Source organism: Verrucosispora sp. WMMA2121 (genome assembly GCF_027460185.1).
In the GTDB taxonomy this organism is placed as follows: Bacteria; Actinomycetota; Actinomycetes; order Mycobacteriales; family Micromonosporaceae; genus Micromonospora; species Micromonospora palythoicola.
Map to the genome: position 1 here is coordinate 170927 of NZ_JAPZBH010000006.1, position 56086 is coordinate 227012.

Annotated in this window: 56 protein-coding genes and 2 pseudogenes (2 of these 58 cut by a window edge); 30 read left to right on the forward strand and 28 right to left on the reverse strand. The window is 72.7% G+C overall.

The window, feature by feature from the left end:
* Positions 1–252, forward strand: partial view of a TetR/AcrR family transcriptional regulator gene (locus O7605_RS09755; protein ID WP_269738874.1) — the 3' portion only. The gene continues 546 nt to the left of window position 1, outside the view; the window shows 252 of its 798 coding nt (coding positions 547–798); its start codon lies beyond the left edge, outside the window; it ends in the stop codon at positions 250–252.
* 9 nt (positions 253–261) lie between these two features.
* On the opposite strand, the gene O7605_RS09760 is transcribed toward O7605_RS09755, so the two are convergent.
* From O7605_RS09760 to O7605_RS09795, 8 genes are all read right to left on the reverse strand, one after another.
* A complete protein-coding gene (locus O7605_RS09760; RefSeq protein ID WP_269738875.1) occupies positions 262–1245 on the reverse strand; it encodes a DNA topoisomerase IB in 984 nt (327 codons plus the stop codon).
* The gene (locus tag O7605_RS09765; protein ID WP_269738876.1) at positions 1229–2182 is read right to left on the reverse strand and encodes a glycosyltransferase family 9 protein; all 954 of its coding nucleotides are present in this window, start codon (positions 2180–2182) and stop codon (positions 1229–1231) included. The genes O7605_RS09760 and O7605_RS09765 overlap by 17 nt, the downstream gene beginning before the upstream one ends.
* Positions 2179–2874 carry an SDR family oxidoreductase gene (locus tag O7605_RS09770; protein ID WP_269738877.1) on the reverse strand — a complete coding sequence of 232 codons (696 nt, stop codon included), beginning with the start codon at positions 2872–2874 and terminating at the stop codon, positions 2179–2181. Before O7605_RS09770 ends, O7605_RS09765 begins: the two co-directional genes overlap by 4 nt.
* A gap of 114 nt (positions 2875–2988) precedes the next feature.
* Positions 2989–4419 carry a PfkB family carbohydrate kinase gene (locus O7605_RS09775; RefSeq protein ID WP_332317115.1) on the reverse strand — a complete coding sequence of 477 codons (1431 nt, stop codon included), beginning with the start codon at positions 4417–4419 and terminating at the stop codon, positions 2989–2991.
* Between the two features lie 10 nt (positions 4420–4429).
* Positions 4430–5083 carry a D-sedoheptulose-7-phosphate isomerase gene (locus O7605_RS09780; RefSeq protein WP_269738878.1) on the reverse strand — a complete coding sequence of 218 codons (654 nt, stop codon included), beginning with the start codon at positions 5081–5083 and terminating at the stop codon, positions 4430–4432.
* Positions 5083–6300 carry a glycosyltransferase gene (locus O7605_RS09785; protein WP_269738879.1) on the reverse strand — a complete coding sequence of 406 codons (1218 nt, stop codon included), beginning with the start codon at positions 6298–6300 and terminating at the stop codon, positions 5083–5085. Before O7605_RS09785 ends, O7605_RS09780 begins: the two co-directional genes overlap by 1 nt.
* On the reverse strand, positions 6291–7262 hold the full coding sequence (locus O7605_RS09790; RefSeq protein ID WP_269738880.1) for a glycosyltransferase: 972 nt from the start codon (positions 7260–7262) through the stop codon (positions 6291–6293). Before O7605_RS09790 ends, O7605_RS09785 begins: the two co-directional genes overlap by 10 nt.
* Positions 7259–8986: an HAD-IIIA family hydrolase gene (locus O7605_RS09795; protein WP_269742584.1), complete on the reverse strand. Its 1728-nt coding sequence runs from the start codon at positions 8984–8986 to the stop codon at positions 7259–7261. The genes O7605_RS09790 and O7605_RS09795 overlap by 4 nt, the downstream gene beginning before the upstream one ends.
* 227 nt (positions 8987–9213) lie before the next feature.
* Here O7605_RS09795 and O7605_RS09800 point away from each other — a divergent pair, with 227 nt between their 5' ends.
* Together O7605_RS09800 and O7605_RS09805 are read left to right on the forward strand one after the other, a co-directional pair.
* Positions 9214–9651 (forward strand): SRPBCC family protein, encoded by a 438-nt coding sequence (locus O7605_RS09800; protein WP_332317116.1) that lies wholly within the window; start codon positions 9214–9216, stop codon positions 9649–9651.
* 92 nt (positions 9652–9743) lie between these two features.
* Entirely contained in the window at positions 9744–10511 is a 768-nt protein-coding gene (locus O7605_RS09805; RefSeq protein WP_269738882.1) for a polyprenol monophosphomannose synthase, read from the forward strand.
* 9 nt (positions 10512–10520) lie between these two features.
* On the opposite strand, the gene O7605_RS09810 is transcribed toward O7605_RS09805, so the two are convergent.
* On the reverse strand, positions 10521–12134 hold the full coding sequence (locus tag O7605_RS09810; protein WP_269738883.1) for a phytoene desaturase family protein: 1614 nt from the start codon (positions 12132–12134) through the stop codon (positions 10521–10523).
* 69 nt (positions 12135–12203) lie between these two features.
* On the opposite strand from O7605_RS09810, the gene O7605_RS09815 reads away from it, so the two are divergent.
* Positions 12204–13637, forward strand: coding sequence for an aldehyde dehydrogenase family protein (locus O7605_RS09815; RefSeq protein WP_269738884.1), 1434 nt, complete (start codon positions 12204–12206; stop codon positions 13635–13637).
* A gap of 75 nt (positions 13638–13712) precedes the next feature.
* Here O7605_RS09815 and O7605_RS09820 read toward each other — a convergent pair whose 3' ends face one another.
* Positions 13713–14114, reverse strand: a complete 402-nt coding sequence (locus O7605_RS09820) for a ChaB family protein (RefSeq protein ID WP_269738885.1) — start codon at positions 14112–14114, stop codon at positions 13713–13715.
* Between the two features lie 140 nt (positions 14115–14254).
* Between O7605_RS09820 and O7605_RS09825 the strand changes: the two genes are divergently transcribed.
* The 6 genes from O7605_RS09825 (at position 14255) to O7605_RS09850 (ending at position 17519) form a co-directional block, all read left to right on the forward strand.
* Positions 14255–15232: a YihY/virulence factor BrkB family protein gene (locus O7605_RS09825; RefSeq protein WP_269738886.1), complete on the forward strand. Its 978-nt coding sequence runs from the start codon at positions 14255–14257 to the stop codon at positions 15230–15232.
* A gap of 45 nt (positions 15233–15277) precedes the next feature.
* Positions 15278–15694 carry a DUF2795 domain-containing protein gene (locus tag O7605_RS09830; RefSeq protein ID WP_164445267.1) on the forward strand — a complete coding sequence of 139 codons (417 nt, stop codon included), beginning with the start codon at positions 15278–15280 and terminating at the stop codon, positions 15692–15694.
* A gap of 48 nt (positions 15695–15742) precedes the next feature.
* On the forward strand, positions 15743–16204 hold the full coding sequence (locus tag O7605_RS09835) for an SRPBCC family protein (protein WP_269738887.1): 462 nt from the start codon (positions 15743–15745) through the stop codon (positions 16202–16204).
* Positions 16205–16346: 142 nt separating this feature from the next.
* Positions 16347–16604 carry a hypothetical protein gene (locus tag O7605_RS09840; protein WP_099846597.1) on the forward strand — a complete coding sequence of 86 codons (258 nt, stop codon included), beginning with the start codon at positions 16347–16349 and terminating at the stop codon, positions 16602–16604.
* A 171-nt stretch (positions 16605–16775) separates the two neighbouring features.
* Positions 16776–16988 (forward strand): hypothetical protein, encoded by a 213-nt coding sequence (locus O7605_RS09845; RefSeq protein ID WP_269738888.1) that lies wholly within the window; start codon positions 16776–16778, stop codon positions 16986–16988.
* 156 nt (positions 16989–17144) lie between these two features.
* Positions 17145–17519 carry a DUF6401 family natural product biosynthesis protein gene (locus O7605_RS09850; RefSeq protein ID WP_269738889.1) on the forward strand — a complete coding sequence of 125 codons (375 nt, stop codon included), beginning with the start codon at positions 17145–17147 and terminating at the stop codon, positions 17517–17519.
* Between the two features lie 70 nt (positions 17520–17589).
* Here O7605_RS09850 and O7605_RS09855 read toward each other — a convergent pair whose 3' ends face one another.
* Positions 17590–18450, reverse strand: coding sequence for a mechanosensitive ion channel family protein (locus O7605_RS09855; protein ID WP_269738890.1), 861 nt, complete (start codon positions 18448–18450; stop codon positions 17590–17592).
* Between the two features lie 189 nt (positions 18451–18639).
* On the opposite strand from O7605_RS09855, the gene O7605_RS09860 reads away from it, so the two are divergent.
* Complete coding sequence (locus O7605_RS09860) at positions 18640–20769, forward strand: ATP-binding SpoIIE family protein phosphatase (RefSeq protein ID WP_269738891.1); 2130 nt, start codon at positions 18640–18642, stop codon at positions 20767–20769.
* A 127-nt stretch (positions 20770–20896) separates the two neighbouring features.
* Positions 20897–22177 (forward strand): cation:proton antiporter, encoded by a 1281-nt coding sequence (locus O7605_RS09865; RefSeq protein ID WP_269738892.1) that lies wholly within the window; start codon positions 20897–20899, stop codon positions 22175–22177.
* A 33-nt stretch (positions 22178–22210) separates the two neighbouring features.
* On the opposite strand, the gene O7605_RS09870 is transcribed toward O7605_RS09865, so the two are convergent.
* Positions 22211–23152 carry an NAD(P)/FAD-dependent oxidoreductase gene (locus O7605_RS09870; protein ID WP_269742585.1) on the reverse strand — a complete coding sequence of 314 codons (942 nt, stop codon included), beginning with the start codon at positions 23150–23152 and terminating at the stop codon, positions 22211–22213.
* A gap of 183 nt (positions 23153–23335) precedes the next feature.
* Here O7605_RS09870 and O7605_RS09875 point away from each other — a divergent pair, with 183 nt between their 5' ends.
* Both O7605_RS09875 and O7605_RS09880 read left to right on the forward strand, forming a co-directional pair.
* Positions 23336–24733: a glycoside hydrolase family 6 protein gene (locus O7605_RS09875; protein WP_269738893.1), complete on the forward strand. Its 1398-nt coding sequence runs from the start codon at positions 23336–23338 to the stop codon at positions 24731–24733.
* Between the two features lie 160 nt (positions 24734–24893).
* Complete coding sequence (locus O7605_RS09880; RefSeq protein WP_269738894.1) at positions 24894–25481, forward strand: general stress protein; 588 nt, start codon at positions 24894–24896, stop codon at positions 25479–25481.
* A 54-nt stretch (positions 25482–25535) separates the two neighbouring features.
* On the opposite strand, the gene O7605_RS09885 is transcribed toward O7605_RS09880, so the two are convergent.
* The gene (locus O7605_RS09885; protein WP_269738895.1) at positions 25536–26057 is read right to left on the reverse strand and encodes a GNAT family N-acetyltransferase; all 522 of its coding nucleotides are present in this window, start codon (positions 26055–26057) and stop codon (positions 25536–25538) included.
* A gap of 173 nt (positions 26058–26230) precedes the next feature.
* Here O7605_RS09885 and O7605_RS09890 point away from each other — a divergent pair, with 173 nt between their 5' ends.
* Together O7605_RS09890 and O7605_RS09895 are read left to right on the forward strand one after the other, a co-directional pair.
* Positions 26231–26725, forward strand: coding sequence for a MarR family winged helix-turn-helix transcriptional regulator (locus tag O7605_RS09890; RefSeq protein ID WP_269738896.1), 495 nt, complete (start codon positions 26231–26233; stop codon positions 26723–26725).
* 10 nt (positions 26726–26735) lie between these two features.
* Positions 26736–27722, forward strand: coding sequence for a pirin family protein (locus O7605_RS09895; protein ID WP_269738897.1), 987 nt, complete (start codon positions 26736–26738; stop codon positions 27720–27722).
* 49 nt (positions 27723–27771) lie between these two features.
* Here O7605_RS09895 and O7605_RS09900 read toward each other — a convergent pair whose 3' ends face one another.
* Positions 27772–27900 carry a hypothetical protein gene (locus O7605_RS09900; RefSeq protein ID WP_269738898.1) on the reverse strand — a complete coding sequence of 43 codons (129 nt, stop codon included), beginning with the start codon at positions 27898–27900 and terminating at the stop codon, positions 27772–27774.
* 122 nt (positions 27901–28022) lie between these two features.
* Between O7605_RS09900 and O7605_RS09905 the strand changes: the two genes are divergently transcribed.
* On the forward strand, positions 28023–29612 hold the full coding sequence (locus O7605_RS09905; protein WP_269742586.1) for a phospholipase D family protein: 1590 nt from the start codon (positions 28023–28025) through the stop codon (positions 29610–29612).
* Here O7605_RS09905 and O7605_RS09910 read toward each other — a convergent pair.
* Positions 29561–30295: a hypothetical protein gene (locus O7605_RS09910; RefSeq protein ID WP_269738899.1), complete on the reverse strand. Its 735-nt coding sequence runs from the start codon at positions 30293–30295 to the stop codon at positions 29561–29563. The genes O7605_RS09905 and O7605_RS09910 overlap by 52 nt on opposite strands.
* Before the next feature lie 392 nt (positions 30296–30687).
* Here O7605_RS09910 and O7605_RS09915 point away from each other — a divergent pair, with 392 nt between their 5' ends.
* Positions 30688–31512, forward strand: coding sequence for a SigB/SigF/SigG family RNA polymerase sigma factor (locus O7605_RS09915; RefSeq protein WP_269738900.1), 825 nt, complete (start codon positions 30688–30690; stop codon positions 31510–31512).
* Between the two features lie 60 nt (positions 31513–31572).
* Here O7605_RS09915 and O7605_RS09920 read toward each other — a convergent pair whose 3' ends face one another.
* From O7605_RS09920 to O7605_RS09930, 3 genes are read right to left on the reverse strand one after another with little or no spacing between them, the layout of a single operon-like run.
* Complete coding sequence (locus O7605_RS09920; protein ID WP_269738901.1) at positions 31573–32166, reverse strand: GNAT family N-acetyltransferase; 594 nt, start codon at positions 32164–32166, stop codon at positions 31573–31575.
* Positions 32163–33686: an APC family permease gene (locus tag O7605_RS09925; protein WP_269738902.1), complete on the reverse strand. Its 1524-nt coding sequence runs from the start codon at positions 33684–33686 to the stop codon at positions 32163–32165. Before O7605_RS09925 ends, O7605_RS09920 begins: the two co-directional genes overlap by 4 nt.
* 37 nt (positions 33687–33723) lie before the next feature.
* Positions 33724–34350, reverse strand: coding sequence for a GOLPH3/VPS74 family protein (locus O7605_RS09930; RefSeq protein WP_269738903.1), 627 nt, complete (start codon positions 34348–34350; stop codon positions 33724–33726).
* Positions 34351–34491: 141 nt separating this feature from the next.
* Between O7605_RS09930 and O7605_RS09935 the strand changes: the two genes are divergently transcribed.
* The 4 genes and pseudogenes from O7605_RS09935 to O7605_RS32100 all read left to right on the forward strand — a co-directional run.
* The gene (locus tag O7605_RS09935) at positions 34492–35334 is read left to right on the forward strand and encodes a helix-turn-helix domain-containing protein (RefSeq protein ID WP_269738904.1); all 843 of its coding nucleotides are present in this window, start codon (positions 34492–34494) and stop codon (positions 35332–35334) included.
* 43 nt (positions 35335–35377) lie between these two features.
* Positions 35378–35569 (forward strand): DUF397 domain-containing protein, encoded by a 192-nt coding sequence (locus tag O7605_RS09940; RefSeq protein WP_269738905.1) that lies wholly within the window; start codon positions 35378–35380, stop codon positions 35567–35569.
* Positions 35570–36238: 669 nt separating this feature from the next.
* Positions 36239–37774, forward strand: a pseudogene (locus O7605_RS32095) (helicase-related protein); the annotation flags it as partial.
* A 138-nt stretch (positions 37775–37912) separates the two neighbouring features.
* Positions 37913–38893: pseudogene (locus tag O7605_RS32100) on the forward strand (ATP-dependent helicase C-terminal domain-containing protein); the annotation flags it as partial.
* A gap of 4 nt (positions 38894–38897) precedes the next feature.
* Here O7605_RS32100 and O7605_RS09950 read toward each other — a convergent pair.
* Positions 38898–39626, reverse strand: coding sequence for a PP2C family protein-serine/threonine phosphatase (locus O7605_RS09950; RefSeq protein WP_269738906.1), 729 nt, complete (start codon positions 39624–39626; stop codon positions 38898–38900).
* A 220-nt stretch (positions 39627–39846) separates the two neighbouring features.
* Between O7605_RS09950 and O7605_RS09955 the strand changes: the two genes are divergently transcribed.
* Together O7605_RS09955 and O7605_RS09960 are read left to right on the forward strand one after the other, a co-directional pair.
* On the forward strand, positions 39847–42456 hold the full coding sequence (locus O7605_RS09955) for a glycoside hydrolase family 9 protein (protein ID WP_269738907.1): 2610 nt from the start codon (positions 39847–39849) through the stop codon (positions 42454–42456).
* A gap of 162 nt (positions 42457–42618) precedes the next feature.
* Positions 42619–43149, forward strand: coding sequence for a GNAT family N-acetyltransferase (locus O7605_RS09960; RefSeq protein ID WP_269738908.1), 531 nt, complete (start codon positions 42619–42621; stop codon positions 43147–43149).
* A 51-nt stretch (positions 43150–43200) separates the two neighbouring features.
* Here the strand turns inward: O7605_RS09960 and O7605_RS09965 are convergent, their stop codons facing one another.
* The 6 genes from O7605_RS09965 to O7605_RS09990 form a co-directional block, all read right to left on the reverse strand.
* The gene (locus O7605_RS09965) at positions 43201–44529 is read right to left on the reverse strand and encodes an IS4 family transposase (protein ID WP_269738909.1); all 1329 of its coding nucleotides are present in this window, start codon (positions 44527–44529) and stop codon (positions 43201–43203) included.
* 177 nt (positions 44530–44706) lie between these two features.
* Complete coding sequence (locus tag O7605_RS09970) at positions 44707–46035, reverse strand: IS4 family transposase (protein WP_269738909.1); 1329 nt, start codon at positions 46033–46035, stop codon at positions 44707–44709.
* A 157-nt stretch (positions 46036–46192) separates the two neighbouring features.
* Positions 46193–47152 (reverse strand): TIGR03885 family FMN-dependent LLM class oxidoreductase, encoded by a 960-nt coding sequence (locus O7605_RS09975; RefSeq protein WP_269738910.1) that lies wholly within the window; start codon positions 47150–47152, stop codon positions 46193–46195.
* Positions 47153–47194: 42 nt separating this feature from the next.
* A complete protein-coding gene (locus tag O7605_RS09980) occupies positions 47195–48607 on the reverse strand; it encodes an NADP-dependent succinic semialdehyde dehydrogenase (protein WP_269738911.1) in 1413 nt (470 codons plus the stop codon).
* A 14-nt stretch (positions 48608–48621) separates the two neighbouring features.
* Positions 48622–48885 (reverse strand): DUF6343 family protein, encoded by a 264-nt coding sequence (locus tag O7605_RS09985; RefSeq protein ID WP_269738912.1) that lies wholly within the window; start codon positions 48883–48885, stop codon positions 48622–48624.
* 97 nt (positions 48886–48982) lie between these two features.
* Positions 48983–49804, reverse strand: a complete 822-nt coding sequence (locus O7605_RS09990) for an NAD(P)H-binding protein (protein ID WP_269738913.1) — start codon at positions 49802–49804, stop codon at positions 48983–48985.
* A gap of 137 nt (positions 49805–49941) precedes the next feature.
* Here O7605_RS09990 and O7605_RS09995 point away from each other — a divergent pair, with 137 nt between their 5' ends.
* Positions 49942–50556: an antibiotic biosynthesis monooxygenase gene (locus O7605_RS09995; RefSeq protein WP_269738914.1), complete on the forward strand. Its 615-nt coding sequence runs from the start codon at positions 49942–49944 to the stop codon at positions 50554–50556.
* Between the two features lie 116 nt (positions 50557–50672).
* Entirely contained in the window at positions 50673–51521 is an 849-nt protein-coding gene (locus O7605_RS10000; RefSeq protein ID WP_269738915.1) for a GDSL-type esterase/lipase family protein, read from the forward strand.
* On the opposite strand, the gene O7605_RS10005 is transcribed toward O7605_RS10000, so the two are convergent.
* A complete protein-coding gene (locus O7605_RS10005; RefSeq protein WP_269738916.1) occupies positions 51509–52273 on the reverse strand; it encodes an EcsC family protein in 765 nt (254 codons plus the stop codon). The genes O7605_RS10000 and O7605_RS10005 overlap by 13 nt on opposite strands.
* A gap of 192 nt (positions 52274–52465) precedes the next feature.
* On the opposite strand from O7605_RS10005, the gene O7605_RS10010 reads away from it, so the two are divergent.
* From O7605_RS10010 to O7605_RS10020, 3 genes are all read left to right on the forward strand, one after another.
* Positions 52466–53383 (forward strand): proteasome assembly chaperone family protein, encoded by a 918-nt coding sequence (locus O7605_RS10010; RefSeq protein WP_164445294.1) that lies wholly within the window; start codon positions 52466–52468, stop codon positions 53381–53383.
* 124 nt (positions 53384–53507) lie between these two features.
* The gene (locus O7605_RS10015; protein WP_269738917.1) at positions 53508–54305 is read left to right on the forward strand and encodes an exodeoxyribonuclease III; all 798 of its coding nucleotides are present in this window, start codon (positions 53508–53510) and stop codon (positions 54303–54305) included.
* 165 nt (positions 54306–54470) lie between these two features.
* Positions 54471–54782 (forward strand): antibiotic biosynthesis monooxygenase family protein, encoded by a 312-nt coding sequence (locus O7605_RS10020; RefSeq protein ID WP_269738918.1) that lies wholly within the window; start codon positions 54471–54473, stop codon positions 54780–54782.
* Positions 54783–54794: 12 nt separating this feature from the next.
* Here O7605_RS10020 and O7605_RS10025 read toward each other — a convergent pair whose 3' ends face one another.
* Positions 54795–55028, reverse strand: coding sequence for a hypothetical protein (locus O7605_RS10025; protein WP_269738919.1), 234 nt, complete (start codon positions 55026–55028; stop codon positions 54795–54797).
* 197 nt (positions 55029–55225) lie between these two features.
* Between O7605_RS10025 and O7605_RS10030 the strand changes: the two genes are divergently transcribed.
* Positions 55226–55468 carry a GntR family transcriptional regulator gene (locus O7605_RS10030; protein ID WP_269738920.1) on the forward strand — a complete coding sequence of 81 codons (243 nt, stop codon included), beginning with the start codon at positions 55226–55228 and terminating at the stop codon, positions 55466–55468.
* Between the two features lie 22 nt (positions 55469–55490).
* On the opposite strand, the gene O7605_RS10035 is transcribed toward O7605_RS10030, so the two are convergent.
* Positions 55491–56086: the 3' portion of a class F sortase gene (locus O7605_RS10035; protein WP_269738921.1), read on the reverse strand. Its footprint extends 124 nt past the window's final position; 596 of the gene's 720 nt are visible here — the last part of the coding sequence; the start codon falls outside the window, past its right edge — the gene reads right to left on this strand; the stop codon is at positions 55491–55493.

The following is a 56086-nucleotide window of genomic DNA, read 5'->3' on the forward strand; positions in this document are numbered from 1 at the left end:
GGGCAGACCCCGGAAGAGGTGGGCCTGCGCTACTGGCGGCACCTCGCCGTGCTCACCGCGCCCGGCCCCTACCCGGCGATCCACGAACTGCTGGCCGAGGCCGAGGAGTACGACGACGACGTCGACCTCGAATGGCGGTTCGGGCTGGGTCGGATCCTCGACGGCGTGGCGGCCATGATCGAGACCCGAGCCACCGACCCGTCCGGTGCGGCCCGCCACTCGGGGGGCACCGGTCCGCCCGACGGTGGTTGAGGTCCCCGGTCAGGTCCGCGCCAGCAGGGTCAGCACCGCCCGCTCGGCCTGCTCCGGCGAGGTCTCCCCGGTCACCGGAGCGACCACACCGTCGTGGAACAGATCCACCACCCTCGGGTCCACGTACGAGGCGCGAGCCACCGTCGGCGTGTTGCCGAGCAACTCCGCCACCTGTCGCATCACCGCCGCCACCGCCCGGCGGCGAGCGGTCACCGAACGGGCGGAGGCCAGTGCGGCCAACTCCGTCGCCGCCCGTACCGTCGCGTGCCAGGTGCGGAAGTCCTTCGCGGTCATCTCGCCACCGCTGGCCTCGCGGAGATAGTCGTTGACCTCGTCGGCGCGCACGTCCCGCCACTGCCGGCCGTCCCAGTAACCGAACAACCGGTCGGCCGCCCGACGCCGCCGACGCAGGTCGGTGAGCACCCGGCACAACTGCGGGTCGGAGATCAGCCGGACCTGCTCGATGCCGCCCTTGGCCGGAAACTCGAACAGCACACACCCCTGGCGCAGCCGGGCGTGCTCGGGACGCAGGGTCGCCACGCCGAACGTCGGATCCTCGCCGGCGGCGTACTGGTCGCTGCCCACCCGGAAGGCGCCCATGTCGAGCAGCCGGGTCACCGTCGCCAGCACCCGCTCGCGGCGCAGCCCGCGTACCGTCAGGTCATGGTCGACCCGCTCGCGCAGCAGCGGCAGCCGGCCCGCCACCTCCAGCACGTGGTCGAACTTCGCCTCGTCCTGCCGCTGCCGCCACAGCGGGTGGTAGAGGTACTGCTTCCGGCCGGCCGCGTCGACGCCGATGGCCTGGATGTGCCCGTTCGGGTACGGCGAGATCCACACGTTCCGCCAGGCCGGCGGGACGACGAGTGCGCGCAGCCGGGCCAACTCGTCGGGGTCGCGTACCGGCTCGCCGCGCGGGTCCAGGAACGACCAGCCCCGGCCCCGCCGACGCCGCCGATATCCCGGCCGACCCGGATCGCTACGCCGCAACCGCACGGTCCACCCGCACCACCCGCTCCACCTCGTCGACAGCGGCCAGCACCTCGTCAACGCCGAGGGCGACCATCGTGGGATGGTCACCTACCCCGTCCCACTCCGGCCATGCTCGCGCGCCGGCCCAGAGTGCCCGGTGCCGTCGGCGCTCCGGCGGTGGACCCCAGCGCGCCGGCGGAACCGGACCGAACAGCACCACCGACGGGGTGCGGTAGCCGGTGGCCAGATGCGCCACCCCCGTGTCTCCGCTGACCACCAGGCGCGCCCCGGCGATCAGCGCGGCGAGCTGGGCCAGGTCCGTCCGGCCGGCCAGCACCGCGGCGGCGGGCAACCCGGCCCGGTCCGCGACCCCGGCGACCAGGTCCCGCTCCGACGCGCTGCCGGTCAGCACCACCCGGTGCCCCCGCCCGGTCAGCTCCCGGGCCAGGGCCGCGTACCGGGCGGCCGGCCAGCGCTTGGCCGACTCCTTCGAGCCGGGATGCAGCACCGTGACACCACCGGCCGCCAGGCCCGGACCCGGGCGGCGCAGATCCAGGTTGGTCGGGTCGGCCGGAATGTCGTACTCGCGCAACAGCCGGCACCAGCGCGACACCTCGTGCTCGTCGTCGTCCCACCGCGGCCCGTCGGCGTGCGGCGCCTCGGCGTTGGCGAAGGCGATCAGCCGGTCGGGACGGGCGGCGGCCAGCAGCCGGTGCGACCGCGGGCCCCGGCCGTGCAGGTTGACCGCCAGCGCCACCCGCCCGGTGGGCCGGACCGGCCGGTCCAGGCCGTCGGTGGGCAACAGCCGGTCCACCCCGCCGACCAGCTCGACGAGCGGCCCCAGCCAGGCCGGCGCGGCGAGCACCAGTTGCTGGTCCGGGTACGCCGCCCGCAGCGCCCGCACCGCCGGGACCGCCGTGGCCAGGTCACCGACGCCGAGGGCACGCAGCGCCAGGATCACGGGTACGACGTCTCCCGATCGGCGCAGACCACCATCTCGCGGATCGCGCAACCGGCCGGCTGGGACAGGGCGAACATGACGGCGGCGGCGGTGTCGGCCGGATCGTTGAGGATCGCGTCCGACCCCGGCCGGTACTGCGGATCGCGTTCGTCGAAGAAGGCAGTCCGCATCCCGCCCGGGATGAGCAGCGTGACACCGACCGTGCCGGCCAGTTCGGCGGCGAGCGCCCGGGTGAAGCCGACCACCCCGAACTTCGCCGCACAGTACGCCGTCGCGTCGCTGACCGCCTTGATGCCGAGGGTGGAGGCCACCGTCACGACGGTGCCCCGGGCGGCGGTCAGGAACGGTAGCGCGGCGCGGATCACCGCGGCGGTCGCCAGCAGGTCGACGGCGACGATCCGGTCCCAGGTCTCACCGGGCACGTCGGCGAGCCGACCGGGCACGTCGATGCCGGCGGCGGTGACCACCGCGTCCAGCCCGCCCACGCGCTCGGCCAACTCGCGGGTGGCGGCCTCGGCGCCACGACTGTCGGCCAGGTCGCACTCCACCCAGGGCACCCCGTCGGCCGGCGCCTGCCGATCCAGCACCAGCGGCCGACCACCGGCGGCGGCCACCGCCGCCACCACCGCCGCGCCCAGTCCGCTGGAGCCGCCGGTGACCAGCACCGTCCGCCCGGTGGCCGGCGCGCTCACCGGACCTCCTTCGTTCGCGACTGCGGGGCTCGCAACACCGGCTCACTCCTCGCGCTCACCGGGCCACCTCCGTTCGCGACTGCGGGGCTCGCAACACCGGCTCACTCCTCGCGCTCACCGGGTGACCTCCGTCCGGTTGGCCGTCGCGGCGATCATCTCGGTGGTGGACCGCCCGTCCAGATAGGGCACCACCACCGTGTGACCGCCCCACCGGCGCAGGATCTCCGCCTCCGGCAGGCCGGTGCCGTCACCGCCGCCGGCGGCGTAGTCCCCGCCCTTGACCCAGACGTCCGGACGCAGCCAGGACAGCGCCGCTTCCGGTGTCGGCTCATCGAAGATCATTACCGCGTCGACGCAGCTCAACGCGGCCAGCAGCCGGCTTCGGTCGTCCTGGCGCATCACCGGCCGGTCCGGTCCCTTGAGACCGGTGACGCTGGCGTCGGAGTTGAGGCACACGATCAGGCAGTCGCCGAGCTGCCGGGCGGCCTGCAACGTCGCGACGTGGCCGGCGTGCAGCAGGTCGAAGCAGCCACCGGTGGCGACGACCGTCCCGCCGGCGGCGCGGACCCGGGCGACCACGGCGGCCGACGCGGCCACCCCGACCCGGTCACCGGCCACCGCGGCGTGCACCGCCTGCGGGGCACGCCGCACCGGCGCGGGCAGGGCCGTCGCCACCCCACCGTCGGCCACGTACGCCGACGCCTGCGCCACCGCCTCCTGCACCGCCTCGGAGACCAGCGCGCCACGGGCCAGGGCGAGGCCGGCGGCGACGGCGAACCGGTCGCCCGCGCCGCAGGTGTCCCCCTCGGCGGCCACCGGGGCCGGCACCATGAGCGGCGTCGACCCGGCGTGACTGAGCAGCGCGCCGTCGGCGCCGAGCGTCACCGCGACCGCCCCCGCGCGCCACCGCTGCCGCAACCGCTGCGCCCCCTCGGCGGCGGTGGCCAGCCGGGTGACGCCGACCGGCGCCTCCATCAGCTCCCGCACCTCCGCCTCGTTCGGGGTGACCAGGTTCGCCCCGGGCACCGCGGCGGGTCCACGTGGGTGCGGATCCCAGACCAGCGGAGCGCGGATCGAGGCCAGGGCCGCCCGCAGCGCCGGCTGCCGGGCCACCGCGCGGCCGTAGTCGCTGACCACCACCACCGATGCCCGGTCCAGGACGCGCAGCACCGCCTCGCCCGGCTCCGCCAACTCCCCCGCCCCGCCACCCCGGTCATGGCGCAGCAGCACCCGGCCCCCGGAGCGCAGCCGGATCTTCTCCGGGGTGGCACCGGCCAGCCGCAACGGATAGACCTGCACCCCGGCGGCGGCGAGCAGCACGCTCAACCGGGCCCCGCCGGCATCGTCGGCCAACGCGGTCACCAGCACCACCTCGGCACCCTGCGCGGCGGCGAAGACGGCGGAGAGTCCGGCACCGCCGGGCCGGTCCACGTGCGCGATCTCGTCGAGCACGGGCACCGGCGAGTCCGGACAGAGCCGGTTGACCACCCCCTCGACATCCCGGTCGAGCAGGGTGTCGCCGACCACCACCACGGGTCCCGTCACGCTCGCCTCCTCACGCCTGCACCGGCCGGACGGCACCGCCGTCCAGCACCACCTCGACACCGGCCCGCACCGGACCGGCCGCTGGCGCCGCCGGGGCCGGCTGATCCGTCATCGCCTGCTCGACGTACTCGCAGAGCAGATGACTGGAGACCAGGTGCAGCTCCTGGACCACCTGGGTGTCCGGCGAGTCCACCGCGAGCACCTCGTGACACGCCTCGGCGAGCGGGTTCGGCGTCGGCCCGGTGAACGCCCAGCAGCGCAGGCCCGCCTCCCGGCCGGCCCGGGCGGCGGTGAGCAGATTGCCGCTGCCGCCGCTGGTGGACAGCAGCAGCAGCACGTCGTCGGGTCGGCCGTGCGCGCGGACCTGCCGGGCGAAGACCTCCTCGTAGCCGTAGTCGTTGCCGATCGCGGTCAACGCCGACGTCTCGGCGTGCAGCGCGATGGCGGACAGCGGCCGGCGGTCGTCGCGCAGCTTGCCGACCAGTTCGGCGGTCAGGTGTTGCGCCTCGGCGGCGCTGCCACCGTTGCCGGCGACGAGCAGCCGGCCGCCGTCGGTGAGCCGTCCGGCCAGGACCGCGCCCCACCGGGCGAGCAGCGGCTCGCAGCGGCGGAACGGCGGCAGTGCCGCGGTCAGGTTGGCCAGATGCGCGTCGAGCAGGCTCATCAGGCCACCACCCGGGTCGGTCGACGCACCGCGGCCACCTCGTCGTAGACCTCGGCGAGGCGCTGCGCGGTGACCGCCCACGAGTAGTGCCGGCGGGCGCGGGCGCGCGCCGCGCCCGCGTACGCGAACCGGCGGATCCGGTCGTCGAGCAGCGCCCGCAGCGCCACACCCAGCGCGCGCGGATCCCGCGCCGGCACCAGGTCCCCGGTCACGCCGTCGACCACCGTGTCCCGCAGACCACCGACGGCGGTGGCCACCACCGGCACCCCGCAGGCCATCGCCTCCAGCGGAGTCAGCCCGAACGGCTCGTACCAGGGGGCGGCGACCAGGATGTCCGCCGAGCGGTACCAGCGGCCCATCTCCTCCCGAGGCACCGCGCCGACCAGGCGGACCCGGTCGGCGACGCCGCAACTGCCGGCGAGGGCCCGCAGCCGCCGGGCGTACGGGTCGGTCTCCAGCAGGCCGGCCGGCGGACCACCGACCACCACGCACTCGGCCTCGGGTACGTGCGCCATCGCCCGTACCACCGTCTGGAAGCCCTTGCGTTCCACCAACCGGCCCACGGTGAGGATCCGGGGCCGCCCGGGCTCGCGCTCGGCGGCCGGCCCCAGCGGGGCGAAGGTGGCGAGGTTGACACCGGACGGGATGACGGTCATCGCCGACCGGGGCACCCCCATCCGGACCAGCTCACCGACCTCGTCGCGGCACTGGGCGATGACCCGGTCCACCGAACGGCCCAGCTGACGCTCGTAGCCGATCCGCCGTGCCGGGCTGGTGTCCTGCACGCCCTGGTGACGACGCTTCACGGCGCCGAGCGCGTGGTAGGTCTGCACCACCGGCACCCCGGTCTGCCGGCCGGCCTCCAGCGCGGCCAGCCCACTCATCCAGAAGTGTGCGTGGATCACCTCGGGCGCCCAGTCCCCGCCCCGCCACCGGTCGACGAGCCAGGCGCCGAACGGGCGCATGTGCGGCAGCAGCGCGTCCTTCGCCACCGGCTCGGCCGGCCCGGCCGGCACGTGCACCACGTCGTAGCCGTCCGGACTGCGTACCGTCACCGGCAGGTCCACCGCGTCGCGGCGGGTGTATACCCGCACGTCGTGCCCGGCGGCGGCGAGCGCGGCGGAGAGCTCCGCGACGTGGGTGTTCTGGCCACCGGCGTCCTCGCCGCCCAGGATGGCGAGCGGGCTGGCGTGCTCCGAGATCATCGCTATCCGCATACTTCCTCCTCCAGCAGCCGGTCCCAGTCGGTGAGGAAACGGTCGAGGCCGTACCGTTCGCCGGCGGCGACGCGCGCCACGGCACCTGCCTCGCGCGCCCGCTGCGGTTCGGCGACGAACCTGCTGGCGGCCGCCAGCAGGGTGTCGACCCGGGTGGAGAGGGCACCGGCACCCGGTGGCACCGCCATCACCGCTTCGGTGGTGGCCAGCGCCACCACCGGCATGCCCATCGCCATCGCCTCGATCAGGCTCAACCCCAACGACGTCCACCGGCACAGGTGCAGGTACGCCCGGCGGCGCGCCAACTCGGCGTGCATCCGGTGCTGCGGCACGTCGTCGTGGCTGGTCAACCGGTCCGCCGGGAGGCCGAGGTGCTCGGCCAGGCCGGCCACCTTCATGCCGAAGACGTCGAGTGGGGCGATCTCGGCGAAGCGCGCCAGCAGGTCGGTGCCGGTCACCCGCCAGCGGCGTACCGGTTCGTTGATCACGACGGCCAGCCGCTCCAGTTCGCCGGTCCAGACCGCCGTCGGCGCCACGATGCCGTGGTCGACGACGGTGGTCCGGGTGGCACCGGTGTCCCAGAACAGCTCGTTGAACGCGGTCACGTGGGCGATGAGCAGGTCGTCCCGGTCGGCCAACGGGTGGCGGCTGTTGGGGACCTGACCGTCCTTCGGGGTGTTGTGCTCCACGTAGACGGCCGGCACGTCCCGGCCGGGCCGGCGGCCGAGCCACTGCTCGGCCAGGTCGATCTCCTCGGGGCGTTGCAGGATCACCACGTCGACGTCCGCGCCGCGCAGCTGCTCCGGGCTCACCTCCGCGGCGCTCTCCGGCCAGGTGTACGTCCGGGCCCGGCCCAGCCCGTACGGTCCCCGGTCCGGGGTGGCCGGGATCAGGTAGCGGTGCTTGCCGTGCACGAAGGAGGTGGTCCACGAACCGTGCACGTGCCAGAGCAGGATGTTCATCGGCCACTCCCACCGCCGACGGTGACCACCTCGGGTGCCGCCCTGGGCCCGGCCGCACCGCTCGGCACCCGGTCCGGCGGCACGCCCAGCAGCCGCAACGCGTCGAGCACGTCGTCCGGCCGGATGTCGCTGAGGCAGGGGTGCCCGGGTACCGGGCACCGGGCGGCCCGGGTGTCGCGGCAGGCTGCGGTGGCGTCGCCGAGGCGTACCGTCGGCACCCGCCACGGTCCCCACTGCCCGAAGGGGACGGTGGGGGCGAAGAGGCTGACCACCGGCACGCCGTACGCGGCGGCCAGGTGCGCCGGTCCGGTGTTGCCGACCACCACCGCGCCGGCTCCGGCCACGATCGCGGCCAGCTCGGCCAGGCCGGTGCGGCCACCGAGATCCCGGCAGTGCCGGCCGGCGACCCGCGCGGTCAGGTCCCGTTCGGCGGGGCCGCCGGTCACCACCACCCGGTACCCGACGGCGCTCAACTCGGCGGCGATCCGCTCGGCCACCTCGGGCGGGCACCCCCGCGCCGGCGCCGCCGACCCGGGATGCAGCACCACGTAACCCGGCGCACCGGCCTCGGGTGGGGGCGGTGGGACCGGGCGTAGCCGCAGGTGCGGTTCGTCGCCCTCGCCGAGCAGGTAACCGGCGGCAGCGGCCAGCGAGAGGGCCCGCTCCGCCTCGGGCACACCGACCGGAACCCGGTGCCGCACGTCCAGCAGGCTGCCCGGGTAGTCGTCGCTGATCGCCGCGATCCGGGCGACCCCGGCCATCCGCAGCAGCAGGGCCAGCGGCAGTGGCGACTGGTGGAACGAGGTGAAGATGACGGCCTCGTCGGCGGCCACCGCCGCCAGCCGGGTGATCAGAGCCGTCATCTCCCGCGGATCCACCGGCGCGGGGGCCGGGTCGATCCAGGGCAGCCGATGTTCGATCACCTCGTCGACGCCGGGCAGCAGGTCGGCGGCGGCCCGGCCCCGGGGCCCACAGAGCAGCACCACCCGCCCGGCGCTGGCGGCGACCGCCCGGATGCCCGGTCCGGTCACCAGCACGTCACCGGCCGAATCCGAGCGGACCACCAGTACGGTGCGGCCGGCAGCCGGGCGTCCCGGTGCCGACCGCCGCACACCCGTGGCGACGGCCCGGCACTCCGCCCCCGGCGCCGGCGTCGCCGGGCTCAGTGACGCCTGGCGTCGAAGGATCTCCGCGACGGCCGAGGGCAGGTCGGCGGCCACCCACGGTGCCGCCGCCACCTCTTCCGGTCGGGTCACCGGCGTCGGGACCAGGATGCCGGTCGCACCGGCGGCCAGCGCGGCGGTGACGTCGCGACCGATGTCACCGATCAGGGCGCAGCGGGCCGGTACCGTGCCCAGGGCCCGGGCCGCGGCGTGCACCAGACCCGGCCGTGGCTTGCGGCAGGCGCAGCCGTCCCCGTCGTCGTGCGGGCACACCTGCCAGCAGTCGAACGGGCCGAGCAGCGCCTCGATCCGGCGGTGCACCCGGTGCAACTGCCGCTCGGTGAACAGACCCCGGGCCAACCCGGACTGGTTGGTCACCACGGCGAGCTTCAGTCCGGCCGCGCGCAGCCGGTCCAGCGCCACGCGGGCCCCGGGCACCGGTCGCACCTTGTCCGGATCCGAGTTGTACGGCACATCCTCGACCAGGGTGCCGTCGCGGTCCAGCAGCACCGCGTCGAAGAGCACCGGGCGGGACACGGGCCCACCGGGCTCGGCCAGCAGCCCCGCTGACCTGCGCTGATCCGGCTCCCCATGGTCCTGTCGCACGGGCGGCGGGTTCCCTGCGCCCCGGTGAGTAAACGTCACCCGCGACGCGGCTGAGGCGACCGCGCACCGGCGGCACCCGCACGGCCGCCCGCGGTTGGGCCTTACCCGCAGTCCCGGAGAAGCTAACCCGGCGGCCTCGTTAGTCGAGGCCACCGGCGGGGTACCGAGCGGCGGTGGCGGTCGTGGAAAAAGTGATCGAGGCACCGGTCCGGCAGGTGTGGGCGGTACTCGCGGACGGATGGACCTACAGCGACTGGGTGGTGGGCACCGCCCACATGCGCGACGTCGACCAGGCCTGGCCCCGGGTGGGCACCCGGCTGCACCACCGCGCCGGTCCCTGGCCGTTCTCCCTGGAGGACTGCTCGACGGTGCTGGCCTGTGAGCCGGAGCGCGAACTCGTGCTCCGCGTCCAACTCTGGCCGGCCGGGGAGGCGATGGTGACCTTCACCCTGGAGCCCCTCGGCGCGGAGCGGACCCGGGTGCTGCTCGCCGAGGACTTCGCCGCCGGGCCACTGCGCTGGATCCGCACCAAAATCAACGATCTGGTGCTGCATCTGCGCAACGAGGAGACCCTGGACCGGCTCTCCGACATCGCCGAACGGCAGAAGACACCGGCCTGATCGCGGGCCCGGCGCGGGGAGCCATTTCACCCCGGAAGGGACAAGTGGCTACGCTCACGGGGAACCCTGTCCGCATACCGAGGATGTCCCCCATGATCGAACCCGTCCAGTTGCCCTCGCCGTGGCGGGACGTGCGCCTGACCGTCGTGGTCCCGACCTACAACGAGGCGGGCAACGTGCCGGTGCTTGTCGAGCGTCTCCTCGCGTTGCCACTTCCGGGCCTGAAGGTGCTGGTCGCCGACGACAACTCCCCCGACGGCACCGGTGAGGTCGCGGACAAGCTCGCCATCGAGCATCCGGAGCGGGTGCAGGTCGTGCACCGACCGGGCAAGGAGGGTCTGGGCCGGGCGTACGTGGACGGGATCAGCCGGGCCCTCGACGGCGGCGCCGAGTACGTGGCCCAGATGGACGCCGACCTGTCCCACCCACCGGAGGCGTTGCCGGGCATGCTGGGCGCGCTGCTGTCCACTCAGGCCGGCGTGGTCATCGGGTCACGCTACGTTCCCGGCGGCGAGCTGGACGAGAACTGGCCGCTGTACCGTCGGGCCCTCAGCGGCTGGGCGAACCTGTACGTGCACACGCTGCTGCGGGTCCGCATCCGCGACCTCACCGCCGGTTTCAAGATCTGGCGGGCCGACGCGCTGCGCGACATCGGGCTGGAGCGGGTGCAGTCCAACGGCTACAGCTTCCAGGTCGAGATGCACTACCTGGCCACCAAGCGGGGGCACACCATCCTGGAGGTGCCGATCCGGTTCGAGGAGCGGCGCGACGGCACCTCGAAGATGACCACCGCCACCAAGATCGAGAGTGCGCTGATGCCGTTCAAGCTGCGTACCCGGCACCGCAACATCGAGCCCTGAGCCGCCGGGTCATTCGTAGACGGCCCGGTGTGCGGTGGCGATCACCCGGTGGTACACCCCACCGGTGAGGGCACGGTCCCGGGCCAGCGCGGCGCGGGCGGCGTTCGCGCCGGGGGCGCCGTGCACACCCCCGCCGGGATGCGCCGACGCGCTGGCCAGGAAGAGCCGATCCACCGGAGTGTCGGCGCGGCCCAGCCCGGGTACCGGCCGCAGGAACAGCTGCTGGTACGGGGCGGCGGTGCCGCCGCCGAGCGCACCGCCGACCAGACTCGGGTCGGCGTCCTCCAACTCGGCCGGCCCGGCCACGTGCCGGCCCACCACCAGAGCGCGGAACCCGGGTGCGGCGGTTTCCAGCGCCGTCTCCATCCGCTCGACGTGGGACATGATGTCGTCGGCCCGCCAGTGCCGGCGGAACGGCAGGTGGGTGTACGACCAGAGCGACTCGGTGCCCGGCGGCGAGTGGCTCGGGTCCGCCACCGACATCTGCCCCACCAGCAGGAACGGATCCGGTGGCAGCTCACCCAGGGCCAGCCTGGCGGCGTAACCGGTCAATCCGTCGAGGTCCGCCCCCAGGTGCACGGTGCCGACGGTGGCCAGGCGACGGTTCGTCCAGGGCACCGGAGCGGACAGCGCCCAGTCCACCTTCAGCGTGGAGCCGTCCCACCGGAAGTGTTCCAGGTCGGCCACCAGTCGCGGGGGCAGCCGGGCCGGGCCGACCAGGTCCAGGTACAGGGCGGGCGCGGGCACGTCGGCGAGCACCGCCCGACGCGCCCGCCAGGTGGCCCCACCAACGGTGCGGACCCCCACCGCCCGACCCCGGGCGACCAGGACCCGATCCACCCGGGCGCCGTAGAGGGTCCGGCCGCCCCGCTCGGTCAACCGGGCCACCAACGCGTCGGTGATCTTCTGTGCGCCGCCCTCCGGGACCGGCCAGCCGACCTGCTGGCCGAGCATGGCGAGCAGCCAGCCGTAGACGCCGGAGCCGGCCTCCTCCGTGGACAGGTCGGTGTGCAGGGCGCAGCCGGCGAGCAACGCCGGCCCGCCGGCGCCGGCGAACAGTTCCTCGCCGAGCCGGTTCACCGGCAGCACCAGCCGCCGGGCCAGCCGCAGCGCGCCGCCGACCCGTAGCCGGCGCAGCAGGCCGAGGCCGCCGCGCACCGGCGGGAACGGCGTGGTGATCAGCTCCAGCATCGGTTCGGCGACCTGCCGCCACTGCGCGTACGCGGTCAGCCAGCGCTCGCCGTCGCCGGGGGCGAAGGTCTCCAGCGAGGCCGCCGTGACGGCGGGGTCGCGGTTGAGCACGGCGGCCCGGTCGTCGGGGAACAGGTGGGCCAGCACGTCGGGGGCGTGCCGCCAGGTGAGCCCGTACCGGGTCAGGTCTAGCCCACGCAACACCGGCGAGGCGTAGCCGAGCGGGTAGAACGAGCTGAACAGGTCGCTGAGGTAACCGGGGGCGGTCACCTCGGCCGAGCGGACCGCCCCGCCGGGAACCCCGGTCGCCTCCAGCACCAGCACGTCCCAACCCGCGTCCGCCAGCAGGTTGGCGGCGACCAGGCCGTTGTGTCCGGCACCGACGACGACGGCGTCGGCCCGCTCGGCACCGAGGGAACCTGGCGAAGTCATCCGAGGACGCTACCCCGGCCCCGCCGGGCGAAACGTTTGCCACGGCCGGGCCCGGGCATGCAGCGCGCCATGTACACGGTCACGCAGCTCATCGGTGGGGTGTGGGGTGCCGGCGGGGAGGCCGGCGAGTTGACGGTGCACGATCCGGCTGACGGCCGCCCGGTGACAAGTGCCCCGGTCGCCACGGCCGACGAGGTCGACAAGGCGGTGGCGGCGGCGCGGGGGGTGGCGTCCGAGTGGGCGGCGACCTCCCCGGCGGACCGGGCCGCGGCGCTGCACCGGGTCGCCGACGCGATCACCGAGGCCGCCGACGACCTGGCCCAGGCGACGACCGCGGAGATGGGCAAGCCGCTGGCGGACGCCCGGGGCGGTGTCGAGGCGGGCATCGCCACCCTGCGGCAGTACGCCGAACTCGCCCCGGCCCGGGGCGGGCGCACCCTGCACGGCGATCCCGCCGCGATCGACTTCATGACACCGCAGCCGCGTGGGGTGGTGGCGGCCATCACCCCGTGGAACGACCCGGTCGCCGTGTCGTGCGGGCTGCTCGGAGCGGCCCTGGTCACCGGCAACGTGGTGCTGCACAAGCCCAGCGAGCGCACCCCGGCGACCGGGTGGCTGCTGGCCCGGGCGTTCGACACCGCCCTGCCGGCGGGGGTGCTGTCGCTGCTCAGCGGCGGCCCGACCACCGGCGCGGCGCTGGCCGGCGCCGAGGTGGACATGGTGGCGCACGTGGGGTCCAGCGCCACCGGCCGGGCGATCGCCACGGCCGCGGCCGGCACCGGCGCCAAGGTGCTGCTGGAGAACGGCGGCAGCGACCCGCTGATCGTCGACGCCGACGTCGACCCGAGCTGGGCCGCCGGTGAGGCCGCCCTGGGTGCGTTCGCCAACGCGGGTCAGATCTGCGTCGCGGTGGAGCGGATCTACGCCCACCGCGACGTCGCCGAGGACTTCGTCGCGGCGCTCGTCGAGCGGGCCGCCGCGCTGCGCGTCGGCCCGGGACGGGATCCGCGGACCCAGCTCGGTCCCCTCGTCGACCGGCGCCATCGCGATCAGGTGCACGGGCAGGTGATCGCGGCGGTGGCCGACGGCGCCCGGCTGCGCGTCGGCGGCACCCTGCCGGAGGGGCCGGGTGCCTTCTACCCGGCGACCGTGATCGACCACTGCCGGCACGACCTGGCGTTGATCCGGGAGGAGACGTTCGGCCCGGTGGCACCCGTCGTGGTGGTCGACTCGTTCTCCGAGGCGCTGCGGTGCGCGGCCGACTCACCGTACGGGTTGGCGGCGACCGTGCTGACCGGGTCGATGAGCCACGCCCAGCGGGCCTGGCGGGAGCTGCCGGTGGGCACCGTGAAGGTCAACTCGGTGTTCGGTGGCGCACCGGCCGGCGCCGCCCACCCGCGCCGGGCCAGCGGTCAGGGCTTCGGCTACGGGCCGGAACTGCTCGACGAGTTCACCGCCACCAAGGCGGTGCACATCCAGGCGCCCGGCGGCGGCCACTGGTGAGCCGGCGCACGGGCAGGCGGGCGGGGCCCGGCCGGAGGCGTACCCCGGTGTCGGGCCCCGTCGACGACGGCGGGCTCAGCCGCCGCGGGCCTTGCGGGTCTGTCGGTCGTTGGCCTTCTGGATCGCCTTGACCAGTTCCGGCTTGGTCATGGTCGACCGTCCCGACACGTCCAGTTCGCGGGCGACCCCCAGGAGATGCTCCTTGGTGGCGTTCGCGTCCACCCCACCGGCGGTGGGTGCCCGTCGGGCCGGCCCGCCGCCGGCGGCCTGCCGGTCGCTGGGGCCCTTGCGGCCCTTCGGCTCCCAGTGGTCACCGACCTTCTCGAACTCGTGCTTGACGGCGGCGAACGCGGTGCGGTGGGCCCGCTCGCCCTCGCCGTAGGTCTCGACCGCGGAATCGTGTGTCTTCTCCCAGGTGCGCTGGGCCTTCTCCGGGGAGCGCCGCAGCGTGCTGGGCAGTACCTCGCGCCCGGGCATCTCGAATCCTCCTCCGTGTGCGAGCGATTCGAATTGGCGTACCCCGGGGACGCGGCGGCAAACGCCGGCGGGGTTTGCCGCCGGAACGCGCCGGGTACCGGCGGGGCCATCCACGTGCCCGCAGCGCCCAGGGAGCGGTGATGACGACGACGAACCCCGAGGCCCCGTCGACCGATCCGTCGGCGCCGGGCCTGCCGGGAATCCGCCAGCTCCGCTGGTCTACCTGGCGTGGCGTGCTGGTCCGGGCCGGGCGCAACTACCTGCGGGACAACTGCACGGACTGGGCCGCGGCTCTCACCTACTACGGGGTGCTGGCGTTGTTCCCCTCCACCGTCGTGGTGGTGGCCCTGGTCGGACTGGTCTCCGATGGTGAACGCACCGTCGACACGGTGCTCGATCTGGCCCGCGAGATGGGCGCCGGCTCGGTCGTGGCGAACGAGAGCTTCGTCGGCGTGGTCCGCGAGGTGGTGGACCAGAACAGTTCCGCCGGCGTGTTGCTCAGCTTCGGTCTGCTCGGTGCGCTCTGGTCGGCCTCGAACTTCATCGCCTCCTTCACCCGGGCCTCGAACGCGATCTACGGCGTGGTCGAGGGACGGCCCGTGTGGCGGCTGCGCCCGACGCAGATCGGGCTGGCTGCCGTGTCGCTGGTGCTGCTCGCCATCGTGGCCGCCGGTCTGATCGTCAGCGGCCCGGTCGCCGACGCGGTCGGCGACCTGGTGGGTGCCGGCGGCGCCGCCCGCACCGCCTGGGCGATGGCCAAGTGGCCGGCGCTGGCGTTGATCGGCATGCTGTTGATGTCCCTGCTGTTCTGGGTCGCACCGAACGTGCGGCAACCCCGCTTCCGCTGGCTCACCCTGGGCGGGGTGGTGGCCCTGACCACCTGGGCACTCGGTTCCTTCGGCTTCGGGTTGTACGTGGCCAACTTCGGCTCGTACAGCACGACCTACGGCAGCCTCGGGGCGGTGATCGCGTTCCTGGTCTGGCTCTACCTGTCCAACTCCGCGCTGATGCTCGGTGTTCAGATCAACGCCGAACTACAGCGGGGACGGCGGCTGCAGTCCGGCCGCGAGGACACCGACGAGCCGGTGTTGCCGCCGCGGTCGCCGGCCGGTGGGTGACCGCGCATCGGTTTACCCCCCGCCCCCTCGGGTAGCGCAGAAGACATGGATCGCGGCAGCAGCAAGCACTCACCGAGGGTCGACGAGCAGATGAGCCAGGAGGTCAGCGGCCTCGTGCAGGGGCCGGGGACGGGCGGCTCGCGGGTCGACGAGTTCCGCGTCCCGGAGCCCGCGGGAGAGGACCAGCCGGAGCCGACCACGGCGCCGGCCGGCGACCTGCGCAGCGGCGCTCCGCAGGGCATGACCTCCGAGGATGTCGAGGCCCGCAGCCGGCTGGGGCGGTTCATCACGATGAACGCCCTGCCCGGGGACCGGGCCGCACTGCTCGCCAACGCGCGGGAGAACGAGGCCCCCGACGACGTACTGGCCGCGTTGGAGCGCCTGCCCGAGAGCACCCGGTACCAGACGGTGTCCGAGGTGTGGGCGGCGCTCGGCCACACCAACGAGACGACGCGCTGGTAGGTGGACCGACCGGTCCGCAAGCCTCACCAAGTGCAGGGAAGGATTCCGATGAGTGGTGTAACGGAGCATGTCGACGTGGCCGTCCCGGTCCGGACGGCGTACGACCAGTGGACCCAGTTCGAGGAGTTTCCGCAGTTCATGGAGGGTGTGCAGGAGATTCGCCAGCTCTCCGACACGATGACCCACTGGACCGTGGAGATCGCCGGGGTCAAGCGGGAGTTCGACGCCGAGATCACCGAGCAGCTGCCCGACGAGCGGGTGGCGTGGCGGTCGACCGGCGGCACCCAGCACTCCGGGGTGGTCACCTTCCACCGGCTGGACGAGAACACCAGCCGGGTCTCCCTCCAGCTGGAGTTCGACCCGCACGGGGTCATCGAGAAGGCCGGCGACAAACTCGGCGTGGTCGACCGTCGGGCCAAGGGCGACCTGCAGCGCTTCAAGGCGTTCATCGAGCGGCGCGGTCAGGAGACCGGAGCGTGGCGCGGTCAGGTCGACCGTCCGCAGCCCTGATCCCCGCGACGACACCCACGACGGCCGCCGGGCGTACCCGGCGGCCGTCGCTGGTTGACCGGGTCCGCTGCCGTACCGAGGCACGGTCACGCCCGGCCCCCGGTGTCGTTTGCGACGACGGGGCGGGGGTACCGCGATGGGCATGACCGACGACAGGGCGTGGCGCAACGAGGAACGACTTCCCCTCGAGGAGCTGGACCGGGCCGTCGCCCGATCCACCCTCGACGGGCAGGCCGACGACGTGACCGGCAACGACGCCGGGGAGGAAGCGGCCTTCGGACACGGCCCCGAGGCGGCCGACCGGGGCGGCGAGGTGCCCGGCACGGGTCGTGAGCCCACCGACCCGGACCGCGCCTACCGCCCGTCCACGACCGGGCGTACCGGTCCGGACACTCTCTGACACGCCACCTACGGGTACGTTCCGGGCTCCGGCGGTGGTCCGGGGCGTACCCGCAGGGCCAGGCCCGGCAGCCCGGCGGCCTCAGCCGAACGGGCGGTGAATTCGGACAGCTCCGGCAGAATCGGCCGTTCGGCTGACGGCAACGGCCCTGACGCGCGCAAGACTTTCGGAATGCATCAGGGCTCCGGCTTCCTCTCCACCCGTCAGCGCCGCCTGGCATGGCTCGGCTTCCTCCTCGCCGCCGTGCAGGCACCCGTCTCGGCCAGGCTGGTCGACGACAGCTCGTGGCTGTTCAGCCTCTGCGTCGCGCTGATGGTGGCAACCGTGATCATCGCCGACGACGCCGCGCGTCGCCGCCCGGCGGACGCCTCTTCCGCCGAGTAGGGCCTTCTGCTGCCGGTCGTGGCGGGGCGTCCGGTTCCCGCCGTCCGCCGCGCCCGACTCGATCCCCTCGGACATCCGGCGGACACCACCCGGTGCCGCCGGGACCGTCCGAGCGGCCGAGGTCGCGGCCCCGCCGGTTGGCTACATTCGTTCCTTATGCGCGTGTCGTCGAACCGGGTCGTCTCCCCCACCGCCGTCGACTGGGCGCGGTCCAGTCTGATGACCCTCGCCAACGCCGTGGGTCTCGACGGACTCGCCGCAGCCGCCGCCCGGCCGGGGTTGCTCGCCGCCGTGGACCAGCACGCCGCCGCGGTGCGTGACAGTCTGCACGGGGACCGGCGGCCGTTGAGCGCCGCCGCCCTCGCCGGGTACGCCGACGGCATGTGCGCCGCCGCCGAGGAGCACGGTTGGCAGCCGGCCGCCGCCCCGATCGACTGGGCCGAGGCGGACTGGGTGACGGTGCGCCTGCTCGCCGTCTGCGCGCTGACGGCCGCGCTGGACACGCCGGCCGCGCAGCCGCCACCGCTGTGACGTGCGGACGGGTGTCCGCCAGGCGGCGGACACCCGTCTCAACGCGACCCGCGACGCGAGCGTCCGACCGTCACGGACGGAACTGCTGGGTCTCGTCGCCGCTGTTGCCGGACTGGTAGGTACCCCGGCCGCCGGCCATCGAGGACTCCGATCCCCGCGAGGCCGGCTGGGCGGCACCGGGCCGGTCGGCCATCTGCCGCTGCATGTCACCGCGGCCGGCCTCGGCGCCCTGCCGCTGCTCACGGATCGCCCGCGATTCCTCGGCCGCTCGGGTGAGCCAGCCTTCCCAACGGTTCTGCATCGGCCGCACCAGACCGCCACCGACGCCGACGATCAGGATGCCGGCCACCGTGGCGAGCACCGCGATCAGCACGGGCTGGGTCACGGTGGTGGCGATACCCACCTGGTTCAGCGCCGCGATGACACCCAGGGCGAGGATGAAGATCGCCGTCACGTCGGCCAGGAACCGGCCGTACGACAGCCCACCGAGCGCCCCGGTGACGAGATCCCGCACCGCGTTGGCGATCGCGGCCGCCACCACCACGATGACGATCGCGACGAACGCCCGGGGCAGCCAGGCCACCACGCCCGCGATCAGATCGCTGATCGCGTTCGGTCCCCAGACGCCGAAGGCGAACTGAAGGGTGAACAGCAGCACCGCGTAGTACGCGAGCCGCGCCAGGATGTCGCTGGCGTCGTACCGCGTCCGCTCCAGCGCACGCTTGATACCGCCCCGTTCGACCCACCGGTCGAACCCCACCCGTTCCAGTACCGTGTCCACGATTTTGAGCACGGCTCTGGCGATGAGCCATCCGACCACGAGGATCGCGATGAACGCGATGGCCCGGGGCACGAACAGCAGCACCGACCTCCACATGTCGGCCGCGGCGTCACCGATGTCGACCTGCCTGGCCGCGAGGGTTTCCGGCATGATGTCCCTCCTGTCGCATGGATTGCCCGGCGCGCTTACCCCTTCCCCCGGTCGGCACGCCGCCACGGTCACCCCCTTTTTTCTGGACAGATCGCACCGGAATGGCTCTGACCTGCTCTGACGTCCCGGTCCGGCGCGCCCGGCCGATGATCCGGAACGTGGGTCGAGCGGGCGGACTAGGCTGCGCTCATGCCAGGAACGGTCGGGCGAGTACCCACGCCATCAGGCCCGCTGCCGGGCACGGCGGTGCCGGGCACGGCGGCCGTCGCCCGCCACCCCCGCTGGGGTGACACCGCGCTCGGTCCGTACGAGTCGTGGGATCCCGCCGTCCGCGCGACCGTCGAGGTGGTGCTCGCCTCCCCGGCTCCGATGGCCCTGCACCTCGGCGCGGACCTGCTGCTGCTGTACAACGACGCGTACGCCGACCTGATCGGCGACCGACATCCGGACGCCATGGGGCGGCCCCCCGCCGAGGTCTTCGCCGAGGTCTGGCAGCGCCCCGGTGTCGGTGACGTCGTCGAGCAGACCTACCGCACCGGGGTGCCGGTCCTGGACCGGGAGATCCCGCTCCCGCTGCAGTCCGCCTCCGTCGCGCTCGACCAACCCGTCTACACCCGCGCGTGCTCACCCGTACGGGACAGCCACGGCCGGGTCGTCGGCGTGCTGTCCGTGGTCGCCGAGACCAGCCCGGCGACCCGGCAGCTGCAGGGTCTCAGCGATTTCGCCGCGGCGCTGTCCGGCACGCTCACCCTGGACGACGTGGCCCGGGTCGCGCTGCGTTACGCGATCACCTCGTTCGACGCCGACCGGGTGTCGTTCGCGGTGGACGACGGGGGCGGCGGCACCGGGTGGCGGATGGTCCGGCGGGTCCGGGGCGAATTGGTGGACGAGGCGGACGAACGGTTGCCCCCACTGTGGCGACGCGGTCCCGCCGGCTGGTCGGCACCCGTGGTGGTCAGTGCCCGCACCGGCCAGGCCAGCTTCATCGACGACGGCCAGCCGCTGCACGAGATCGCGGCCGACCGGCACGACCAGAAGATCCGCGCCCTGGCGGCCGTACCGCTGCGGGCGTCGGTGGTTCGGGGAGCGCTGACCGTCGGCTACCGCTCGCCGCATCCGTGGTCGGCCGCGGAGCGGGCGCTGCTGGCGGCCTCGGCCGAGCTGGTCGGGCAGGCCACCGAGCGGGCCCGCCGCTTCGAGACCCAGCACGGCACCGCCCAACTGCTGCAACGGAGCATGCTGCCGGAGCACCTGCCGGTCCTGCCCCAGCTACGGATCGCCGCGCGCTACGACCCGGGGGTCGACGGCAACGCCGCCGGCGGTGACTTCTACGACGCGTTCTTGCTGCCCACCGGCGACCTGGGCGTGGTCCTCGGCGACGTCGCCGGCCACGACGTGCAGGCCGCCGCCCGGATGGGGCAGGTGCGTGCCGCGTTGCGGGCGCTGGCCCTCAACGATCCGCGCCCGGACCAGGTGCTCGCCGGGCTCGATCGGTTGGTGGGCAGTCTGGGCGCCGAGGCCGGCACGTACGAGCTGTTCGTCACCGTGACGTTCGGCGTCATCGACGTCGGCCGGAAGGAGCTGACCCTGGCCAGTGCCGGTCATCCCGCGCCACTGGTGCGTCGCTGTGCGCCGACGGGTGAGCCGCGGGCCGAGTACGTCGACGTGCCCTCGGGTGCTCCGTTGGGGGTCGGTTACCGGGCGGCGACGCGTACCGTCGCGTTCGTTCCCGGTGACACGCTGCTGCTGTTCAGCGACGGTGTGGTGGAGCGACGCCGGCACGGCCTGTCGGACGGCCTGGCCCGGCTGGCGGAGTCGGTGGCCGGTGCGCCCAGTGGCGACCCGAGGGCGTTGTGCGCGGTGGCTTCCGCGGCCGTGCCCGGCGCGACCGAGGACGACGTGGCCGTGCTCGCCGTCGAGTACGCGGTGCGGCCCAGCCGGTCGGCGCGGATGGAGGTGCCCGCCGAGCCGACCGCACCGAGCCGGGTGCGGCACTGGATGACCGCCCAGCTGACCGAGTGGGAGGTCGCGGAGTCGGTGATCGGCGCGGCGGTGCTGTGCACCAGCGAGCTGACCACCAACGCGCTGCTGCACGCCGGCACGGCGGCCCGGGTCGAGGTCGACCTCAGCCCCGAGCGGCTGCTCGTCTCGGTGGCCGACTCCGGCTCCCGGGGCACGGTGACCCGGGCCCGCACGGAGACCCTGAGCAGCCGGGGGCGCGGACTGGGCCTGATCGAGGAGCTGAGCGACGCCTGGGGCACCGACCCCACCGTCCGCGGCTCGACGGTCTGGTTCGAGATCCTGCTGCCACCCGCCTGAGGCGCCGGACCGAGGGCGTCGGCGCGGCGTCAGCCCCTGGGGCGGAATTCCGGATTACCGGAACGTCAGCCGGGGCACGTTGTGCGCCACCTGTCCGCGTGCCGCGGGCGTGGCGAGAGGCGGTCCGGTGGAGACGATCGACGTTGCGTTCGCGGTGCTCGGTGTGGCGGCCCTGCTCGCCGGCATCCTGCCACGGTTGCTGGAGCGGCGTCCGCTGTCCATGCCGCTGGCGTTCCTCGGCCTCGGGATGCTGATCTACCTGCTGCCCACCGGTCTGCCCGTGCCGGATCCCCTCACGCATCGGGATATCGCCACCCATCTCACCGAGATCTGCGTGATCGTCGCGCTGATGGGTGCCGGCCTGAAGATCGACCGACCGTTGAGCTGGGCGCGTTGGTCGTCGACGTGGCGGCTGCTCGCCGTGGCCATGCCGCTGTGCATCGCCGCCGTCGCCCTGCTCGGCTGGTGGTGGGCGGGTCTGGTGCCGGCCAGCGCGTTGCTGCTCGCCGCGGCGCTCGCGCCGACCGATCCGGTGCTCGCCAGTGACGTCCAGGTCGGCGAGCCCAACGCTGACGAGGATGCCGAGGACGAGGTTCGGTTCGCGCTCACCTCGGAGGCCGGGCTGAACGACGGCCTGGCCTTCCCGTTCGTCTACGCGGCGATCGCGATCGCGGGCGCCGGTCTCGCCCCCGGCGACTGGCTGGTCCGCTGGATCACGCTCGACGTGCTCTACAAGCTCACGGTCGGGCTGGCCGGTGGGCTCCTGATCGGGTGGCTGCTCGGCAAACTCTTCTTCCGGGCACCCAGCGAGCTGCGGCTGGCCCGGCACGCGGAGGGGTTCCTGGCGCTGGCCGCCACCTTCCTGGCGTACGGGCTGGTGGAGGTGGCCGGCGGCTACGGTTTCCTGGCGGTCTTCGTGGCCGCCCGCGCGATCCGGGCGGCGGAGCGCAACCACGAGTACCACGCGGTGCTGCACGACTTCGCCGAGCAGGTGGAACGGCTGCTCACGGTGCTGATGCTGCTGCTGCTGGGCGGCGCGGTGATCAGCGGGCTGCTGGCCGGTCTGACCTGGCCCGCCGCCCTGGTCGGTCTGGCCCTGGTGTTCGTGGTCCGACCGCTGGTCGGTTGGCTGGCGCTGCGCGGCGCTCCCGGTCGGCCCGCGGAGCACCTGGTGATCGCGGCCTTCGGCATCCGGGGCATCGGCTCGTTCTACTACCTGGCGTACGCCACCACCAAGGCGGACTTTCCTCAGGCGGAGCTGGTCTGGGCCACCGTCGCCCTGGTGGTGATCCTCTCGGTGGTGGTGCACGGAGTCGCGGCGACGCCGGTCATGCGGATGCTCGACGCGTCGGGCGAGCGCACCAGATCGGCGTCCCCGCCGGAGCGTTCCCCCGCCGTCGCCGCCTGAACGCCCGCCGGACGACGCGGGGCAGCCGGAGCGTCAGGCCAGTCGGCGGGCCAGGGCGCGGCCGAGGTCGCGGCCGGAGCGCCAGGCGGTCTGCACCCGGGGTCTGCCGAACGCGTCCCCGGCCAGCCCGATGCCGTCGTCGTCGAGGTGGAAGCCGGTGTCCGGGCCACCGCCGTCGGCCGGCTTGGCGTACGTCCACCGGTGCACGTGCACGAACTCCGCCCGGTCGGGCAGGGCGAGCAGGTCGCGTACGGCCGCCTCGATCTGCGGCGCGGCCGCGGTGGGCTGGGCCAGGTGTCCGGCGGCGAACCCCTCGGTGGTGTGCGCGACCAGGACCGCGGCGCCGTCACCGCGCCGGTCGCCGTCGTCGCAGACCAGGCTGAGCAGTGGATGATCATTGACGAAGGCGCCACCGAAGTCGGTCCACCGCCGGCACGGAAAACGCAGCATCGCCGCCAGCGTCGGCGACCACCGCTGCCGTCCCACGGCGTCGGTGGCCGGGACGAGTTCCGGGTCGAGCAGCAGCGCGGCCTGCGGCCCGGGCATCGCCAGCACGACCGCCGCGCAGTCCTCGCCGTCCACCGTCGGTCCCGGTCCGACACCCAGCACCAGCCGGTTGACCACCACGGGCAGGTCCCGGGCGAGATGTTCCACGAGTGAGCGCAGCCCACGCGGCGCCGACCACCGCATCGGTCCGGGCGCCGCGCGACGGCCGCCACCGTCGTACGCCACGAAGGTGTCGGTCCACTCGCGGGCCAGGCCGGCCGTCCGCCAGCCGCGCACCACCTCGGCGAACTCGGGGTCGCTCACGGTGAAGTAGGCGGCACCGAGATCGGCGGGGCGGCCGTCGAAGCGCCGGCTGGCCATCCGGCCACCGGCGACCCGTCCCCGTTCCCGGATCTGCACCGGCACCCCGGCGTCGCGCAGCTCCCGGGCGCAGGCCACACCGGCGATGCCGGCACCGATCACCACCACACCCGACGGTTCACCACGCATCCGGTGATCGTAGGACGGTACGTCTCGGCTTCGACGCCCGCCGGAACGGTAGTCGGTCGACTTGTTCCGGAAACTCTTCACAGGCCGGCAATAAGCCCGTACCTTGTCGGACATGTGGGAGCGCTTCCACGCACTTTCTTCGATGGGTACGAGGAGCAGACCATGAGAACCCGTAGCACGTTCGCTCTGGTCGGCGTCGTGGCGACGGCACTGACCGTGGCCGGCAGCGTCGGCGTGGGCGCGCTGCGCCCCGCGCCCGCCGCGGCCGCCGACTCCGCCTTCTACGTCGACCCGCAGACCAGCGCCGCCCGCTGGGTGGCGGCCAACCCGAACGACTCGAAGGCCGCCGTGATCCGGGACCGGATCGCCAGCGTGCCGCAACCCCGCTGGTACACCACCACCAACACCTCGACCGTACGCGCCGAGGTGGACTCCTTCGTCGGCGCCGCGGCCGCCGCCGGCAAGATCCCGATCCTGGTGGTCTACAACATCCCCAACCGCGACTGCAGCAACCACAGCGCGGGTGGGGCCCCGAACCACAGCGCCTACCGGCAGTGGGTGGACCAGGTCGCCGCCGGCCTCGGTGGCCGTCCGGCCAGCATCATCCTGGAGCCGGACGTGCTCCCCATCATGAGCAGCTGCATGAACGAGAGCCAGCAGGCCGAGGTGCGGGCCTCGATGGCGTACGCCGGCAAGGCGCTCAAGCGGGGCTCCTCCGCAGCCAAGGTCTACTTCGACATCGGCCACGGTGGCTGGCTCTCCGCCGGTGAGGCCGCCGCCCGGCTGAACGCCGCCGACGTCGCCAACAGCGCCGACGGCATCTCGGTCAACGTGTCGAACTACCGCCGCACCGCCGACGAGGTGTCGTACGCCAAGCAGATCATCGCGGCCACCGGCAACTCCCGGCTGAAGGCGGTCGTCGACACCAGCCGCAACGGCAACGGTCCGGCCGGCTCCGAGTGGTGCGACCCGCCGGGGCGGGCCATCGGCACCCCGAGCACCACCAACACCGGCGACTCCGCGATCGACGCGTTCCTCTGGGTGAAGTTGCCCGGCGAGGCGGACGGCTGCATCGCGGCGGCGGGTCAGTTCGTGCCGCAGCGGGCGTACGACCTGGCCATCGCGGCCGGTCCGGTACCGACCACGGCTCCGCCGACCACCACCCCGCCCACCAGCACCCCGCCCACCTCCACCCCGCCGACGTTCACCCCGCCGACCACGATCCCGCCGACCACCAACCCGCCCGGCGGTGGCTGCTCGGTGACGTTCACCCCGAACACGTGGACCGGTGGCTTCACCGCCGAGATCCGGGTGACCAACCGCGGCGCGGCGCTGAACGGCTGGAACCTGACGTTCAACGTCGCCTCCGGGGTACGGCTGAGCAACGGCTGGAACGGCGAGTGGAGCCAGTCCGGCAACCAGATCACGGTCCGCAACGCCCCCTGGAACGGCAGCCTGCCCAGCGGCGGCACGCTCAGCGTCGGTCTCCAGGGCACCTACACCGGCAGCAGCCTGGCCGCGCCGACCGGTTACACGCTGAACGGCACCGCCTGCGCCTGATAGCCCGACCCGTCCCGTGGCCCCCGGCACCGCCGCCCGTACGGCGGGGCCGGGGGCCGACCCTGTGCCTCCCGGGCAGCCGGGCTCGCGAGCCCGCGGCCACCTGGGCGTTACCGCTGCGCCGACGCGGGGTAGGCGACCGGTGACGAAGGAGGAGACCATGACCACACAGTCGAACCCCTCGGCCTGGCAGCCGGGCGTGACCGGCGGCGGCACCCTCCCGTCGGGCCCCGGCGGCCGTCCCGCCGCGCCCAGTGGCAACGGCCACGGGCCACCGACCGGCCCACCGACCGTGACGATCGGCGCGTTCGAGGACTATCCGAGCGCCCAGCGGGTGGTGGACCATCTCGCCGACAACCGGTTCCCGGTGGAACGCACCGCCATCGTCGGCACCGACCTGACCCTGGTGGAGACCGTGCTGGGTCGGCTCACCACCGCCCGCGCGGCACTTGTCGGCGCGGGTACGGGGGCCTGGTTCGGTCTGTTCATCGGCCTGCTGTTCGGCATCTTCACCGTCGGGAACTGGGTGGCGGTGATCCTCGCCGGCCTCGTCATCGGTGCGATCTGGGGTGCCGTCTTCGGTGCCGTCGCACACGCGATGACGGGCGGGCAGCGCGACTTCACCTCCGCCAGTTCACTGCGGGCCAACCGGTACGCGGTCACCGTGGAGGCCGACGTTGCCGACCAGGCCCGACAACTGCTCGGCCGGCTGAACCTGGGTGGACGCGCGCCGCAGACCGCAGGCTGACTCCGTCCGACACCACCGACCGGGCCGTCCCGCCTCAAGGGTGGGGCCGCCCGGTCAGTCGGTGGCGAGGCGGGCGTGCAGGTGCTCGTCGTAGCGGCGCCCGTCGCCGTAGCGGTGCGACTGCCGCAGCGTGCCCTCGGCCGCGAAGCCGGCCCGCTCGGCGACCCGGCAGGAGGCCGGGTTGGCCACCGCGTGGCACAGCTCGATCCGCTCCAGCCCGAGGTCGGTGAAGGCCCACCGGCTGAGCCGCACCACCGCCGCGGTGGCAACCCCGCGACCACGGGCGGCCGCGACCGTCCAGTAACCGATCGAGGCGTCGCCGGCGTGGATGCGGTGCAGCGACACCGAACCGAGCAGGATCTCCGGGTCGGCCGGATCGGCCGCCGCCAGCGACACGTGACCCCCGCCCGACCAGTCGGCCCGCCACCGTAGCCAGCGCAGCGCGGCGTCGAGATCGAGCGGGTCGCCCTGCGGGTTCCACTGCGCGATCGCCGGATCTCGCCAGGCTTCCAGAACGGCGGGTGCGTCCGCATCCCGCCAGGGGCGCAGCAGCAGGCCGGGAGCGGTCAGTTCCACGGCGGCAGAGTCTCACACCACCCGCGCCGACCGCGCACCGGACATCTCCCGGCGGTCCACCCGGTGCACTCCTTCAAAGCTTCACCATCGCCGCTCAGCGCTCCCACCCGTACCGCAGCCACCAAGATGGCGACCCCTTGTTCAAATTTTGAATAAGTGCTACCTTGGCGTACGTGACCGAGAGCCTGGACCGCGACCGCCTGACCGCCTGGCGGACCTACATCGAGGCCAGCCAGCGGTTGTTCACCCGACTCGAGGACGACCTACGTGCCGCCAGCGGGCTCAGCTTCGCCGACTACCACGTGCTGGTGCTGCTCGCCGAGGTTCCCGGGCACCGACTGCGGATGGGCGAGCTGGCCGACCGCCTGGTCTTCTCACCCAGCCGGCTGACCTATCAGGTCTCCTCCATGCAACGACGGGGCCTGGTCGCCCGCCAGCCGTGTCCGCGGGACGGGCGGGGCAGCGAGGCGGTGCTGACCGCCGCCGGGCTGCTGGCGCTGCGGGAGGCCGCGCCGCACCACCTACGCTCCGTGCGTACCCACCTGATGGACGACCTCGACGACACCGAGGTCGCCGCCCTGACCCGGATCTTCACCCGGCTCGGCCGACGACTGCGCCCGGCCGACGGCAGCGACGCCACCCTCGCCACCACCCCCGGCGACAACTGAAGGAGCCCCGATGCCCGCCATCACCGTCGACAACGTCCTCGTCCTGCCCCGGCTGCCGCGGCTCGACGAGTCCACCGCCTTCCGGCCGGTCCGCCGGCTGACCACCGCGCCCAGCGGCTTCGAGGGCGAGGGTTTCCCGGTGCGCAAGGCCTTCGCCGGGGTGCCGATGAGCGAGCTGGACCCGTTCATCATGCTCGACCAGATGGGCGAGGTGGACTACGCGCCCGGCGAGCCGAAGGGCACCTCCTGGCACCCGCACCGGGGCTTCGAGACCGTCACCTACATCATCGACGGCATCTTCGACCACCAGGACAGCCACGGTGGCGGCGGCACGATCACCAACGGCGACACCCAGTGGATGACCGCCGGCAGCGGCCTGCTGCACATCGAGGCCCCGCCGGAGCACCTGGTGGTCAGCGGTGGGCTGTTCCACGGCACCCAGCTGTGGGTCAACCTGCCCCGGGCGGCCAAGATGAGCCCACCGAAGTACCAGGACATCCGGGGCAACCAGGCCGCGCTGCTGACCACCCCCGACGGTGGGGCGCTGATCCGGGTGATCGCCGGTGAGATCGCCGGCAACCGGGGGCCCGGCTCCACCTACACCCCGATCACCGTCACCCACGTGACGGTCGAGCCGGGGGCGCAGGTGGATCTGCCCTGGCGGCCGGACTTCAACGCGCTGGTCTACGTGCTCGGCGGGCGCGGCACGGTCGGCGCCAACGGACGTGGCGTCCGCACCGGACAGCTGGCCGTGCACGGGCCGGGTGACGCGTTGCGGTTCAAGGCGAACGCCCGCCAGGACAGCCGCAACCAGACCTTCGACCTCTACATCATGGGCGGGCAGCCCATCCGGGAGCCGGTGGCGCACTACGGGCCGTTCGTGATGAACACCCGCGACGAGCTGATCCAGGCGTTCGAGGACTTCCAGGCCGGCCGGCTCGGCGTCGTCCCGGCACAGCGGCTGCCGCACACCGAGGGCCAGGGCGAGCGCCCCTGAGCGACCGTCGGACGCAGGGCGGCTCCGGTGTCGGGGCCGCCCGGCCGGCTCAGGAGACGGCGAAGATGCCGGCCAGGCCGAGCAGGACCATCACCAGTACGGTCAACAGCGCCCCCCGCTCGCCCTCCACCGCCTGCTCGCGGTGCTCGGTCACGGAGTTCGTCGGCTCGCCGGACATGCTTCGGCTCCTCCCTGCTCGGGGTGCGGGTCGGTCGCCAACAGCCAGCAGCCCACCAGCGTGCGAGCCCGACCACGGGTTCGTATGGTGAGGACGTGAACGACCTCTCTGAGGGCGGGAGCATGCCGCTGCAGGACTGGTTCCTCACCGCACCGGAACGCGCCAACCCGGTCTCTGAGTTACCCGTCTGGACCAGTGGAAACCTCGCCGAGCCGCTGATTCACGGTGCCGCGTACTTCGACCGGCTGGTCACCGAGGTCGACGGGCTGGGCGCCGGCGACCACCTCTTCTTCGCCGACTGGCGGGGTGATCCGGACGAGCGGCTCCGCCCGGACGGGCCGACGATCTCCCAGTTGTTCGCCCGGGCCGCCCAGCGCGGCGTGGTGGTCAAGGGACTGATCTGGCGGTCGCACCTCGACGTGCTGTCCTACAGCCACCAGGAGAACCGCAACCTCAGCGAGGCGATCTCGGCCGCCGGTGGCGAGGTGCTGCTCGACCAGCGGGTCCGGCGCGGTGGATCGCACCACCAGAAGCTGGTGGTGCTGCGCCGCCCGGCCGCCCCCGAGCAGGACATCGCCTTCGTCGGCGGCATCGACCTGTGCCACAGCCGCCGCGACGACGACGCGCACCACGGTGACCCGCAGGCGGTACGGATGGCCGCCGCGTACGGTGACCGTCCGCCCTGGCACGACGTGCAGCTGGCGCTGCGCGGGCCGGTGGTGGGCGCGCTGGACACCACGTTCCGCGAGCGGTGGACCGACCCGATGCCGCTGGACTCGGAGAATCCCCTCGCCTATCTGCGCGACCGGCTCCGCGGGGCGGATCTCACCGCCGGGCCGCTGCCGGACCAGCCCGCCGATCCGCCGCCCTGCGGGCCGCACCACGTCCAGGTGTTGCGCACCTATCCGGCGGTCCGGCCCCGGTACGCGTTCGCCCCGGACGGCGAACGCACGGTGGCTCGCGGCTACACCAAGGCGGTACGCCGGGCCCGTCGGCTGATCTACCTGGAGGACCAGTACCTCTGGTCCGCCGAGGTGGCCGAGCTCTTCGCCGCGGCGCTGCGCGACAATCCCGAGCTGCACCTGGTCGCGGTGGTGCCTCGCCATCCCGACGTGGACGGGCGGCTGGCCCTGCCACCGAACACGGTAGGTCGAGAGCAGGCGCTGGCCCTGTGCGAGCAGGCCGCGGCGGGGCGGGTGCACGTCTTCGACGCGGAGAACCACGCCGGCACCCCGGTCTACGTGCACGCCAAGGTGTGTGTGGTCGACGACGTCTGGGCCTGCGTCGGCAGCGACAACTTCAACCGGCGGTCCTGGACGCACGACAGCGAACTGTCCTGCGCCGTGCTGGACGACACCGCGGACGAGCGCTCCCCGCACGATCCGGCGGGTCAGGGTGACGGGGCCCGGTTGTTCGCCCGGGAGTTACGGCTACGCCTGCTCCGCGAGCACCTGGACCGCGATCCGGCCGGCGGCGACGACGCCGACCTGGTCGACCCGGACGACGCGGTCGCGGCGATCACCGCCGCCGCCGAGGCGTTGCAGCACTGGTACGACGGCGGCCAGGTGGGACCACGCCCACCCGGCCGGCTGCGACCGCACCGCGCCCGGCGCCTGCCCTGGTGGACGCGGGTCTGGGCGCTGCCCGCGTACCGCCTGGTCTACGACCCCGACGGCAGGCCGCTGCGGGCCCGCCGGTCGGGCACCTGGTAGCCCGGCGTCAGCTCGCCGAGGACCGTCAGCCCACCCGGGTACGCGAACGAGGAGCGCGGCGAGTAGTAGCCCCAGGCGATGGTGAGCGGGTTCTCCGGGCGCAACGCGTACACCGGGTGGTCCGGATCGAGAAACTCGACGGATTCGATCTCGAACGAGGTGGACGGTTCGGCGATCACCGGATAGATGCTGCTGACCAGTTGACCGTGCAACTCGGTCAGGTAGCGGTGGTGGCCGTTGTGCATGGCGTGTCCGGTGTCACCGACGCGAACCTGGGCTCGGATCACCGGCACGCCCTCGATGTCCGTCCCGGTGGCGATCGTGTCGCCCCGCTCGGTGATGGTGGTGCGACCCGGTACGGCCGGGGCACCCCGGGCCAGGGCGTAGTGGCGAACCCGCTCGCTCGAGGTGACGTAGTGGGTCCACCAGCCACCGGGGGTCACCCCGTCCGGGGCGTCCATCCCGACGAGCGTGACACCGAGATAGGTGAGCGAGTAGGAACCGAAGCCCGAGGTCTGGCTCTCGTCGTCCACCACGTACTGGTTCATGAAGACCTCACGGTCCGGGTGGGGCCGTAGCCCCGCGGGGACCAGCGCCGCCACCGCGTCCGGGTCCGCCGGCAGCCAGCTGAAGTACAGCGTCCGGCTGTTCACGACGAGGTGGGGAACGGCAGGATCGAGCACGGCACCTCCGGATCAGGGATGTACCCCGCGACGCTAAGCCCAGTCCCGTTCACGGGACAACGACGGATTGATGACACTCCGCTTGCGATCCCCGCCGGCATCGTCCGTTCCGGCAGCCCGACGTCCTCGTCCGGCCCGACCACGAGGGTCGCCCGGGCATCCGCGACTGGCCCGATCGGTCGATCTGGCCGCAGAATCACGGTCGTTCAACCCTCATCGACGCACCAGTGTGGGGCATTTAGCGGCTTTCATGCCTTGAAATCACTTAAGTACATCGTCCGTTCGGCTAGATTTCTAGGAGACGATCGGGCTAAGGTGACTCCCGAACGTACCAACGGAACCAACCAAAGCGTCACGTCTATATCCGCGGACGAGGTGCAGGGAGGACCACCATGACCGCGTCAACGATCACCGAATCGGCGACCACCCCGGCGACCCCGGCCCCGAAGCTCGACCCGCGGGCGCTCACCGACAGCGCCGCCGAGCTGCTGAACGCCATGGCCGCGCTGCCGGCCGGGCACCCGTCCCGAGCCGCGCTTCGCGACCGGGCGATCGAGGCCTGGTTGCCGCTGGCCAACCACCTCGCTCACCGCTACAGCGGGCGCGGCGAGCCCACCGACGATCTCGCGCAGACCGCCGCCGTCGGCCTCATCAAGGCCATCGACAAGTTCGACCCCTCCCGCGGGGTGGACTTCGCCGGATACGCGATCCCGACCATCATCGGCGAGCTGAAGCGGCACTTCCGCGACCGGACCTGGGACATCCGGGTGCCCCGCCGGCTGCAGGAGCTGCGGCTGGCCATCTCGGACGCCAACAGCTCACTGCTGCAGTCCCTGGGCCGGTCCCCGACCGTGGCCGACATCGCCGCCCACCTCAAGCTCACCGAGGAAGAGGTGCTGGAGGGCCTGGAGGGCGCCCGCGCGTACAACGCGGTGTCGCTGTCCACCCCGACCGGTGACGGCGACCGCGCGACCGAGCTGGGCGACATGCTCGGCGGTGAGGACAGCGAGTTCGAGCTGGCCGAGCTGCGGGTGGCGCTGGGCCCGGCGCTGGCCACGCTCGACGAGCGCGAGCAGAAGATCCTGACGCTGCGGTTCTACGGCAACCTGACGCAGTCGCAGATCGCGGAGCAGATCGGCGTGTCGCAGATGCACGTGTCCCGGCTGCTGGCCCGGGCCCTGACGAAGCTGCGGGGGCAGCTCGACGGCACGTACTAGGAGGGGGTGGCGATGGTGGCCGGGTCCGACGGACCCGGCCACCATCGTCTTCGCGCCACCTCAGCCGGCGACGGGATCCCGCCACATCGGCCAGAACGGCGTGCCGTCGGGTAGCCGGAACGGTTCGGCGACCCGGTAGCCGTGCCGCGCGTACAGGTCACGGCTGGTCTCGCTGCTCGCCTCCAGGTACGCCGGCATGCCGTTGGCGTCCAGCCAGGTGTGATGGTGACGCAGCAGTGCCGTGCCGACGCCCTGGCCCTGGCGGTCCGGACGCACCGCGAGCAGCGCCAGATGATGGTGGTCGGCGTGTGGATGGTTCGCCGCGAACAGCTCGTCCAGGTGCACGAAGTTCGGGGTCCACTCCCCGCACGCCAGGGCCAGCCGGGCGTCGTAGTCCTCCGGCGGCGGCAGTGGTTCACCGACCGACGGCAACCAGACGGCCACCCCGGCGCGGTCCTCGGTGCCGAACACCAGCCCGTGCCGGGTGGCGTGCTCGACGATGATCTCGAAGTTCCCGGCCAGCACCGACTCCCGCTTGGCCTCGTCCGGCACCAGCCAGCGGGGCTGGTCCAGCACCATGAACGCCTCGGCTATCCGGGCCGCGACCCAGCGGGTGTCGTCCGCGCCGAGCCGCCCGATCTCCGGCTCGCTCATCGCCGCACCTCCGCCGTCGGCACCGGCTCGGTGGCCGGCGGGGGAACCACCACGGCCGCCGCGCTCTCCGCGCCCAGGCCGATCCGGGCGTACGTGTCGGGACGCCGCCGCCGCAGCGACAGGCCCCACAGTCCGCCCAGCAGCGCCGCCACCGGGTAGGCCAGCGGGATCGCCCAGCGCAGCGGGGAGTCCGGCTCGACGCCGAGCAGGTTGGCGAAGTTCTGCACCGCCAGCACGATGATCGCGACGAGGGCGATCGCGGCGAGGCCGGGCGCGACCAGCCGCCGCCACAGCGTCTCCTGCTCACCACTGCGGGCGAAGTACGCGATGATCGCGACCGCGGTGGTCGCGATCAGCAACAGCACGCCGAAGCCGCCGCTGGTGCCCAGCCAGAAGAACAGCTGCAGGACCGGATCCCAGCCGTTGACCGCGTACAGGATGATCACCAGCAGGCCCAGCACGCTCTGTGCGATCGAGGCGGCCCGGGGTGCCCCGGTGGTCGGCGAGGTCCGCCCGAACACCGCCGGCAGCACCCGTTCCCGACCCAACGCGAAGGCGTAGCGCGCGGTGGTGTTGTGGAACGAGATCATGGCGGCCAGCACCGAGGTCAGGAAGAGTGCCTGCCCGATGGTCAGAACGGTGTCGCCCAGGTGCGCCCCGGCCAGGTTGAAGATCAGCTCGACGCTCTGGGTACCCGCCTCCTCGACGATCCGGTCCGGCCCGACCGCCACCGTCATGCTCCACGAGGAGAGCGCGTAGACCACCGCGATGATCGCCACAGACAGGTAGGTGGCCATCGGCACCGTACGCTTCGGGTCCTTGCTCTCCTCGCTGAAGACCACCGCCGCCTCGAAGCCGACGAAACCGAGGATCGCCAGCACCAGTACCGCGCCGAGCCCGGGCACGAAGAAGTTCTCCGGCGAGAACGCGGCGAAGCTCACGCTGCCGCCGGCCGGGTTGCCCAGCTGGCCGAGATCGAACACCACGATGATGGCGATCTCGGCGCAGAGCAGCGCCGCCAGCACCATGCCGTTGATGTCCACCCGGAGCAGGCCGAGCATCGCCACCAGCGCCCACGCCACCAGCGCCACGATCCACCACTGTGGCGTGATCCCGAACAGCCGGTCCAGCACCGGTGCCGCCGCCGCGCCGATCGTTCCGTAGAGCCCGACCTGGAGGGCGTTGTAGGCGATCAGCGCCACCCAGGCCGTACCCACACCGGCCGGGCGTCCGAGCCCCCGGGCCACGTACGCGTAGAAGGCGCCGGCGTTGGCCATCCGCCGGGCCATGGCCACGTAGCCGACGGAGAAGACGGCGAGCACCACGGCCACCGCCAGGAAGGCCAGCGGAATGCCGAGCACGCCGATGACCCCGTAGCCGGTGGTGACCACGCCGGCGACCACGGTCAGCGGCGCCGCCGCGGAGAGGACGAAGAAGATCACTGAGGGAACGCCGAGCCGGCCGCGGGCCAGCGCTTCGGAGACGTTGCTCGGTCGTTCGGTTGTCGCTGTCGAGGACATGTACCGCTCCGGTCTGAGGGGAAGGGGGTGTACCGGGTCAGGGGGCGCCGCGCAGCACCGCCGCACCAACGGCTGCCTCGGTGTGCGCCACGAGTTCCTTCAGCGGGTCCGGCAGGGCCGGGATGATCAGGTTGAGTCGGTGGTGTGCGCGCGGACCCGCGCTCCACAGCACCTCCCGGGTCAGGCCGGCGGCGGCGACCAGCCCGAGCAGCGTCGCGTCGGGAACGCTGGGCGGCTCTGCGCGCTCCAGCAGCGCCCGCAGCCGGGTGGCCGGCCAGGCCACGACGTTGAGATCGATCGGCTGGTAGGTGACGGTGGTCCGCAGCAGTCGCCGGCTCTCCTGCCGGCGCAGCACGCCGGCCCGGGACAGCCGCTCCCCCACCGCGGTCACCGAGGTCTGGGCGAGGAAGCTGAGCCAGGTACGCACCGACTGGTGCTGCGCCTCGCCGACCAGCTGGTCCAGCACCGTGTGGGCCAACGCGTCGGCCGGTGGCCGGCGGTCGATCACCGCGACCTGCCCCCCGGAGACGGTGATGTGTCCATAGAGGGTCAGTTCGCCGAGAAGCCCCCCGGCCAGCCCGAGACTGGTCGCCGCCGGGTGCAGCTTCGCCTTGCCCCGGGTGTCGTTGTGCGCGATCAGAAAGAACTCGTCGGCGGTGAGCACACGTCCTCCCGAGCCGGCCGTCCACAGTGATCGCTAACCGGGAAAGGATGCACCGAGCGCAACTGCAACGCAACTCCCGTTTTCGCCAGTTGCACTCTGTGGTGAAGCGACCTGCGCCTTTTCCCGTGACAGACTCGGAGGGTGACCGCGAGCCCCACCGTTCGACGCCGCCGTATCGCCCGGGAACTGCGCCAGTTGCGGGAGCGCGCCGGCATGACCCTGGACGTCGCCGCCCGGCAACTGGACATGTCCAAGAGCAACCTGTCGCGCATCGAGAACGCGCAGATCGGCATCAAGCCACGCGATGTCCGGGCCGCGCTCGCGCTGTACCAGGTCACCGGCAGCGACGCCGAGGCCCTCATCGAGATCGCCCGGGGTGCCCAGCAGCGCGGCTGGTGGCAGCACTACAGCGACGTGCTTCCGGAATGGTTCGAGTTCTACGTCGGACTGGAGGCCGAGGCCGCCACCCTGCGCACGTACGAGGCCGAGGCGGTGCCCGGCCTGTTGCAGACCGAGGCGTACGCCCGCGAGGTGTACCGGCTGACCGCCGGCGAGGAGGACCTCGATCGCAAGGTGGCCGCCCGGCTACGCCGGCAGGACGTGCTGCGCGGCGACGATCCGGTGGAGCTGTCGGTGGTGTTGAACGAGGCGGTACTGCTACGCCCTGTCAGCGATCGCACCGTCATGGCCGGCCAGATGACCCACCTGGAGACCCTCGCCCAACTACCCAACGTAACCCTCCAGGTACTTCCCTTCGACGCTGGCGGACATCCGGCGATGAACTCGCCGTACGTGCTCCTCACGTTCGCCGACGCGGCCGACGCGGCCGTTGTCTACCTGGAAAATCTCTCCACGGGCCTGGCACTGGAGGAGGTCGCGCAGGTGCGCTCGTATAGCCTTGTGCACGAGAGGCTGTGCAGTCTGGCACTCGATCCCGCGGCGTCTTTGATCCGCCTGAAGGAAGCTTCTCGTTACTTTACGTGACCGCTGCATCGCGGTCACTGTCGGTATCGACGGAGGGATCGCGATGACCGCGCTCGACCTGTCCCGGGCGGAGTGGCGCACCAGCACCCGCAGTGTGGGCAACGGCAACTGTGTCGAGGTGGCCACCGTCGACGGTGCGGTCGCGGTGCGGGACAGCAAGGACCGGCACGGCCCGGTGCTGACCTTCCCGCCGTCGGCCTGGCACGCCTTCGTCGCCAGCGTCCACACTCGCTGACCCCACCCACCGCCCGCCGGGCCCACACCGTCTGCCCGGCGCCGTCCCGCCCTGCGCCGCGCTTCCGGGTGGCGACCGAGGCCGGCGAGCGACTCACCCCTCACGGCGGCCGGTCCCCTGCCGCGCCGCCCCGCGCCGCCGCAGTCCACCGTCGGGCAAGACGACCAGGACCGACCCGTCACCAGTTGTGACCGAGGCAATGCACGCCGGAGGTTACCGTCCGCAACAGCCACGGCCACCAACCCACCTTCCACCCTCCGCCCTTTGCTCTGCTTCAACCCACGCAACCCCCTAGTGACCTGCTGAAATGCCCGGAACTGGGCAAGCTGGCCACCCGGTCAAACGACGCGGAGAGTGACCGTTGCGTGGGTTGAAGCAGAGCAAAGCAGTGAGGGAGGTTATGCCGGGCTCCGGCAGGCGGCTACGAAGTGTGACGGGCGTGCCTAGTCGACGGGCACCGACGCGTGCCGCCGGTGTACTCGGAAGACGCCGGGGGACCACTCAGCCAGGATGTCCTCAGGCTCGGGCCGGGAGGACGCTGACGCCGCCGGGCCGCCGGGCGACAGCTCGCTTCTACCGGGTGACATGACGTCGGCCGGGCGAGGGCCGGGCCAGAGGCGGGGGTGGGGCAAGGGCGCGGGTGGGGTATGGGCGGTGCGAGACTGGGCCGTGCTCTCCGACGTGCCCATCGACCTGCCGGTCCGGCCGGTGTTGCCGGCGCTGGTGGCGGCGCTGGGCTCGGCCGGCAGCGCGGTCCTGGTGGCCCCGCCGGGTACCGGCAAGACCAGCCTCGCCCCGCTCGCCGTGGCCGACGCGGTGGCCGGGCGGGTGATCGTCGCCCAGCCCCGTCGGGTGGCCGCCCGGGCCGCCGCCCGCCGGATGGCGGCACTGCTCGGCGAGCCGGTCGGTGGCCGGGTCGGCTACGCGGTCCGGGGTGAGCGACGGGCCGGACCGCGGACCCGGATCGAGGTGGTCACCACCGGGCTGCTGGTCCGCCGGTTGCACCACGATCCGGAGTTGGCCGGTGTCGACGCGGTGCTGCTCGACGAGATCCACGAACGTCAGCTCGACGCAGACCTGGCGCTCGCCTTCAGCGTCGAGTCCCGGGCCACCCTGCGGCCGGAGCTGTGGCTGCTGGCCATGTCGGCTACCCCGGAGGCGGACCGCTTCGCGGCCCTGCTCGGTGGTCCGGTGCCGGCACCGGTGGTTCGGGCCTCGTCGGCGCTGTATCCGGTGACCCGTGTCTGGGCACCACCGCCACGGCCGGTGACCCCGTCCGGCGCCGGCCCGGTGGACCGGGCACTGCTCGACCACGTCGCCGCCACCGTCCGGCGGGCGCTTGTCGAACAGGAGGGCGACCTGCTGGTCTTCCTGCCTGGCGTGGGCGAGATCGCCGCCGTCGCCGGCCGGCTCGCCGAGCTGGGCGACCGCGTCGACGTGCTGCGCCTGCACGGTCGGCAGAGCGGCGCCGAGCAGGACGCCGCCCTGCGGGCGGGACAGCGACGGCGGGTGGTGCTGGCCACGGCGGTGGCGGAGAGCAGCCTGACCGTGCCGGGCGTACGGACGGTGGTGGACGCGGGACTGTCCCGGGTGGCTCGGCTGGACCTGGCCCGAGGGCTGGGTGCCCTGGTCACCGTGCCGGTGTCCCGCGCGGCGGCGACCCAACGCGCCGGCCGCGCCGGTCGGGAGGCGCCCGGCCAGGTCTACCGCTGCTGGTCGCCCAGGGCGCACGAGCGGTTGCCCGCACAGCCGGAACCGGAGATCGCCACCGCCGACCTGACCGGCTTCGCCCTCGAACTCGCCGCCTGGGGCGCCCCCGGCGGGACCGGGCTCGCGCTGCCCGACCCGCCTCCGGCGGCGGCGATGACGGTGGCGTCCGAGACGCTGACCGCCCTCGGTGCGATCGACGCGAACGGCCGGATCACCGAGCGGGGCCGGGCCGTCGTCGCGGTCGGAGCGCATCCCCGGCTGGCCCGGGCGCTGCTCGACGGGGCCGACCGGGTCGGCGCCGACCGTGCGGCGCAGGTGGTGGCGCTGCTCAGCGAGCCGACCGTGGCCGGTCCCGGCGACGATCTCGGCGCCGCCTGGCGTCGGTTGCGCGCCGGCACCGACCCGGCCGCCACCGCCCGCTGGCGCGCGGAGGTGCGCCGGCTGCGCGCCGCGGCGGAACAGGCGCGCGACGGCCGCGTCGGCCCCGACGGCCAAGGGGAACGCGAGCCGACGAGCGGCGGGCGGTCGGACGCCGCACCGGCGAAGGAGGCGAACGACGCACGGACGGACGACAGGCGGGCGACGGGCGAGCGGACCGGCGACGGCCGGGTGGGCGGCGAGCGGAGGGCCTGGTTGCCCGACGAGCTTGCCGCCGGGTTGCTGGTCGGGTTGGCGTACCCGGAACGGTTGGCCCGGGTGCGGCGGCCGGGCGGCTCGGCGTACCTGATGAGTGGCGGAACCGCGGCGGAACTGGCGCCCGGGTCGGCGCTGGCGGGCGTCGACTGGTTGGCCGTCGCGGTGGCCGACCGCGCCCCCGGCGCGGCATCCGCCCGGGTCCGGCTGGCCGCCGTCGTCGACGAGGGGACCGCCCGCGAGGCGGCCGGCTCGCTGCTGCGTCGCGAGCGGGAGGTCGCCTGGTCGGACGGGGACGTGGTGGCCAGGGAGGTGCTCAGGCTGGGTGCCATCGGGCTGGTCGACCGTCCCCTGGCCCGGCCCGACCCGGACGAGATCGCCGCCGCGTTGCTGACCGGCCTGCACGACACCGGGCTCGACCTGCTGACCTGGACCCCGGCGGCCAGGACGCTACGTGAGCGGCTGGCCTTCTGCCGGTACGCGTTCGGCGACGACTGGCCCGACGTCTCCGACGAGGCGCTGCTGTCCGGTGCGCCGCGCTGGCTCGGACCGGAGCTGGCCGGTGCCCGGCGGCGGGCCGATCTGGCCCGCGTCGACGTGGTCGCTGCGCTACGCCGGCTGCTGCCCTGGGCGTTGGCGGGACGGCTGGACGACCTGGCGCCGGAGCGGATCGCGGTGCCCAGCGGTTCGCGGATCCGGGTCGACTACGCCGACCCGGCCGCGCCGGTGCTCGCGGTCCGGCTCCAGGAAACCTTCGGTTGGGCCGAGGCACCCCGGGTCGGTGGCGGGCGGGTGCCGGTGCTGCTGCACCTGCTCTCCCCCGCGGGCCGGCCGGTGGCGGTCACCGCCGACCTGGCCTCCTTCTGGCGCTCCGGCTACCGCCAGGTCCGCGCCGAGCTGCGCGGACGCTACCCGCGCCACCCCTGGCCGGAGGATCCGACCACGGCCACGCCGACCCGGCGGGCCGGACGGCGCTCCTGACTGCTCACGGCTCGTCGACCACGTCGGCGATGACGACGGTGATGTTGTCCGGGCCACCAGCCTGCAACGCCAGGTCGATGAGGCCGCGTGCGCAGGCCTCCCGCTCCCGCTGGCCGGCCAGCACCTCGGCCAGGGTGTCGGCCCGTACCACGTTCGACAGCCCGTCGCTGCACAGCAGCCAGCGGTCGCCGGCCCGAGGCACCATCGTCGCGTACGTCGGGGAGACCTCGTCGCCCTGCAACGCCTGGGTCACCACGGCGCGCCGGGGGTGGCTGCCGGCCTGGTCCGGGGTGATCAGGCCCTGGTCGACGAGCATCTGCACGAAGGTGTCGTCCCGGGTGATCTGCTTGAGCACACCGTCGCGGAACAGGTACGCCCGGGAGTCGCCCACGTGGGCCAGCGCCAGGCAGCTGCCCGTACGCGCGAACAGCAGCGCGGTCAGCGTGGTGCCCATGCCCTGCCGCTGGGGATCCTCGGCGACCGCCTGACGGATCCGCTCGGTGGCCAGCTTGATGCCGTTCTGCAAGGCGGCGACCAGCACGTCCTCCGGCGTCTCCAGGTCCAGCGGCGCGATCGCCCCGACGGCGATGGCGCTGGCCAGGTCCCCGGCGGCCATACCGCCCATGCCGTCGGCGACGGCGACCAGCCAGGTGCCGGAGTGCAGCGCGTCCTGGTTTCCGCTGCGGATCAGCCCACGGTCGCTCGCCCCGGCGGAACGCAGCTTCAGGGTCATGGCACGCAGCCTGCCAGGAGTAGGGCTCGGTTGTCTCTAGGAGATCAGGACCGCCCGGCGTGGCGCGGTGAATCTCACTGACGGTGAACGTGAATTCTCATCGGATGCGATCGATTGACATGTCCTGCCCACCCTGGAAACATGCCCGATACCTGGGAGCGCTCCCAGGTCACACCCCCACCTCGCCTGTTCCGTCCCGCTCGCCGGAAGGACTTCCCCCGTGACGCCATCCCGACGTCGTCTCGCGGTACTCGCCGCGGCGACCGCCGTGGTGCTGGTCGGCGTTAGTGCCGGCACCGCTTTCGCCGATCCACCCGCTGACGCACCCGAACAGATCCGCAACGGCGACTTCAGCGACGGCTCGTCGCCCTGGTTCTCCTACGGCACCAACACGCTCGGGGTGGTCGACGGCCAGCTCTGCGCCACCGTGGCCGCTGGCCTGGCCAACCCCTGGGATGCCGGCATCGGCCACGACGCGCTGCCGTTGGTCGCCGGTGCCGAGTACACCCTCGGCTTCGACGTCACCTCCACCCCCGGTGGCCCGGTGGCCGCCGTGCTGCAACTCGGCAGCGAGCCCTACACCGGCTACTACTCGGTCACCGCCGCCGCGACCCCGACCCAGCAGCGCGTCGAGCGCACCTTCGTCGCCCCCACCGACGACAGCCGCGCCCAGCTGATCTTCCAGATCGGCGGCAGCGCCGAGGCGCGGACCGTCTGCCTGGACAACATCTCGCTGCGCGGCGGCAACCCGCCCGAGCCGTACGTGCCGGACACCGGCCCCCGGGTCCGGGTGAACCAGGTCGGTTACCTGCCCGGCGGGCCGAAGAACGCCACGGTGGTGACCGACGCCACCGAGGCGCTGCCCTGGGAGCTGCACTCCGCGTCCGGAGCCGTGCTGGCCAGCGGCACCACCACGCCGCGCGGGGTCGACGAGGCGTCGGCGCAGAACGTGCACTCGGTGGACTTCTCGTCGTACCGCACCCCGGGTCAGGGGCTGACGCTGGCCGTGGACGGCGAGGTCAGCCACCCGTTCGACATCTCCGGCACGCTCTACGACCAGTTGCGGTCGGACGCCCTGCAGTTCTTCTACATCCAGCGCAGCGGTATCGAGATCGACGGTGACCTGGTCGGCGAGGAGTACGCCCGACCCGCCGGCCACCTCGGCGTCGCGCCGAACCAGGGCGACACCGACGTGCCCTGCGTCGCCGACTCCTGCGACTACCGGCTCGACGTACGCGGCGGCTGGTACGACGCGGGCGACCACGGCAAGTACGTGGTCAACGGCGGCATTGCCACCTACCAGCTGCTGAGCACCTTCGAGCGGACCAAGAACGCCGCCACCGCCGGATTCGGCGCCGACCTCGGCGACGGGACGCTGCGGCTGCCCGAGCGGGACAACGGGGTGCCGGACATCCTCGACGAGGCCCGCTGGGAGCTGGAGTTCCTGCTGCGGATGCAGGTACCGGCCGGCAAGCCGCTGGCCGGGATGGCCCACCACAAGATCCACGACCGGAACTGGACCGGCCTGCCGATGCAGCCCGAGGACGACCCGGAGCCGCGTGAGCTGCACCCGCCGTCCACCGCCGCCACGCTGAACCTGGCCGCCGTCGCCGCTCAGTGCGCCCGGCTGTTCGCCCCGTACGACAAGGAGTTCGCGCAGCGCTGCGGCAGCGCGGCGAAGACCGCGTACGCGGCGGCCAAGGCCAACCCGGCCCGGTACGCGCCGGCGACCGGTAACGGCGGTGGCCCGTACGACGACACCAACGTCACCGACGAGTTCTACTGGGCGGCCGCCGAGCTGTACCTGACCACCGGCGAGCGCACCTACCTGACCGACCTGACCGCCTCGCCGCACCACACCGGCGACGTCTTCGACGCCCGTGGCTTCGGCTGGCAGAGCGTGGCCGCGCTGGGCCGCCTCGACCTCGCCACCGTGCCGAACGGGCTGCCGGCCGCCGAGCGGACCCGGATCCGCGAGTCGGTCATCGCCGCCGCCGACAACTACCTCGCCGAGATCCGTCGGCAGGCGTACGGGCTGCCCATGCCGGGCGACCCGAACAGCTACTTCTGGGGCGGCAACGGCGCCATCATCAACAACGCGGTCGTGCTGGCCACGGCGTTCGACCTGACCGGAGCGGCGAAGTACCGCGACGGCGCGGTGCAGACGATGGACTACATCCTCGGCCGCAACGCGCTGAACATCTCGTACGTGACCGGGTGGGGCGAGCACGCGGCGGAGAACCAGCACAGCCGGATCTTCGGCTTCCAGCTCGACCCGAGCATGCCGAAGCCGCCGGCCGGTTCGATCGCCGGCGGTCCGAACGCCGCGCTCCAGGACCCGTTCGTGGAGCAGCTGCTCGAGGGCTGCGCACCGATGTTCTGCTACGTCGACGACATCGCGTCGTACTCCACGAACGAGGTGGCGATCAACTGGAACTCGGCGCTGGCCTGGATCTCCTCGTTCCTGGCGGACCAGGGCGATTCAGCCGCCGTACCGGCACCCACCTGCACGGTGTCGTACACCAACTACGGCTCGTGGCAGGGCGGCACCGGCTTCACCGCCCAGGTGAACATCCGCAACACCGGCACCGCCGCGGTGAACGGCTGGACCGCCCGGTTCGCCTTCACCGGCGACGCCAAGGTGCGCGAGGCGTGGATGGCCAAGGTGACGCAGTCCGGAGCCACGGTGACCGCGAAGAGCGAGTCGTACAACTCGCGGATCAACCCGGGTGCCTCGGTGATGTTCGGATTCAACGCCACCACCGGCGGCGGCGCGAACCCGTCGCCCAACCTGGTCACGGTCAACGGCGCGCCCTGCACCGTGTCCTGATCCCCGGGTGGGGTGCCGTCGGCGACCGGCGCCCCACCCGGCCCCCGTCCCGCCCGCAGTGATCAAGAAGTTCTGGTCCGGATTCCTGACGAATCCGGACCAGAACTTCTTGGTCGTCGGGCACGGGTGGCGGGGTCGGCGTCGTACGGCAGGATCGGGGGCGTGAATGACGACCATGGGACGACGGTGCGGGCCGGCGGGCCGGCGGACGCGGCGGAGGTGCTGCGGCTGCTCGACGACGCCACCGCCTGGCTGGTGGCGCGAGGTCGGACCGGGCAGTGGGGCACCGGGCCCGCCTCGACGGATCCCCGCCGCATAGCCCAGGCCGACGCGTGGGCCACCGGCGGCGGACTGTGGCTGGCCGAGCTGGACGGACGTCCGGTCGGTGCACTGGTGGTGGGGACCGCCACGGAGTACGTGCCGCCCGCGACCGAACCGGAGCTGTACGTCAACCTGCTGGTCACCGACCGGGCGTACGCCGGGCGGGGTATCGGTGGGCGGCTGCTGGCGCACGCCGCCGACCTGGCCCGGCACCGCGGCGTCGGGCTACTGCGGGTGGACTGCTACGCCGGCGACGACGGCGCGCTCGTGCGCTGGTACGAACGCCAAGGCTTCACCCCCACCACCCCCTTCACCGTCCCCCGCCCCCACCACCCACCCTGGCCCGGCCAAGTCCTCACCCGCCCCCTCTAGCCCGCCCACCGTGGGGTGGGGTGGGTGGGGGTTAGGGGCAACGCCGCTCAGTTAGGGCGGTGGGTTGGTTGTCAATGCTGCCGCGTCGAGGATGTTGATCTTGAATGTGGCGTGGTAGGTGGTGCGGTCGATGGTGCCTTTGGCGCGGTGTTTGGAGATCGCGCGTTTGACCACGCGGGGGCTGATTCGGGTGCGGCGTGGGGGGAGCAGGTCGGCCAGGACGGCGCGGCCGATGGCTCCGACGAGGTCGATGACGGTGTCGGCGATGACACCGGCGGCGTGGGTGATCTGGTCTCGGGCGGCGTGGACGGCGATGGTGAAGCTGGCCCGGTCGGGGTTGGTCGTGGGCCGGCTGGCGGTGGCGTCAGCCATCGCCAGCCGGACCGCTTGGTAGGTGGTGAGCAGGGCGTGGACCTCTTGACTGATCCCGTTCGGGGTTCGGGCTCGCAGGACCCGTCCGCCCAGCAGGGTGGACTTCAACTCCAGGTATGCCGTTTCGATCTCCCAGCGGTGGTGGTAGAGGGTGACCAGGTCCATGGCCGGGAAACGGCGCTGGTCGGTGAGGGTGGTGATCAGCCGGTACCGGCCGATGTGGCGTTTGCCGTTCATGCTCACGACGATCTCGGCGTCGACGACCCGGACGCTCATCGTGCCGATGACCGACAGCCAGGAACCGTCGTGATGGCGGCGGATGACGGGTAGCCGCCGGTCGTCCTTGTCACGGATGAGTAGGTCAGCGCCGGTGCCGGCGAACTGCTCGATCATCGTGCGGGCAGCGAAGCCCCGATCGGCCAGCAGCAGCATGCCCGGGTGCAGACAGCCCAGCAGACGAGCGGCGCAGCTCAACTCGCCGGTGCTGATGGGAGTGAACACCGCATCGATGAGGGTCCGCGTGCCGCACACGACGACCGCGACCAGCCGCAGCATCGGATAGCCCGAGCCGCCGTGAGTTCCGGCCTGACGAGGATAGACCGCGAGGTTCGCCGTGCTGTCGGGCACGAACATGCTGGTGCCGTCGATTGCACACACCAGCAGACCTCGCCATCGCCCAGCCCCGGCAGGCGGACCTGCCACCAGCCGGAACAACGCTGCCAAAGGTTTGTCCCCAACCCGACGGCGAGCCTGAGACAGGGCTGAGGAAGTCGGCATCGCCACCGGCAACCCGTCCAGACCAGCAACCAGCCGAGCCCACACCTGCCGATAACCCAACTCGGTGAACAACCCCGCCGCGAGCAGCAGATACACCACCACCCGCGACGGCAGATCCCGCACCCGCGCCTGCACCGCCCGCGTCTGCGCCAGGACGGCATCGACCATCTCGAAGGGCACCTGCTGCGTCAACTCACCCAGATGACCTGGCGCGAACCGGCCGGCTGCCACCGTGGCGGTCCGAGCAATGGCACACTGTTCCAACGGCGGGGCTCCCGGTCCAGAGGCTGTCTTGGAGTGACAAACCTCTATACCGAGACCCCGCCGCCCTCGTCTATCGACACGCTCTTGACAGACGCCCCGTCTCCCTAACTGAGCGGCATTGGGGTTAGGGGCAACGCCGCTCAGTTAGGGCGGTGGGTTGGTTGTCAATGCTGCCGCGTCGAGGATGTTGATCTTGAATGTGGCGTGGTAGGTGGTGCGGTCGATGGTGCCTTTGGCGCGGTGTTTGGAGATCGCGCGTTTGACCACGCGGGGGCTGATTCGGGTGCGGCGTGGGGGGAGCAGGTCGGCCAGGACGGCGCGGCCGATGGCTCCGACGAGGTCGATGACGGTGTCGGCGATGACACCGGCGGCGTGGGTGATCTGGTCTCGGGCGGCGTGGACGGCGATGGTGAAGCTGGCCCGGTCGGGGTTGGTCGTGGGCCGGCTGGCGGTGGCGTCAGCCATCGCCAGCCGGACCGCTTGGTAGGTGGTGAGCAGGGCGTGGACCTCTTGACTGATCCCGTTCGGGGTTCGGGCTCGCAGGACCCGTCCGCCCAGCAGGGTGGACTTCAACTCCAGGTATGCCGTTTCGATCTCCCAGCGGTGGTGGTAGAGGGTGACCAGGTCCATGGCCGGGAAACGGCGCTGGTCGGTGAGGGTGGTGATCAGCCGGTACCGGCCGATGTGGCGTTTGCCGTTCATGCTCACGACGATCTCGGCGTCGACGACCCGGACGCTCATCGTGCCGATGACCGACAGCCAGGAACCGTCGTGATGGCGGCGGATGACGGGTAGCCGCCGGTCGTCCTTGTCACGGATGAGTAGGTCAGCGCCGGTGCCGGCGAACTGCTCGATCATCGTGCGGGCAGCGAAGCCCCGATCGGCCAGCAGCAGCATGCCCGGGTGCAGACAGCCCAGCAGACGAGCGGCGCAGCTCAACTCGCCGGTGCTGATGGGAGTGAACACCGCATCGATGAGGGTCCGCGTGCCGCACACGACGACCGCGACCAGCCGCAGCATCGGATAGCCCGAGCCGCCGTGAGTTCCGGCCTGACGAGGATAGACCGCGAGGTTCGCCGTGCTGTCGGGCACGAACATGCTGGTGCCGTCGATTGCACACACCAGCAGACCTCGCCATCGCCCAGCCCCGGCAGGCGGACCTGCCACCAGCCGGAACAACGCTGCCAAAGGTTTGTCCCCAACCCGACGGCGAGCCTGAGACAGGGCTGAGGAAGTCGGCATCGCCACCGGCAACCCGTCCAGACCAGCAACCAGCCGAGCCCACACCTGCCGATAACCCAACTCGGTGAACAACCCCGCCGCGAGCAGCAGATACACCACCACCCGCGACGGCAGATCCCGCACCCGCGCCTGCACCGCCCGCGTCTGCGCCAGGACGGCATCGACCATCTCGAAGGGCACCTGCTGCGTCAACTCACCCAGATGACCTGGCGCGAACCGGCCGGCTGCCACCGTGGCGGTCCGAGCAATGGCACACTGTTCCAACGGCGGGGCTCCCGGTCCAGAGGCTGTCTTGGAGTGACAAACCTCTATACCGAGACCCCGCCGCCCTCGTCTATCGACACGCTCTTGACAGACGCCCCGTCTCCCTAACTGAGCGGCATTGGGGTTAGGGGCGGAGTTTGGGGAGGACCTGGTCGGCGAAGGTGTCCAGGAAGGGGCGTTGGTCCTGGCCCACGTGGTGCAGGGCGATCTGGTCGAAGCCCAGGTCGACGTACTCCTCCAGCCAGCCGACGTGCCGGCCCAGGTCGGCGGAGATGTTGACCACCTCGGCGAGCCGGGCCATCGGCACCTCGGCGGAGACCACGTCGAAGTGCTCGGGGGTGGCCAGGTCCCAGCAGACCGGCGGCGCGAAGACGTTGCTGCGCCACTGGTCGTACGCGATCGCCTCGGCCTCGGCCTGCGCCGGTGCCCAGCTCAGGTGCACCTGGAGATGCACCGGTCCACGACCTCCGGCGTCCCGGTAAGCCTCGATCATGCGGCGCAGGTGGTCGGTCGGCGCGTTGACCGTGATCAGGCCGTCCGCCCACTCGGCGCACCAGCGGGCGGTGGCGACGCTCACCGCGGCGCCGACAAGTGCCGGCGGCTGCTCCGGACGGCTCCAGAGCTTCGCCCGGTCGACCCGGACCAGACCGTCGTGACTGACCTCCTCGCCGGCCAGCAGGGCGCGGATGACGTCCACGCACTCGCGCAGCCGCGCGTTGCGTACGTCCTTGCGTGGCCACGCGTCGCCGGTGATGTGCTCGTTGGCGGCCTCACCGGAACCCAGCGCCGCCCAGAACCGCCCCGGGTACATGGCGCCGAGCGTGCCGATCGCCTGCGCGATGATCGCCGGGTGGTAGCGCTGCCCGGGCGCGTTCACCACCCCGAACGACAGACCGGTGGCCTGCAACGCCGACCCGAGCCAGGACCAGGCGAAGCCGGAGTGGCCCTGGCGCTCGCTCCAGGGCGCGAAGTGGTCGGAACACATCGCGGCGTCGAAGCCGACCTGCTCGGCGTGGACCACCGCCGCCAACAGTTCACGCGGGTGGATCTGCTCGTGGGAAGCGTGAAACGCGATCGCCGTCATGCCGCGCTTCACTACCCAGCCGAGCCCGCTCGTAAGCAGCGGCTACTCGGAGTGGGCGCCGGCCCCGGCGGTGGCCGCCCCCTCCCCCACCCAGACCGTCTTGACGTTGCAGAACTCGTGCATGCCGTGGGCGGAGAGTTCCCGGCCGTAGCCGGAGTTCTTCACCCCGCCGAAGGGCAACTCGGGGTAGGACGTCGTCATCCCGTTGATGAACACGGCACCGGCCTCCAGGTCGGTGGCGAAGCGCTGCTGCTCCTGCGGGTCGCGGGTCCAGGCGTTCGAGCCGAGACCGAAGCTGGTGCCGTTGGCCAACTCGATCGCCTCGTCGTACGACGCGGCCCGGTACAACCCGGCCACCGGACCGAACACCTCCTCCGCCCACATCCGCATGCCCGGGTGCAGATCCGTCACCACCGTCGGCGGGTAGAACCAACCCTCGCCGCTCGGCTTCTCCCCGCCACAGAGCACGGTGGCTCCCTTGTCGACGGCGTCCCTGACCTGAGCGTCGACCTCGTCGCGACCCCGCTCGGAGGCCAACGGACCGACGTCGGTGCCGTCGTCCATCGGGTCACCCACCCGCAGCGCCGACATGCGGTGTGCGAACGCCTCGGCGAAGGCGTCGTAGACGTCGGTGTGCACGATGAAGCGCTTGGCCGCGATGCAGGACTGGCCGTTGTTCTGGCAGCGGGCGGTGGTGGCGACCTGGGCGGCCAGTTCCACGTCGGCCGACGGCATCACCACGAACGGATCGCTGCCCCCCAGCTCCAGCACCGTCTTCTTCAGCTCCCGGCCGGCGATCTGCGCGATCGACCGACCGGCGACCTCGCTGCCGGTGAGCGTGGCGGCACGGACCCGGGGATCGCTCAGGATCCGGTCCACCGCCTCGGAGCCGACCAGCAGCGTGGTGAACGCGCCCTCGGGGAAGCCGGCCCGCCGGAACAGGTCCTCCAGCAGCAGCGCGGTCTGCGGCACGTTGGAGGCGTGTTTGAGCAGGCCGGTGTTGCCCGCCATCAGGGCCGGCGCGGCGAAGCGCATGACCTGCCAGAGCGGGAAGTTCCACGGCATCACCGCCAGCACCGGCCCGATCGGCTGGTAACGGACGAATGCCCGGGTCGCCGAGACCGCCTCTGCGTCGGCCGGCTCGTCGGCGAGGAACTCGGCGGCGTGGTCGGCGTAGAAGCGGCAGGCGCTCGCGCACTTGGTGACCTCGGCCTTGGCCGCGGCGAGCGTCTTGCCCATCTCGGTGGTCATCAGTCGGGCGATGTCGTCCCGTTCCGCCTCCAGCATCCCGGCCGCCGTGGTCAGCCACCGCCCGCGCTGCTCGATCGTGGTGCCGCGCAGCTGCCGGTACGCCAGGTCGGTCCGTTCGATCGCGCCGTCGATCTGCTCGTCGGACATCGGCTCGTACGTCTTGAGCACCTGACCGTTTACCGGATTGGTGGTGGCGATGGTCATCAGGACTTCTCCTGTCACTCGAACAGCGAGTGCCGCGCGCCGGGCTCCTCCCGGCGGCGGGCGGCGCGACGACGTTGGATGACGACCAGGTCGACGACGGCAACCACCGCGAGGACGGCGCAGACGACACCCAACCAGGCCACGTCGGCACGGAACGCCAACACCGCGAAAACGGTCATGGTGACGAGCCCGAAGCTGGCCAGCGCCAGCCGCAGGTTCAGCGCGCTGTACGCGTGACCGACCGTGCCTCGGGCACGCCGGGGCTGTGATCTCGTCATCACCTCCACCTACCCCGCGCCGTGGGAGCTAACCGTCGCCGGCGCCCTTTCCCACCGCCGGGACGACGGGTCCGGGCCGGGCTGATCGCCGCGGCGATCAGGAACTCCAGGCGCCGCGGGCGGCGGCATCGGCGGCGTACCCGACGAAGCTCCTCGGGTCGTGGCCGGTGACCTGCCGGACCGTCCCGGTCGGCTGGCCGTCGCCCAGGTCACGGAGCGCCCCGAACGCGGCGATCTCACCCGCCACCTGCTCGGCCGGCAGCCCCAGCGCGAGCATCACCGCCCGGTAGTCGTCGCCCGTACCGAGGTGCCGCACCGGGTGACCGACCGTTTCGGTGAGGATCGCCGCGGCCTCGCCGAAGGAGAGCGCGTCCGGGCCGGTGATCTCGTACGTGCGGCCGGCGTGACCGGTACCGGTGAGGGCGGCGACCGCGACGTCGGCGATGTCGTCGGCGTCGACGAAACACTGGCGGGCGTCACCCACCGGTACGGCGATCTCCCCGGCGAGCACCGCGTCCCGGAAGAAGCCCTCGTCGAAGTTCTGGTCGAACCAGTCGGGGCGCAGGATGGTCCACTGCGTCCCGCAGGTGCGTACCGTCTCCTCCGCGGCCATCAGCCGCTCGTCACCCATCGCCTCGATCGCCCGGCTGGAGAGCAGCACCAGGCGGCCCACCCCCTGCTCCACCGCCAGCCGGACGAAGTCCGACCGGATCGGTTGGTCGTGTGGAGCCATCAGGTACATCGCGGTGACTCCGGTCACGGCGGCCCGCCAGGAACTCGGATCGGTCCAGTCGAACCGCGGCTCACCGGAGCGGGAGGCGGACCGGACCGGGTGACCGGCGTCCCGCAACCGGCGCACGACGCGCCGCCCGGTCGTGCCGGTGGCGCCGAGCACAAGAGTCATGTCCTGGTTCGTCATGGGACCAGTCGAGCAGCCGCCTGTGACAACGGCGACTGCGGCCACCCGCCGTCCTGGGTCGCGTCACCGCCGTGCGTTGCGTTACACCGGGCCGGCGTGACCCGACCTTTCCGGGCATCGGCGGGGACCATGGACCCATGACCGTGAGCCATGCCGAGCCGGTGACCGTCGCCGTCGCCCGCCGCGCCGACCCCGCCCGGACCGAGGAGATGGTGGCGTGGATGCGGGCCGGCACGGCGCTGGCCGAGGCGTTCCCGGGATTCCTGGGCGCGGGTTGGGTGCGCAGCGCCCCCGGGTCCGGCGACTGGCACATGCTCTACCGGTTCGCCGACCCGGACACGCTGCGCCGCTGGGAGGAATCGCCGCAGCGCCACTGGTGGCTGACGTCGGCACAGGGCATCGTCGAGCACACCCACGTCGAGCGGCGGACCGGCATCGAGGGCTGGTTCGATCCGCCGCGCACGGCGGCCGTCGAGCCACTGGACGCGGAACCGACCGTGGCGCAGTCGCCGCCGCGCTGGAAGCAGGCGGTGACGATCTGGTTGGCGTTCTTCCCGCTCAGCCTCACGGCCACGCTGCTGACCGGCCAGTTCCTGCCGGGGCTGCCGACCGCGGCGCGGGTGCTGGTGATGACGCTGACCCTGACCCCGCTGATGACCTACCTGGTCCTACCCCGGATCACCCGGGCGTTGCACTGGTGGCTGCACGGCCGGGAAGCACCCTGGCGCGGGCGGCGGACGCCCCGCGCATAGCACGGCCGTCGGGGACAGGACAGGGCACTGCCGCATCCCCGACAGCGCGTGACCAACCGACCTCACCCGCGTAGAGTCACCGTGCCGTCGCTCTGCGCTGTGAGGCTAGGGAAGTCATGCCTGGACGCTGGACCACCGCCGCCGTCTGCCTGCTCGCACTCGTCGCGTTGGCCTGCGAGGCGGGTGGGGACGCGGCGCCGCGCCCCTCGGGCACGGCCCAGCCCGGTTCCCCCCGCGTCGTCGCCGCCCTCGGTGACTCGATCACCACCGGCTTCGGTTCCTGCCTGGTCCTCACCTCGTGTCAGCGCAACTCCTGGTCGACGGGGGACGGACTGCGGGTGGACAGCCACTACCGGCGGCTGCTCGACCGGAACCCTGGGCTGCGCGGGAAGGCGCACAACCATGCCCGGGCGGGGGCCCGGGCGTCCGCGCTGGCCGGCCAGGCGGAGGCGGCGGTACGCGACCGCGCCGACTACGTCACGGTGCTGGTCGGGGCCAACGACGCCTGCCGCGCCACGATCGACGCGATGACCCCGGTGGCCGACTTCCGGGCCGAGATCAACCGAGGGTTGCGGGTGCTGCGCGAGGGACGACCGAAGGCCCGGGTCCTGGTCGTCAGCATTCCGAACCTGTACCGGCTCTGGGAGGTCGGTCACGACGAGCCCCGGGCGGTACGCGCCTGGCGGCGGGGCGTGTGCCCGGCGCTGCTGGCCGACGCGACCTCGACCGCGCCGGCCGACCGGAGCCGCCGCGCGGCGTTCCGCGAGCGGATCGCCGCGTACAACGCGCAGTTGAAGGCGGCGTGCCGGGCCTACGGCTCGCGGTGCCGCTACGACGGCGGCGCCGCGCACCGGGTCCGCTTCGACCTGGATCTGGTCAACCGGCTCGACTACTTCCACCCCAACACGGCCGGTCAGTCCCGTCTCGCCGACGTGACCTGGCGCTCCTCCGGCTACGCCGACTGATCGCCGGCCTGATCGGGACGACGGGGCAACGGAATCCGGGGTCCGCCGTGCTGCCGGTAGAGCACCCGGGAACGTTCGGCCAGCTTCTTGGTGGCCGAGGAGTTCGCCCAGGTGCCGAGAATGATCGCCGCTCCGGGGATCACCTTGGCGAAGAGCCGCTTCGCCGCGCGTACCCCGGCCATCTGGGCGAGCCGGACGCCGAGGTGCAGCATCACCCGGCCGAGCGGCGCCTGTCCGCCACCGCCGAACAGCGCGCCCGCGCGCTCGCGTCCGGCCGCCACTCCCAGCGCCACCCGGGCGCTCGCGGCGACCTTGTGCACCTTCTGCAACACCAACAGGTCGGTGGCGCGGTCGGGATGCGTCGGGTCCGCACCGTACGCGGCGGCGACGTGCAGGACCATCCGGGACTGGGTCCAGGCCAGCACGCCGACGTCGATCACCGCGCCGGGCAGTCCGGCCGCACCGGAGACGGCACCGGAGAGCCGGGCCTGGTTGACGAACCGGCGTACCGCCTGATCCGCCAGGGCCTCGGCGCTGATCCCGGGCTGCGCGGCCCGGACCCGCCGCACCCACTGCGCCGCCTCCGGGCCGAGCCGGCGTACCGCTTCGAGCGCGAGGTGCTCGGGAGCGTACTGCGGATCCTGGCGCATCCGGTCCCACAGCGTGGCCGGTGGCGCCTCGACGACCCGGCCGCCCGGTGGGGGCGGGGCGGGGGTGACGGGTTGGCCATCGGCGGGCACGGGGTCGCTCATCACCTCTCCTTTCGGTGGCGCCCATCCATGTGTACCCCGCTGGGGCAACGGCGTACCGTCGGCCGATCACCCGGCGACGCCGGGCCGGGCGGACCGGCGCGGCAGGAATGCACGAGGATGGCAGTTACGTTCTCGCGATCGGGGTGCCGGGGATCCGGTGGCCCGTTACGCACTTGCAGGGAGGCCGCACCGGTGCTCGACCCACACGAGCTCTACGAACTCACCGACGATCTGCCCGACCTCGGTCAGCCGGTCCTGATCCAGGCGCTCACCGGTTTCGTCGATGCCGGTAACGCCAGCCGGCTCGCCCGCGAGCAACTGCTCACATCGCTGGAGTCCCGCCCGATCGCCCGGTTCGACCTGGACCAGCTCTTCGACTACCGCTCCCGCCGACCGGTGATGACCTTCGTCGAGGACCACTGGGAGAGCTACGACGACCCGCAGTTGGAGCTGCACCTGCTCCACGACGACGACGAGACGCCCTTTCTGCTGCTCACCGGGCCGGAGCCCGATCTTCAGTGGGAACGGTTCACCGCCGCCGTCGCCGGGCTCGCCGCCCGGCTGGACGTCCGGCTCACCGTCGGGCTCAACGCGATCCCGATGGCGGTGCCGCACACCCGGCCGACCGGCGTGACCGCCCACGCCACCCGGCGTGACCTGATCGCCGGCTACGAACCGTGGCTGCAACGGGTGCAGGTGCCCGGCAGTGTCGGCCATCTGCTGGAGTTCCGCCTCGGCGAGGCGGGCCGCGACGCGCTGGGCTTCGCCGCGCACGTACCGCACTACGTGGCACAGGCCGAGTACCCGGCCGCCGCCGAGGTGCTGCTGGCGTCGGTGTCCCGCAGCACCGGGCTGCTGCTGCCCCGGGACGGGCTGCGCTCGGCCGCCGAGGTGGTGCGGGTGGAGATCGACCGGCAGGTCGCGCAGAGCGACGAGGCCACCACCCTGGTCCAGGCCCTCGAGGAGCAGTACGACGCGTACGCCCGGGGCCGGGGCGAGAAGAACCTGCTCGCCACGGAGAACGGTCCGCTGCCCACGGCCGAGGAACTCGGCGCCGAGTTGGAGCGGTTCCTCGCCGAACAGACCCGCCCCAACAACGACACCCCCTGACGGGCACCATCGCGACGGCTCGCGGGCCGGAAGGGGCGCCGCTGACCCGGCACCGGCGCGCCGACCGCTGGTGCGGCAGCGCGCCGGCCGCGCGGGTCGGGGCCGGATGGGGCAGGCTGGCACCATGCGCCTGGCGACGTGGAACGTGAACTCGGTGAAGGCCCGGCTGCCCCGGCTGCTCGACTGGCTGGCCGGCACCGGTCCGGACGTGGTCTGCCTCCAGGAGACCAAGTGCCCGGACGGCGCCTTCCCGGCGACCGAGGTGGGCGAGCTGGGGTACACGGTGGCCAGCCACAGCGACGGCCGGTGGAACGGGGTCGCCATCCTGTCCCGGGTCGGCCTGGCCGACGTCACCGTCGGGTTTCCCGGCGAGCCCGGCTTCCCCGAGCCGGAGGCCCGCGCGATCTCGGCCACCTGCGGCGGGCTGCGGGTCTGGTCGGTGTACGTACCGAACGGCCGCGCGCCCGACGACCCGCACTACGTGTACAAGCTGGCCTGGTTGGCGGCGCTGCGGGACGCGCTGGACACCGAACTGACCAACGCGGCACCGCTGGCCGTCTGCGGTGACTTCAACGTGGCACCCACCGACGACGACGTGTGGGATCCGGCGCTGTTCGCCAGCTCCACCCACGTCACGCCGCCCGAGCGGGCCGCCCTGGCGGCGCTGCGCGACCTCGGCCTCACCGACGTGGTGCCCACCCCGATGAAGGGCCCGCACCCGTTCACCTACTGGGACTACCGGGCCGGCATGTTCCACCAGAACAAGGGCATGCGCATCGACCTGGTGTACGCCTCGGCCCCGCTGGCCCGGGCCGTCCGGTCGGCGTACGTGGACCGGGAGGCCCGCAAGGGCAAGGGCCCCTCCGACCACGCCCCCATCGTCGTCGACGCCGACCTCACCCCCACCGTCGAGTCCTTCTGACCCCCACCCACCCCGCGCCGTGATGCGCCGCGCTGTTCCGTTGGGCAACTTCCCGGATACTGCTGGGTCAGCGCCTTCCGAGGCGGCAGTACCCGGGAAGTTGTCGGGATCATGAACACGGGCCGGGACGGCGGGCCGGGTCGGATGCGTGGTTAGGGTGGGGCCATGGCAGTTGTGAAGATCAACGCGATCGACGTACCGCCCGGTGGTGGCGAGGAGCTGGAGAAGCGGTTCGCCGCCCGGGCTCGCGCGGTGGAGAACTCCCCCGGTTTCCTCGGCTTCGAGCTGCTGCGTCCGGTGGCCGGCGAGAACCGCTACTTCGTCTACACCCGCTGGGAGACCGAGCAGGCGTACCAGGACTGGGCCGCCGGCCCGGCCCGAGCCGCCCACGCCACCCCGCCCGGAGCCGAGCAGCGGCCACCGGTCGCCTCGGGTGCCACTCTCCTGGAATTCGAAGTCGTCCAGCAGGTCCCCTGACCGACCGCCCGTTCACCGCTTCTGGAACATCACCGCCACGATCTCGACGGTGACGCCGATCGCCCAGTCGAGCTGAGGGCATTCGGCGCGGCCACGGCACTCCAGGCACCCACCTACCTGGAACGGCTCGGCGACGGCACGGGTCCAGTGTGTCTCCAGAATCCGATTGGCCTCGAACAGCCGACGCATCGGCGAATCCTCTTCAGGATCATCGAGCGGCACGACGACGACCTCCGCTGTGGTCACGACGGTGCCCGCCCAAGGGGGCAGAGTCCCTGCGTCGTGCTCCCCTTGGACGGCTTCATGGCCAGGTCCAGCGCTTGCCGAACGAAGAACCCGACCATGGGAGTAGCTTAGAGACCTTTGGTACCTAAGGCAATGTTGGTCTTGAAGGTGGATGTCGCTCATGATCCGATGGGAGGTGCCGAACGAAGGACCTTCCCATGCCGATACCGACCGGTGGCTATCGCGAGGTAGCCGAGGATCTGGCAGCCCGCATCAGGAGCGGCGAGTATCCGCGAGGTGAGCGGCTGCCGACCTACAAGGAACTGGCCGACCTCTACACCGTGAGCGTCACGACGGTTCAGCGGGCAATCATCATCCTTCAAGATCGCGGCCTGGTTGTCGGCTTACAGGGCCGTGGCCTGTGGGTCGCCGAGGAACTACCGAGCCGACCGCAGGAATGATGATCTACCCGCTCAGTTGATTTCAGGAGGGGCGGGTGGTGGTGAGGGTGGCGAAGGCGATCACGTTGTCGGCGTAGCCGGTGCCGCCGCCGAGCCACTCGCCGCCGCAGGTGATCAGCCGCAGGCCGGGCGGGCCCTCGTGGCCGTAGACCCGGTCGGCCGGCAGTCGGTCCTTCGGGAAGTGTTCCACCGAGTTCACCGTGAACACGGCCACCGAGTCGTCCTCCCGGGCCACCTCGACGGTGTCCCCCACCTTCAGCTTGCCCAGGTGGTAGAAGACCGACGGGCCGCTCTTGGTGTCCACGTGCCCGACGATGACCGCCGGGCCTGGTTCGCCCGGCACGGGTCCACGGTCGTACCACCCGGTTTCCTCGTGCCGGCTCAGCGGCGGCACGGCGATCGAGCCGTCCGGTGCGTCACCGACCGGTTTCACCGGCGCCGCGACGTCGATCGACGGGATGGACAGGCTCACCGGCCGCGCGGCGGTACGCCCGGCGGACACCGTCGACGCTCCGCCGGAGCCCCCTCCGCCGCCAGTGGCCGTCCAGTCGAGCGGCCCCCCGACGGTGTGCCCGAGCCCGGCGCCGGTGGCGAACACGCCGGCCAGCACGAGCACCA

What these genes read in the sequence shown, in the direction of transcription:
- O7605_RS09780 (WP_269738878.1), bottom strand. Translation starts at nt 5,083, where the DNA reads ATGAGCCTGCTCGACGCGCATCTGGCCAACCTGACCGCGGCACTGCCG.
- O7605_RS09785 (WP_269738879.1), bottom strand. Translation starts at nt 6,300, where the DNA reads ATGCGGATAGCGATGATCTCGGAGCACGCCAGCCCGCTCGCCATCCTG.
- O7605_RS09790 (WP_269738880.1), bottom strand. Translation starts at nt 7,262, where the DNA reads ATGAACATCCTGCTCTGGCACGTGCACGGTTCGTGGACCACCTCCTTC.
- O7605_RS09805 (WP_269738882.1), top strand. Translation starts at nt 9,744, where the DNA reads ATGATCGAACCCGTCCAGTTGCCCTCGCCGTGGCGGGACGTGCGCCTG.
- O7605_RS09810 (WP_269738883.1), bottom strand. Translation starts at nt 12,134, where the DNA reads ATGACTTCGCCAGGTTCCCTCGGTGCCGAGCGGGCCGACGCCGTCGTC.
- O7605_RS09815 (WP_269738884.1), top strand. Translation starts at nt 12,204, where the DNA reads ATGTACACGGTCACGCAGCTCATCGGTGGGGTGTGGGGTGCCGGCGGG.
- O7605_RS09820 (WP_269738885.1), bottom strand. Translation starts at nt 14,114, where the DNA reads ATGCCCGGGCGCGAGGTACTGCCCAGCACGCTGCGGCGCTCCCCGGAG.
- O7605_RS09825 (WP_269738886.1), top strand. Translation starts at nt 14,255, where the DNA reads ATGACGACGACGAACCCCGAGGCCCCGTCGACCGATCCGTCGGCGCCG.
- O7605_RS09830 (WP_164445267.1), top strand. Translation starts at nt 15,278, where the DNA reads ATGGATCGCGGCAGCAGCAAGCACTCACCGAGGGTCGACGAGCAGATG.
- O7605_RS09835 (WP_269738887.1), top strand. Translation starts at nt 15,743, where the DNA reads ATGAGTGGTGTAACGGAGCATGTCGACGTGGCCGTCCCGGTCCGGACG.
- O7605_RS09840 (WP_099846597.1), top strand. Translation starts at nt 16,347, where the DNA reads ATGACCGACGACAGGGCGTGGCGCAACGAGGAACGACTTCCCCTCGAG.
- O7605_RS09845 (WP_269738888.1), top strand. Translation starts at nt 16,776, where the DNA reads ATGCATCAGGGCTCCGGCTTCCTCTCCACCCGTCAGCGCCGCCTGGCA.
- O7605_RS09850 (WP_269738889.1), top strand. Translation starts at nt 17,145, where the DNA reads ATGCGCGTGTCGTCGAACCGGGTCGTCTCCCCCACCGCCGTCGACTGG.
- O7605_RS09855 (WP_269738890.1), bottom strand. Translation starts at nt 18,450, where the DNA reads ATGCCGGAAACCCTCGCGGCCAGGCAGGTCGACATCGGTGACGCCGCG.
- O7605_RS09860 (WP_269738891.1), top strand. Translation starts at nt 18,640, where the DNA reads ATGCCAGGAACGGTCGGGCGAGTACCCACGCCATCAGGCCCGCTGCCG.
- O7605_RS09875 (WP_269738893.1), top strand. Translation starts at nt 23,336, where the DNA reads ATGAGAACCCGTAGCACGTTCGCTCTGGTCGGCGTCGTGGCGACGGCA.
- O7605_RS09880 (WP_269738894.1), top strand. Translation starts at nt 24,894, where the DNA reads ATGACCACACAGTCGAACCCCTCGGCCTGGCAGCCGGGCGTGACCGGC.
- O7605_RS09895 (WP_269738897.1), top strand. Translation starts at nt 26,736, where the DNA reads ATGCCCGCCATCACCGTCGACAACGTCCTCGTCCTGCCCCGGCTGCCG.
- O7605_RS09900 (WP_269738898.1), bottom strand. Translation starts at nt 27,900, where the DNA reads ATGTCCGGCGAGCCGACGAACTCCGTGACCGAGCACCGCGAGCAGGCG.
- O7605_RS09905 (WP_269742586.1), top strand. Translation starts at nt 28,023, where the DNA reads ATGCCGCTGCAGGACTGGTTCCTCACCGCACCGGAACGCGCCAACCCG.
- O7605_RS09915 (WP_269738900.1), top strand. Translation starts at nt 30,688, where the DNA reads ATGACCGCGTCAACGATCACCGAATCGGCGACCACCCCGGCGACCCCG.
- O7605_RS09920 (WP_269738901.1), bottom strand. Translation starts at nt 32,166, where the DNA reads ATGAGCGAGCCGGAGATCGGGCGGCTCGGCGCGGACGACACCCGCTGG.
- O7605_RS09925 (WP_269738902.1), bottom strand. Translation starts at nt 33,686, where the DNA reads ATGTCCTCGACAGCGACAACCGAACGACCGAGCAACGTCTCCGAAGCG.
- O7605_RS09940 (WP_269738905.1), top strand. Translation starts at nt 35,378, where the DNA reads ATGACCGCGCTCGACCTGTCCCGGGCGGAGTGGCGCACCAGCACCCGC.
- O7605_RS09950 (WP_269738906.1), bottom strand. Translation starts at nt 39,626, where the DNA reads ATGACCCTGAAGCTGCGTTCCGCCGGGGCGAGCGACCGTGGGCTGATC.
- O7605_RS09975 (WP_269738910.1), bottom strand. Translation starts at nt 47,152, where the DNA reads ATGACGGCGATCGCGTTTCACGCTTCCCACGAGCAGATCCACCCGCGT.
- O7605_RS09980 (WP_269738911.1), bottom strand. Translation starts at nt 48,607, where the DNA reads ATGACCATCGCCACCACCAATCCGGTAAACGGTCAGGTGCTCAAGACG.
- O7605_RS09985 (WP_269738912.1), bottom strand. Translation starts at nt 48,885, where the DNA reads ATGACGAGATCACAGCCCCGGCGTGCCCGAGGCACGGTCGGTCACGCG.
- O7605_RS09990 (WP_269738913.1), bottom strand. Translation starts at nt 49,804, where the DNA reads ATGACGAACCAGGACATGACTCTTGTGCTCGGCGCCACCGGCACGACC.
- O7605_RS09995 (WP_269738914.1), top strand. Translation starts at nt 49,942, where the DNA reads ATGACCGTGAGCCATGCCGAGCCGGTGACCGTCGCCGTCGCCCGCCGC.
- O7605_RS10000 (WP_269738915.1), top strand. Translation starts at nt 50,673, where the DNA reads ATGCCTGGACGCTGGACCACCGCCGCCGTCTGCCTGCTCGCACTCGTC.
- O7605_RS10005 (WP_269738916.1), bottom strand. Translation starts at nt 52,273, where the DNA reads ATGAGCGACCCCGTGCCCGCCGATGGCCAACCCGTCACCCCCGCCCCG.
- O7605_RS10015 (WP_269738917.1), top strand. Translation starts at nt 53,508, where the DNA reads ATGCGCCTGGCGACGTGGAACGTGAACTCGGTGAAGGCCCGGCTGCCC.
- O7605_RS10020 (WP_269738918.1), top strand. Translation starts at nt 54,471, where the DNA reads ATGGCAGTTGTGAAGATCAACGCGATCGACGTACCGCCCGGTGGTGGC.
- O7605_RS10030 (WP_269738920.1), top strand. Translation starts at nt 55,226, where the DNA reads ATGCCGATACCGACCGGTGGCTATCGCGAGGTAGCCGAGGATCTGGCA.